This is a genomic window from Prauserella flavalba, from assembly GCF_003202235.1.
GTDB lineage: Bacteria > Actinomycetota > Actinomycetes > Mycobacteriales > Pseudonocardiaceae > Prauserella_A > Prauserella_A flavalba.
The window spans coordinates 390,067-435,768 of the sequence record NZ_MASU01000001.1 but is presented as its reverse complement, the minus strand read 5'-3'; the positions used below and the strand labels follow the sequence as shown (position 1 = coordinate 435,768).

The 45,702-nt window shown below is 68.4% G+C and carries 53 protein-coding genes, 2 tRNA genes and 1 pseudogene (1 of these 56 only partly in view); 22 read left to right on the top strand and 34 right to left on the bottom strand.

Annotated elements, in window-relative coordinates; genetic code table 11:
• Window positions 1–50: 50 nt before the first annotated feature.
• The 6 genes and pseudogenes from BA062_RS02250 to BA062_RS02230 form a co-directional block, all read right to left on the bottom strand.
• Window positions 51–1,289 (bottom strand): IS256 family transposase, encoded by a 1,239-nt coding sequence (locus BA062_RS02250; RefSeq protein WP_110334304.1) that lies wholly within the window; start codon window positions 1,287–1,289, stop codon window positions 51–53.
• 106 nt (window positions 1,290–1,395) lie between these two features.
• Window positions 1,396–1,638: pseudogene (locus tag BA062_RS02245) on the bottom strand (hypothetical protein); the annotation flags it as partial.
• Window positions 1,635–1,991, bottom strand: a complete 357-nt coding sequence (locus tag BA062_RS02240; protein ID WP_110334303.1) for a hypothetical protein — start codon at window positions 1,989–1,991, stop codon at window positions 1,635–1,637. The gene BA062_RS02240 and the pseudogene BA062_RS02245, both read right to left, overlap by 4 nt.
• 111 nt (window positions 1,992–2,102) lie before the next feature.
• Complete coding sequence (locus BA062_RS02235; RefSeq protein ID WP_110334302.1) at window positions 2,103–2,744, bottom strand: aminodeoxychorismate/anthranilate synthase component II; 642 nt, start codon at window positions 2,742–2,744, stop codon at window positions 2,103–2,105.
• Between the two features lie 24 nt (window positions 2,745–2,768).
• Entirely contained in the window at window positions 2,769–2,930 is a 162-nt protein-coding gene (locus BA062_RS39710) for a hypothetical protein (RefSeq protein ID WP_168213858.1), read from the bottom strand.
• Window positions 2,930–3,889, bottom strand: a complete 960-nt coding sequence (locus tag BA062_RS02230) for a class E sortase (RefSeq protein ID WP_110334301.1) — start codon at window positions 3,887–3,889, stop codon at window positions 2,930–2,932. The genes BA062_RS39710 and BA062_RS02230 overlap by 1 nt, the downstream gene beginning before the upstream one ends.
• 135 nt (window positions 3,890–4,024) lie before the next feature.
• Here BA062_RS02230 and crgA point away from each other — a divergent pair, with 135 nt between their 5' ends.
• Both crgA and BA062_RS02220 read left to right on the top strand, forming a co-directional pair.
• Window positions 4,025–4,291 carry a cell division protein CrgA gene (crgA, locus tag BA062_RS02225; protein ID WP_110334300.1) on the top strand — a complete coding sequence of 89 codons (267 nt, stop codon included), beginning with the start codon at window positions 4,025–4,027 and terminating at the stop codon, window positions 4,289–4,291.
• A 79-nt stretch (window positions 4,292–4,370) separates the two neighbouring features.
• On the top strand, window positions 4,371–4,784 hold the full coding sequence (locus tag BA062_RS02220) for a PH domain-containing protein (protein WP_110334299.1): 414 nt from the start codon (window positions 4,371–4,373) through the stop codon (window positions 4,782–4,784).
• On the opposite strand, the gene BA062_RS02215 is transcribed toward BA062_RS02220, so the two are convergent.
• Both BA062_RS02215 and BA062_RS02210 read right to left on the bottom strand, forming a co-directional pair.
• On the bottom strand, window positions 4,781–5,728 hold the full coding sequence (locus tag BA062_RS02215) for a rhomboid family intramembrane serine protease (protein WP_110334298.1): 948 nt from the start codon (window positions 5,726–5,728) through the stop codon (window positions 4,781–4,783). The two genes, BA062_RS02220 and BA062_RS02215, sit on opposite strands and share 4 nt — an antisense overlap.
• A 47-nt stretch (window positions 5,729–5,775) precedes the next feature.
• Window positions 5,776–6,333, bottom strand: coding sequence for a peptidylprolyl isomerase (locus BA062_RS02210; protein WP_110334297.1), 558 nt, complete (start codon window positions 6,331–6,333; stop codon window positions 5,776–5,778).
• A gap of 89 nt (window positions 6,334–6,422) precedes the next feature.
• Here BA062_RS02210 and BA062_RS02205 point away from each other — a divergent pair, with 89 nt between their 5' ends.
• Entirely contained in the window at window positions 6,423–7,139 is a 717-nt protein-coding gene (locus tag BA062_RS02205) for a hypothetical protein (protein ID WP_168213857.1), read from the top strand.
• A 66-nt stretch (window positions 7,140–7,205) separates the two neighbouring features.
• Here the strand turns inward: BA062_RS02205 and BA062_RS02200 are convergent, their stop codons facing one another.
• Both BA062_RS02200 and BA062_RS02195 read right to left on the bottom strand, forming a co-directional pair.
• Window positions 7,206–7,652, bottom strand: a complete 447-nt coding sequence (locus BA062_RS02200) for a DUF6918 family protein (protein WP_110334295.1) — start codon at window positions 7,650–7,652, stop codon at window positions 7,206–7,208.
• 185 nt (window positions 7,653–7,837) lie between these two features.
• The gene (locus tag BA062_RS02195; protein WP_110334294.1) at window positions 7,838–8,368 is read right to left on the bottom strand and encodes a DUF2020 domain-containing protein; all 531 of its coding nucleotides are present in this window, start codon (window positions 8,366–8,368) and stop codon (window positions 7,838–7,840) included.
• 185 nt (window positions 8,369–8,553) lie between these two features.
• Between BA062_RS02195 and BA062_RS02190 the strand changes: the two genes are divergently transcribed.
• Genes BA062_RS02190 through BA062_RS02180 form a run of 3 tightly spaced genes read left to right on the top strand, consistent with a single transcriptional unit; the run spans window position 8,554 to window position 10,507 of the window.
• Entirely contained in the window at window positions 8,554–9,423 is an 870-nt protein-coding gene (locus tag BA062_RS02190) for an ABC transporter ATP-binding protein (RefSeq protein ID WP_245959643.1), read from the top strand.
• Window positions 9,420–10,271 (top strand): ABC transporter permease, encoded by an 852-nt coding sequence (locus BA062_RS02185; RefSeq protein WP_110334292.1) that lies wholly within the window; start codon window positions 9,420–9,422, stop codon window positions 10,269–10,271. The genes BA062_RS02190 and BA062_RS02185 overlap by 4 nt, the downstream gene beginning before the upstream one ends.
• On the top strand, window positions 10,271–10,507 hold the full coding sequence (locus BA062_RS02180) for a helix-turn-helix transcriptional regulator (protein WP_110334291.1): 237 nt from the start codon (window positions 10,271–10,273) through the stop codon (window positions 10,505–10,507). The genes BA062_RS02185 and BA062_RS02180 overlap by 1 nt, the downstream gene beginning before the upstream one ends.
• Here BA062_RS02180 and BA062_RS02175 read toward each other — a convergent pair.
• Entirely contained in the window at window positions 10,499–11,089 is a 591-nt protein-coding gene (locus BA062_RS02175) for a DUF308 domain-containing protein (protein WP_110334290.1), read from the bottom strand. The two genes, BA062_RS02180 and BA062_RS02175, sit on opposite strands and share 9 nt — an antisense overlap.
• 104 nt (window positions 11,090–11,193) lie before the next feature.
• Here BA062_RS02175 and BA062_RS02170 point away from each other — a divergent pair, with 104 nt between their 5' ends.
• Together BA062_RS02170 and BA062_RS02165 are read left to right on the top strand one after the other, a co-directional pair.
• On the top strand, window positions 11,194–12,012 hold the full coding sequence (locus tag BA062_RS02170) for an SAM-dependent methyltransferase (RefSeq protein WP_110334289.1): 819 nt from the start codon (window positions 11,194–11,196) through the stop codon (window positions 12,010–12,012).
• Window positions 12,013–12,082: 70 nt separating this feature from the next.
• Window positions 12,083–12,430: a DoxX family protein gene (locus BA062_RS02165; protein ID WP_110334288.1), complete on the top strand. Its 348-nt coding sequence runs from the start codon at window positions 12,083–12,085 to the stop codon at window positions 12,428–12,430.
• Here the strand turns inward: BA062_RS02165 and BA062_RS02160 are convergent.
• Window positions 12,382–12,732, bottom strand: coding sequence for a hypothetical protein (locus tag BA062_RS02160; RefSeq protein WP_245959634.1), 351 nt, complete (start codon window positions 12,730–12,732; stop codon window positions 12,382–12,384). The genes BA062_RS02165 and BA062_RS02160 overlap by 49 nt on opposite strands.
• A gap of 11 nt (window positions 12,733–12,743) precedes the next feature.
• Here BA062_RS02160 and BA062_RS39705 point away from each other — a divergent pair, with 11 nt between their 5' ends.
• The 3 genes from BA062_RS39705 (at window position 12,744) to BA062_RS02150 (ending at window position 14,098) form a co-directional block, all read left to right on the top strand.
• Entirely contained in the window at window positions 12,744–12,899 is a 156-nt protein-coding gene (locus tag BA062_RS39705) for a dihydrofolate reductase family protein (protein ID WP_168213842.1), read from the top strand.
• Window positions 12,900–12,965: 66 nt separating this feature from the next.
• Window positions 12,966–13,511, top strand: coding sequence for a TetR/AcrR family transcriptional regulator (locus tag BA062_RS02155; RefSeq protein ID WP_168213856.1), 546 nt, complete (start codon window positions 12,966–12,968; stop codon window positions 13,509–13,511).
• Window positions 13,508–14,098: a GNAT family N-acetyltransferase gene (locus BA062_RS02150; protein WP_245959633.1), complete on the top strand. Its 591-nt coding sequence runs from the start codon at window positions 13,508–13,510 to the stop codon at window positions 14,096–14,098. Before BA062_RS02155 ends, BA062_RS02150 begins: the two co-directional genes overlap by 4 nt.
• A gap of 89 nt (window positions 14,099–14,187) precedes the next feature.
• On the opposite strand, the gene BA062_RS02145 is transcribed toward BA062_RS02150, so the two are convergent.
• Window positions 14,188–14,260 (bottom strand) — tRNA-Ala (locus BA062_RS02145).
• Between the two features lie 31 nt (window positions 14,261–14,291).
• Window positions 14,292–14,483 carry a DLW-39 family protein gene (locus BA062_RS02140; RefSeq protein WP_110334286.1) on the bottom strand — a complete coding sequence of 64 codons (192 nt, stop codon included), beginning with the start codon at window positions 14,481–14,483 and terminating at the stop codon, window positions 14,292–14,294.
• 138 nt (window positions 14,484–14,621) lie between these two features.
• Between BA062_RS02140 and BA062_RS02135 the strand changes: the two genes are divergently transcribed.
• The gene (locus tag BA062_RS02135; RefSeq protein WP_110334285.1) at window positions 14,622–14,855 is read left to right on the top strand and encodes a CsbD family protein; all 234 of its coding nucleotides are present in this window, start codon (window positions 14,622–14,624) and stop codon (window positions 14,853–14,855) included.
• A 47-nt stretch (window positions 14,856–14,902) separates the two neighbouring features.
• Here the strand turns inward: BA062_RS02135 and BA062_RS02130 are convergent, their stop codons facing one another.
• From BA062_RS02130 to BA062_RS02070, 13 genes are all read right to left on the bottom strand, one after another.
• Window positions 14,903–15,544 (bottom strand): class I SAM-dependent methyltransferase, encoded by a 642-nt coding sequence (locus tag BA062_RS02130; protein WP_110334284.1) that lies wholly within the window; start codon window positions 15,542–15,544, stop codon window positions 14,903–14,905.
• 526 nt (window positions 15,545–16,070) lie between these two features.
• Window positions 16,071–16,661: an LppA family lipoprotein gene (locus BA062_RS02125; protein ID WP_110334283.1), complete on the bottom strand. Its 591-nt coding sequence runs from the start codon at window positions 16,659–16,661 to the stop codon at window positions 16,071–16,073.
• Between the two features lie 8 nt (window positions 16,662–16,669).
• On the bottom strand, window positions 16,670–18,385 hold the full coding sequence (locus tag BA062_RS02120) for an alpha/beta hydrolase (protein WP_110334282.1): 1,716 nt from the start codon (window positions 18,383–18,385) through the stop codon (window positions 16,670–16,672).
• Window positions 18,386–18,388: 3 nt separating this feature from the next.
• The gene (locus tag BA062_RS02115) at window positions 18,389–18,721 is read right to left on the bottom strand and encodes a hypothetical protein (RefSeq protein ID WP_110334281.1); all 333 of its coding nucleotides are present in this window, start codon (window positions 18,719–18,721) and stop codon (window positions 18,389–18,391) included.
• 504 nt (window positions 18,722–19,225) lie between these two features.
• Window positions 19,226–19,299 (bottom strand) — tRNA-Ile (locus BA062_RS02110).
• A gap of 50 nt (window positions 19,300–19,349) precedes the next feature.
• Window positions 19,350–20,102, bottom strand: coding sequence for a DUF3566 domain-containing protein (locus BA062_RS02105; RefSeq protein WP_168213855.1), 753 nt, complete (start codon window positions 20,100–20,102; stop codon window positions 19,350–19,352).
• Window positions 20,103–20,135: 33 nt separating this feature from the next.
• On the bottom strand, window positions 20,136–22,685 hold the full coding sequence (gene gyrA, locus BA062_RS02100) for a DNA gyrase subunit A (protein ID WP_110334280.1): 2,550 nt from the start codon (window positions 22,683–22,685) through the stop codon (window positions 20,136–20,138).
• A 48-nt stretch (window positions 22,686–22,733) separates the two neighbouring features.
• The gene (gyrB, locus tag BA062_RS02095) at window positions 22,734–24,698 is read right to left on the bottom strand and encodes a DNA topoisomerase (ATP-hydrolyzing) subunit B (RefSeq protein ID WP_110334279.1); all 1,965 of its coding nucleotides are present in this window, start codon (window positions 24,696–24,698) and stop codon (window positions 22,734–22,736) included.
• A 251-nt stretch (window positions 24,699–24,949) separates the two neighbouring features.
• Window positions 24,950–25,591 (bottom strand): DciA family protein, encoded by a 642-nt coding sequence (locus tag BA062_RS02090; RefSeq protein WP_425452838.1) that lies wholly within the window; start codon window positions 25,589–25,591, stop codon window positions 24,950–24,952.
• 121 nt (window positions 25,592–25,712) lie between these two features.
• Window positions 25,713–26,864 (bottom strand): DNA replication/repair protein RecF, encoded by a 1,152-nt coding sequence (gene recF / locus BA062_RS02085; RefSeq protein WP_110334277.1) that lies wholly within the window; start codon window positions 26,862–26,864, stop codon window positions 25,713–25,715.
• Window positions 26,865–26,877: 13 nt separating this feature from the next.
• Entirely contained in the window at window positions 26,878–27,768 is an 891-nt protein-coding gene (gnd, locus tag BA062_RS02080; RefSeq protein WP_110334276.1) for a phosphogluconate dehydrogenase (NAD(+)-dependent, decarboxylating), read from the bottom strand.
• Between the two features lie 28 nt (window positions 27,769–27,796).
• On the bottom strand, window positions 27,797–28,930 hold the full coding sequence (gene dnaN, locus BA062_RS02075; RefSeq protein WP_110334275.1) for a DNA polymerase III subunit beta: 1,134 nt from the start codon (window positions 28,928–28,930) through the stop codon (window positions 27,797–27,799).
• A gap of 559 nt (window positions 28,931–29,489) precedes the next feature.
• Window positions 29,490–30,332: an EamA family transporter gene (locus BA062_RS02070; protein WP_110334274.1), complete on the bottom strand. Its 843-nt coding sequence runs from the start codon at window positions 30,330–30,332 to the stop codon at window positions 29,490–29,492.
• Between the two features lie 74 nt (window positions 30,333–30,406).
• Between BA062_RS02070 and BA062_RS02065 the strand changes: the two genes are divergently transcribed.
• Complete coding sequence (locus BA062_RS02065) at window positions 30,407–31,321, top strand: LysR family transcriptional regulator (RefSeq protein ID WP_110334273.1); 915 nt, start codon at window positions 30,407–30,409, stop codon at window positions 31,319–31,321.
• On the opposite strand, the gene dnaA is transcribed toward BA062_RS02065, so the two are convergent.
• Window positions 31,299–32,951, bottom strand: coding sequence for a chromosomal replication initiator protein DnaA (gene dnaA / locus BA062_RS02060; protein WP_110334272.1), 1,653 nt, complete (start codon window positions 32,949–32,951; stop codon window positions 31,299–31,301). The two genes, BA062_RS02065 and dnaA, sit on opposite strands and share 23 nt — an antisense overlap.
• Before the next feature lie 478 nt (window positions 32,952–33,429).
• On the opposite strand from dnaA, the gene rpmH reads away from it, so the two are divergent.
• The 8 genes from rpmH (at window position 33,430) to BA062_RS02020 (ending at window position 38,871) form a co-directional block, all read left to right on the top strand.
• Complete coding sequence (gene rpmH / locus BA062_RS02055; protein ID WP_091806362.1) at window positions 33,430–33,573, top strand: 50S ribosomal protein L34; 144 nt, start codon at window positions 33,430–33,432, stop codon at window positions 33,571–33,573.
• 24 nt (window positions 33,574–33,597) lie between these two features.
• Window positions 33,598–33,966, top strand: a complete 369-nt coding sequence (gene rnpA / locus BA062_RS02050; protein ID WP_110334271.1) for a ribonuclease P protein component — start codon at window positions 33,598–33,600, stop codon at window positions 33,964–33,966.
• A gap of 11 nt (window positions 33,967–33,977) precedes the next feature.
• Complete coding sequence (yidD, locus tag BA062_RS02045) at window positions 33,978–34,295, top strand: membrane protein insertion efficiency factor YidD (RefSeq protein WP_110334359.1); 318 nt, start codon at window positions 33,978–33,980, stop codon at window positions 34,293–34,295.
• Window positions 34,296–34,299: 4 nt separating this feature from the next.
• A complete protein-coding gene (gene yidC / locus BA062_RS02040) occupies window positions 34,300–35,391 on the top strand; it encodes a membrane protein insertase YidC (RefSeq protein WP_110334270.1) in 1,092 nt (363 codons plus the stop codon).
• 29 nt (window positions 35,392–35,420) lie between these two features.
• Window positions 35,421–35,978: a Jag family protein gene (locus BA062_RS02035; protein ID WP_110334269.1), complete on the top strand. Its 558-nt coding sequence runs from the start codon at window positions 35,421–35,423 to the stop codon at window positions 35,976–35,978.
• Between the two features lie 181 nt (window positions 35,979–36,159).
• Complete coding sequence (rsmG, locus tag BA062_RS02030) at window positions 36,160–36,870, top strand: 16S rRNA (guanine(527)-N(7))-methyltransferase RsmG (RefSeq protein ID WP_110334268.1); 711 nt, start codon at window positions 36,160–36,162, stop codon at window positions 36,868–36,870.
• Between the two features lie 100 nt (window positions 36,871–36,970).
• Window positions 36,971–37,870 carry a ParA family protein gene (locus BA062_RS02025; RefSeq protein ID WP_110334267.1) on the top strand — a complete coding sequence of 300 codons (900 nt, stop codon included), beginning with the start codon at window positions 36,971–36,973 and terminating at the stop codon, window positions 37,868–37,870.
• The gene (locus BA062_RS02020; RefSeq protein WP_110334266.1) at window positions 37,867–38,871 is read left to right on the top strand and encodes a ParB/RepB/Spo0J family partition protein; all 1,005 of its coding nucleotides are present in this window, start codon (window positions 37,867–37,869) and stop codon (window positions 38,869–38,871) included. Before BA062_RS02025 ends, BA062_RS02020 begins: the two co-directional genes overlap by 4 nt.
• A gap of 34 nt (window positions 38,872–38,905) precedes the next feature.
• Here the strand turns inward: BA062_RS02020 and BA062_RS02015 are convergent, their stop codons facing one another.
• The gene (locus BA062_RS02015) at window positions 38,906–39,856 is read right to left on the bottom strand and encodes a D-alanine--D-alanine ligase family protein (protein WP_110334265.1); all 951 of its coding nucleotides are present in this window, start codon (window positions 39,854–39,856) and stop codon (window positions 38,906–38,908) included.
• Between the two features lie 38 nt (window positions 39,857–39,894).
• Complete coding sequence (locus tag BA062_RS02010) at window positions 39,895–41,226, bottom strand: aminotransferase-like domain-containing protein (RefSeq protein ID WP_110334264.1); 1,332 nt, start codon at window positions 41,224–41,226, stop codon at window positions 39,895–39,897.
• 173 nt (window positions 41,227–41,399) lie between these two features.
• Between BA062_RS02010 and BA062_RS02005 the strand changes: the two genes are divergently transcribed.
• Window positions 41,400–42,038 (top strand): GNAT family N-acetyltransferase, encoded by a 639-nt coding sequence (locus BA062_RS02005; RefSeq protein WP_110334263.1) that lies wholly within the window; start codon window positions 41,400–41,402, stop codon window positions 42,036–42,038.
• 141 nt (window positions 42,039–42,179) lie between these two features.
• Here the strand turns inward: BA062_RS02005 and BA062_RS02000 are convergent, their stop codons facing one another.
• The 4 genes from BA062_RS02000 to BA062_RS01985 form a co-directional block, all read right to left on the bottom strand.
• The gene (locus tag BA062_RS02000) at window positions 42,180–43,334 is read right to left on the bottom strand and encodes an N-acetylmuramoyl-L-alanine amidase (RefSeq protein WP_110334262.1); all 1,155 of its coding nucleotides are present in this window, start codon (window positions 43,332–43,334) and stop codon (window positions 42,180–42,182) included.
• Between the two features lie 216 nt (window positions 43,335–43,550).
• Window positions 43,551–43,874, bottom strand: coding sequence for a thioredoxin (trxA, locus tag BA062_RS01995; protein WP_110334261.1), 324 nt, complete (start codon window positions 43,872–43,874; stop codon window positions 43,551–43,553).
• Between the two features lie 29 nt (window positions 43,875–43,903).
• Window positions 43,904–44,899: a thioredoxin-disulfide reductase gene (gene trxB, locus BA062_RS01990; RefSeq protein ID WP_110334260.1), complete on the bottom strand. Its 996-nt coding sequence runs from the start codon at window positions 44,897–44,899 to the stop codon at window positions 43,904–43,906.
• A 140-nt stretch (window positions 44,900–45,039) separates the two neighbouring features.
• On the bottom strand, window positions 45,040–45,702 hold the 3' portion of the coding sequence (locus tag BA062_RS01985) for a hypothetical protein (protein ID WP_110334259.1). It continues 69 nt past the right edge of the window; only the last 663 of its 732 coding nucleotides appear in the window; its start codon lies beyond the right edge, outside the window; the stop codon is at window positions 45,040–45,042.

Sequence of the window (45,702 nt, the reverse complement as noted above, 5' to 3'; positions counted from 1 at the left end):
AAGTCCAGAGACGTGGTGTATCGAAGGTCACCGCGTAATCCGTGGTCGGGTTATGCGGTGAGGGCTGCTGGGGTGGTGTCCTCCTCGGGGTTGGTGGGCTGGGTGGTGGTGCGGCAGCGGGTCAGGACGTCCAGGCCGAGGTAGCGGCGGCCTTCGATCCATTCGTCGTGTTGTTCGGCCAGGACCGCGCCGACGAGCCGGATGATGGCTTGGCGGTCGGGGAAGATGCCGACCACGTCGGTGCGCCTGCGGATCTCCTTGTTCAGCCGCTCCTGCGGGTTATTGCTCCAGATCTGACGCCAGATCTGCTTGGGGAAAGCGGTGAACGCCAGCAGGTCCGCGCGGGCCGCGTCCAGGTGCTCGGCCACCTTCGGTAGCTTGTGGCTCAACGCGTCGAGCGTCCGGTCGTACTGAGCGGCAACGGATTCGGCGTCGGCTTGGTCGAACACCGAGTGCAGCAGAGTCCGCACCCATGGCCAGGATGCCTTGGGGCACACCGACATCAGGTTCACCGTGTAATGCGTGCGGCAGCGTTGCCAGGACGCGCCGGGCAGGGTCGCGCCGATCGCGGCCACCAGCCCGGCATGCGCGTCGCTGGTCACCAGCTGCACGCCTGAGAGGCCGCGGGCGACCAGATCACGGAAGAACGCCAGCCACCCGGCGCCGTCTTCGCCGCTGGTGACCTGGACGCCGAGGATTTCGCGGTAGCCCTCGCCGTTGACGCCGGTAGCGACCAGGCAGTGCACGTTCACCACGCGCCCGTTCTCCCGCACCTTCAGCACCAGCGCGTCCGCGGCGACGAACGTGTACGGGCCCTGGTCCAGCGGCCGGGTGCGGAACGCCTCAACCTGCGCGTCCAGGTCGGCGGCCATGATCGACACCTGCGACTTCGACAGACCCTTCACCCCGAGAGACTCGACCAGCTTCTCCATGCGCCGGGTCGACACGCCCAGCAGGTAGCAGGTGGCCACCACCGACGTCAACGCGCGTTCGGCGCGTTGACGGCGTTCGAGCAGCCACTCGGGGAAGTAGCTGCCCGAGCGCAACTTCGGGATCGCCAGGTCGATCGTGCCGATACGGGTGTCGAAGTCGCGGTGCCGATAGCCGTTTCGGCTGTTGACCCGCTCCTCGGAGCGTTCGCCATAGCCGGCCCCGCACACGGCGTCGGCCTCGGCGCCCATCAACGCCTGGACGAACGTGGACAACAGGTTCCGCAACAGATCCGGGCTCGCCTCGGCGAGTTGGTCGGACAACATCGCGGACGGATCGATACGCTGGACAGAGGTCATCGCGTGAGAACTCCTTCTGACTTGGTCGTCTTGAAGGATCACGCGGTGACCGTCCTCGTTCCGGCTACGACACGCCCGACCTTCCGTCAGGCGTCCGGTCCGTACACCACGCTATTGGACGCAACCGGGTGACGAGCCGTTGCGCGGGGTCCTCGACGTCGGCGAGCGCGATCGTCAGCCAGCACGTGACCACCAGCAGTGCACCCCCGCTGACGGCGAACTCGGGCAGCACGGGCGCGTCCCGGCTGGTGTAGAGCACGCCGAGTACGGCGAGGAAGGCGATCAGCGGGGGCAGGTAGCGCTGCGAATGGGCCAGCAGCGCCAACTGGTAACGGGTGGTGGCGATCAACGGGGCGGCCCCTGCCTCTCGACCTGCCGTACCGAGCAGCCCGTGCGCAAGGCCAGCAGCAGGAGCTCGTCACACCGCTCTTCGGGCACGGTCAGCTCCAGCTGGCCGCCGGTCTCCACGACGGCGAGCACGTCCGGCCGCTCGCGCCAGGTCCCCGCGTCGGCACCGCCGAGCACCACGCGAGCCACCGGCCGCGCGGGCTCGAGCGCGTGCAGCGAGCCACCGGCGACGAGTCGTTCTCGGGCCTCGACGAGGGCGCGCACGGCGTGCTGGCCGAGGTGCTCACGGAGCTGAGGGGCGACGGCGCCGCGGTGGTACTGAGCGAGCACAGCGCCGAACGCGCCCGGCTGCACGCCACCGACGCGTTCCGACGGTGCGGCCCGGCTCGATGTTCAGGTCGACGCCGTCGAGCACGTAGTGGCCCCGCCGGTAGCTCTTGGCGACCCCCGCGAGACGGCGCACGGTCAGGCGACGGCGGCCTTCTGCAGGGCGCGGGTGGCCCGTTCGAGCTCGTCGACCACGTTGTCCGGCACCGGGTGCCCAGCGGAGGCGAGCCAGTTGGCGAGCATGCGGTGCCCGCCCTCGGTCAGCACCGACTCGGGGTGGAACTGCACGCCTTCGATGGGCAGCTCGCGGTGACGCATGCCCATGACCACGCCGGACGCTGTGCGGCCGGTGACCTCGAAGGCGTCGGGGATCGTCTCGGGCAGCACGGTCAGCGAGTGGTACCGCGTGGCCGTGAACGGGCTCGGCAGCCCGGCGAGCACACCGGTGCCGGAGTGGTCCACCTTGCTGGTCTTGCCGTGCAGCAGCTCGTGTGCCCTGTCGACGGTGGCGCCGTACGCGACGCCGATGGCCTGGTGGCCGAGGCACACGCCGAGCATCGGCACGCGCTCGTCGGCGCAGCGCCGCACCACGTCGATGCTCTGGCCCGCCCGCTCGGGCGTGCCAGGCCCCGGCGAGACCAGCACCGCGTCGAAGTCGCGGATCGCGTCGAGGTCGACGACGTCGTTACGCCACACCGTGCAGTCGGCGCCGAGCTGCGCCAGGTACTGCACGAGGTTGTAGACGAAGCTGTCGTAGTTGTCGACGACCAGTACGCGCATACGGGCAGCGTATCGGGTCGCGGGTCACTCGGGTTCGACGGCGACGTCGTTGAACGGCAGCATCGGCTCGGCCCACGGGAACACCACGAACATCAACAGCGCCACCACGCCGAGGACGAGCACGACGGCGGTCAGCAGGCGCACGGCCAGCGGGCCGGGCAGGTGTCGCCAGATCCAGCCGTACATCAGGCCTCCCCGATCTCGGCGAGCAGGTCGTCGTAGCCCGCGCCCGGCTGCTTCTTGAGCTGGTTGGTCAGCACCGAGTGGATGATCATGCGCTCCCGGTCGGAGAACTGCGGATGGCACGTGGTGAGCGTGAGCAGTGCCGCCTGCGACGCCTTGGGCAGCACGTCGGCCGGCTGGTACGGCACGGGTGCCACGGCGTCACCGCGGTCCGGGGTGACGATCACGCGGCCCACCGTCTCGGCGTAGGCACCGTCGCGGTCCTGCAGCGGCGCGACGTTCGCGCACTTCGGGTCGCGGCCCTTGCCCTGCGCCCAGCCCGCGACCTCGTCCGACATCGGCAGCACCCGGTAGACGTAGAAGCTGTCGGCCGTCTCGAGCACGATCGCGTCGCACGAGTTCAGCAGGTCGAGGTCGTTGAACGGGGCGCCCTTGCCGACCCGGTGCCCTGCGACGCCCATGTTGCCCGGCTCGCCCGGCATCGCCGTGGTCTTGTAGTGCCCTGGCCCGATCTCCAGCGTGGCGGAGTCCACGCCCTGCTGGACGGTGAAGCTCCAGTCGGCGCCGAACGACGGGATGTAGATGCGGGCGAACGCCTTGCCGTCGAGGGGCTCGGCGTGCAGCTGCCGTTCGTTGGCCCATTCGGCGTCGAGGTCGGCGCTGGCCTGGTCCTGGAGCTTGCCGGACATCCAGTTGGTCACGTAGAGCTCGTAGACGACGAACAGCAGCACTACCACACCGAGCGTGATCAGGACCTCGCCGAACGTGCGCACGATGGTGCGGCCTGCCGAGCCGCCGCCCTCCGACCTCGCGGGTGGCGCCGGCGGCCTTGTCGGCGGGGGCTGACGGGGTGGACGCCGCTCCGCTTCCGGCCGCTGGGGCCTTCTCGGTGGACCGGCGGGGCGGCGGCTGAAGTCCGGAATCGGGATCTCCCGGGTCTCCGGCTCCTCGTACCTCGACAAGCGAGCTCCTCATCACGATCTGCTGGTCCGGCGCTCGCTCCCCGGTTCTAGCGCCTGCTCGATTACGTTAACGTGTTCAGGTGGCGGCAGTTGCGTTCTGCCGCGGATTTGCCCGACAGCCACGCGAGGACTCCCATGCCCAAGTCCAAGGTCCGCAAGAAGACGGCGTACACCCCACCTGCCGATCGCCGCACTCCGGTGAAGGTGCGCGCAGCGGGTCCTTCGCCGCTGATCTACAAGATCGTGATGTTCGGCTTGATGCTCCTCGGTCTCGCCTGGCTCGTGGTCAACTACCTCGCGGGCGAGAAGCTGTCGTTCATGCTCGAGCTGGGCAACTGGAACTTCGCCATCGGGTTCGCGCTCATGATCAGCGGTCTGCTGATGACGATGCGCTGGCGCTGACGGCCGGTGAGGCTCAGCCGAACGGCCGCTTGACAGCGAATTACAACAGTGTGACTAATCCCCAGTGTGGATAACCCCTGTGGATAACTCGACCCCGAGATGGGCTCCGAGCACGGGTCTGGTAGCGGTCGGCTGGCTGCTGGCCGTTCTCGCGGGCGCGGCCACCGCGTTCTTCGTGCTCTCCGGCGACCGGCCGGGCGCCGTGCTGCTCGGCGTCGGCACGGTCGCACTGGCCGCCGGCGCGGCACACGGAACGTTCGTGCGCCCCCGGCTCGCCGCCGACGCGTGGGGCGTACGGGTGCGCAACCTCGGCGGCACCAGGCGCCTCGACTGGACCGAGGTGGAGCTGCGGCTCGCCACCACCCGCAGGCTGGGGCGGGACGTCGCGGTGCTGGAGCTGGAGAGCGACGACCTGGTGGTGCTCGGCTGGCTGGAGCTCGGCACCGATCCGCGCGACGTGCACGACGAGCTGCTGGCCCTACGGCCCGCCTAGCATGCGCGGTACAGCGAGCACAGCTCCGAGGAGAGCTGCGAGTCGCGGTACACGAGCAATCCGACCAGCGCCGCCGTCAGCACCACGAGCGTGCCCACCTGGTAGGCCGTGCGCTGCTTCTCCGGCGCGTAGACCATCGCGACCATCGCCAGCGCGCCGACCACGAGCCCGCCGACGTGACCGAGCAGGGAGATCCCGGGGATCGACACGCTCAGCACGATGTTCAGCACGATGATGCCGATGGCCGACGTGGGGTTGAGGCGCAGCCGCAGCACGGCGACCAGGATCGCGCCCATGAGCCCGTAGATGGCGCCGGAGGCGCCCGCCGTGCCCGTGTTGGTCTCGCCGAAGGCGAACACCGCCGCGGCGCCGCCGAGCAGCGACACGAAGTACACGGCGAGGAAACGCACCTTGCCGAGCAGGATCTCCAGGTCCCTGCCGAGCACCCACAGCGCGAGCATGTTCATCGCGATGTGGAGCAGCCCGTAGTGCAGGAAACCGCTGGTGAGCAGGCGCCACCACTCGTCGCCCGCGACGATGCCGACGGGCCACAGCACGCCGTCGGAGAACAGCTGGGCGTCGCTGTTGTTCATCGGGTCGCCGCCGGCCTGCACGACCGTGACCACGTAGACCAGCACGTTGATCGCGATGAGCAGCGGCGTCACTACCGCCCGCTGGGACACGCGGGCGCCCGCGACGGTGCGGGCGCCGTAGCCTGCCCTGCGGTACTGCGTGGCCTGGGCGCGCTGTTGCTGCTGGCCGGCCTGCACGCAGTCGACGCACTGGTAGCCGACGGACGCCTCACGCAGGCAGTCCGGGCAGGCAGGCCGGTTGCACCGGACGCAGCGCAGACCGGTCTGCCGGTTGGGATGCCACCAGCATCCGGGCAGCGCCTCCTGATGGGGCTGCTGCCCGTACTGGGGAGGGTAAGGAGGTTGGCTCACAGTGCTGTCCAACCTACCCGTTTTCCCAGCCCGTCAGCGTGCCGCCGTCAGCCCTGCTCGACGGAGACACGCTCGATGACGACGTCCTCGAGCGGCTTGTCGGCCGGGCCCGTCGCGGTGCGCGCGATCGCGTCGACGACGTCGCGCGAGGACTGGTCGGCGACCTCACCGAAGATCGTGTGCTTGAAGTTCAGGTGCGGCGTCGGCGCGACCGTGACGAAGAACTGGGAGCCGTTGGTCCCCGGTCCCGCGTTGGCCATCGCCAGCAGGTACGGCTTGCTGAACTGCAGCTCCGGGTGGAACTCGTCGCCGAACTTGTAGCCGGGGCCGCCACGACCGGTGCCCGTCGGGTCGCCACCCTGGATCATGAAGCCGTCGATCACGCGGTGGAAGATCGCGCCGTCGTAGAACGGTCCCGACTTCTCGCCCTTGGCGTTGGGCTGCGTGTACTCCTTGGTGCCGTCCGCGAGGCCGACGAAGTTGGCGACGGTCTTGGGCGCGTGATCAGGGAAGAGGTTGATCACGATGTCGCCTCGGTTCGTGTGCAGAGTGGCCTTCATCTTGGCTCCCGCCGGGGCTTGGTTGCTCTCAGTCACGCGATTCATCGTGCCATCTGCGGCGAGATCGCCCGGAAAGGGGCAGGATGGGTAACGAGCGCAACACAGGAATTCCAACGATTGACGAGGTGAAGGCGATGGCTCGGACCGCGGAGACGGCGGGTGAGTCCGTCAAGAACGGCTCGCGCAACCTGAGAAAACGGGCTCTCGAAGTGGGCAAGGTGGGCGCCGAGGCGGCCGCGCACGCGGCACAGGTGGCCGAGCACCGGCTGACCGAGGGCACCGAGGCAGCGCGCAAGGAGTTCGCGAAGACCTCTCGCCGCACCCGCAAGAAGCTGGCCGCCCAGGCCAAGCGGACCCGCAAGGACGTGGCGAAGAGCGCCAAGCAGGCTCGCAAGATCGCGGCCGAGCGCCGCGAGGAGCTGCGCGCGCCGGGTCGCAAGGCCAAGAAGGCCGCGATCCAGGCAGCGAAGTCCGCGGGCCAGTCCAAGCGGAAGGCCAAGAAGGACTTCAAGAACGCGAAGAAGGACTTCAAGGCGGCCATGGCGGAGGCGAAGGTCGCCGCCAGCGGCGAGAAGAAGAAGCGCAGGAAGCTGCCCTGGCTGCTCGGCTTCGCCGCGGTGGGGGCTGCCGTGGCCTACGCGCTGCGCTCGAAGCCGGAGCCGCCGGTCGCGCCCGCGCCGCCGCGCAGCACCGACGCGCCGAAACCCGCTCCCTCCGCGAACACCACGGAGGAGAAGCCCGGCCCGGCCAAGTCGTCGGCCGCGACGTCGGAGTCGTCCTCGGGGGCCAAGACCACCGCGCAGCGCAACGGCCAGGCGTCGTCGAGCGCGCAGCAGCAGAAGAAGTCCTGACCAGCTGGTCCGAACACGACGAGGCCCCCTCCGCGCGGAGGGGGCCTCGTTCGTCACGCGCTCGCGTCAGGAAGCGTGCTTGTTGATCAGCTGGCCGAGGCGCGGCAGGGCCTCCTCGACGTTCTCCTTGCCCTTCGGGCGGAGCTTGCCGTAGACCTTCTTGATGCTATCGCGGCTGCTCTTCTCGGCACGCGCGTCGGTGACCGACAGCAGCGCGTCAGCGGCCTCGCTGGACCGCGTCGGCAGGTAGGCGCCGAAGTCGCCGCCGCCCTTGGACTGGAAGTCGGCGTAGAACGGCTCGAGCGCCACGACGAAGTCGTCGAGCAGGCTGTCCACGGCGGAACCGATGATGCCCGGCTTGATCTTCTTCACGGCCGCGTAGCCGGTCTTCACGACAGCGCCGGAAACGCCGCCCTTCTCCGACACCTCCTCGTCGATCAGGGTCTGCAGGTCGGTCACGACGGTCGGCCGACGGCTGGAGTCGAGCAGGGCTTCCTTGAGGGTGCTAGCCACGGATTCCTATCCTTCGTCACTTCGAGATCAACGATTCTGGAGTTTCGCAGGGGGCCGTCCGCACCCTCCGATGGTCCTTTCGGGGGTACACCGGAAGAGGCGCCGGTCCCTCGGTGCCTGCGCGTGCGCGCAAGACTAGTACAAGATCAACTTCGCCTGCACGCAGTGGTATCCGACGATCACTCTCAGATCCCGAGCCCGGAAATCGCCTGCGTGGCGATTTCGCGAGCTTTCACGCTCTGTTGCTGATTCGTCGTCACGATCACGGCATCGCCGCCGTTCGCCACCGCGTAGACCGCGCCCTCTTCGGTCGCCTCATAGCCGCCCTCCCAGCCGGGTGGCTGCGAGGCGGGGTTCGAGGTGTCGACGGGAGCGGCCTTGTCGACCAAGCCGACCGCCACTTTCGGGTCACCGGAATAGACACGGACAGTGAGCTGAATTTCGCCGTCCGGACGGTAGAAGAAGCACGTGGGGTTCGGCTGCTCCGCCGAGACGCGAACCTGGTCCACGTGCTGCCCGTTGGTCTGCGCGACCTCGTCGGTGTCCAGGTACGGGCAGGGTCCATCGGCCACCGGCTCGGGGTCCGGGGGCAGCTGGGCCGAGGTGGGCGCCGGGGACGACGCCGGTTCCGAGGGCTGTCCCCCATCACCGGAACCCGTGCCGGAGCAGCCGGTCAGCGCCGCGGCCACGGCGCCGAGCACAAGCAGTCTTCGCATAGATCGGACAGTGAACCAGAACGGACCCCTGCCACACGTCTGCGTTCATATGTAGCATCTCTGCTATCAAACAACCGAAGACTTGGATGATTGGGGGCACCACTATGTCCGTGGGTGAGCTGAGCGTGCCCACCCCGCACGCCGAACCCGGCGCGGAACGTGCGCTCGACGTCCGTGACCTGCGCATGCGCTACGGCACGGTGGACGTGCTACGCGGCGTCACCTTCCACGCCGAGCGGGGTGAGGTGCTCGCGCTGCTCGGTCCCAACGGGGCCGGCAAGACCACGACCATCGAGATCCTCGAAGGTTTCCGCATGCGCTCGGCAGGCGAGGTCAGCGTCCTCGGCTCCGACCCGGCGAAGGGCGACGAGAGCTGGCGAGCGCGAATCGGCGTGGTGCTGCAGTCGTGGCGAGACCACAGCAAGTGGCGCGTGCGGGAACTCCTGCAGCACCTCGGCACCTACTACGAGCCCTACGGAACGCCGTGGGACATCGACGAGCTCGTCGCCGCGGTGGGCCTCACCGAGCACGCGCACAAGAAGGCGAGCCGGCTCTCCGGCGGGCAGCGCCGCAGACTCGACGTCGCGATCGGCATCGTGGGCAGGCCGCGGCTGCTGTTCCTCGACGAGCCGACGGCGGGCTTCGATCCCCACGCGCGCAGGGAGTTCCACGATCTCGTGCACCGGTTGTCCGATTTGGACGACACCACGATCCTGCTGACGACCCACGACCTTGACGAGGCGGAGAAGCTCGCCGACCGCATCCTCGTGCTCGCGGGCGGAACGATCATCGCCGACGGTTCCGCCGACGCGCTCTCCCGCCGGATGGCCACCGAGGCCGAGGTGCGCTGGAGCCGCGACGGCGAGCGGTTCGTGCACCCGACCCGCGACGCGACCGGATTCGTCCGGCAGCTTTTCGCCCAGTACGGCGAGGAGATCGCCGACCTCGAGGTGCGCAGGGCGTCACTCGAGGACACCTACCTCGCGCTCGTCCGCGATTTCGAAGCAGGCGACCAGGAGGCCGCCGCCCGGTCTTTCGAGGAGAGGAACCGATGAACCCGACGGCGGCCGCGATCCGCGCGGGAATCACGCGCGGACGGATCGAACTGCGCCAGACGTTCACCAACTTCCAGGACCTGTGGGGCTACCTGTTCCCCACTGTCGCGCTGCTCGTCGTCATGACGCTCATGCGCGGTTCGACGATCCCCGGCACGGAGTTCTCGCGCGGCACGATGACCCTGCCGAGCGTGCTCGGCGTCAGCGTCGCCTTCGGCAGCCTGATCAACCTCGCCCAGATCCTCACCATCGAGCGCGAGGACGGGACGCTGCTGCGGGCGAAGGCCGTGCCCGGCGGCATGCTCGGCTACCTCGTCGGCAAGATCGTCATGATCTCGGGGACGGTGCTCGTCAACGTCGCGATCGTGCTCATCCCCGGCGCGTTCCTCTTCGACGGCCTCGACCTCGGCGACGCCGGCGCGTGGCTGACCCTGCTGTGGGTGCTGGTGCTCGGGCTCGTCGCGACCATGCCGATCGGCGCGATCATCGGCTCCCTGTTCCCCAACGCCCGCAACCTCGGCGCCGTCATGCTGCCGATCATGGGACTCGTGGCGATCTCGGGGATCTTCTACCCCATCACCGGGTTCCCCGCATGGCTGCAGTGGATCGCGCAGGTGTTCCCCATCTACTGGCTCGGCCTCGGCATGCGCTCCGCGCTGCTGCCCGACGGCATGCAGGCCGTGGAGATCGGTGAGTCGTGGCGGTATTGGGAGACCGCCGGTGTGCTCGGCGTGTGGGCTGTGATCGGATTGGTCGTGGCACCGATGGTGCTGCGCCGGATGGCGCGCAGGGAGTCCGGTTCGAGTGTGGCGGCACGCAGGGAGAAGGCATTGCAGAGGATCGCGTGATGAGCGAGACCATCTACAACCGCATCGCGGTGCTTCGCGCGGAACGCGGGGTCAGCAGACGGCAGCTCGCCGAGGCGCTCGGGGTGCACTACCAGACGGTGGGCTACCTCGAGCGCGGCGAGTACAGCCCGAGCCTCTACCTCGCGCTGCGCATGGCGGAGTACTTCGAGGTGCCGGTGGAGGTGCTGTTCTCGATCCACCCGTTCCCCAGGATCGGGGCGGAGCGCTCAGCGTGACACGGCGGCCTTGCGCAGCTGGAGGCTGAACCACAGGGTGCCGAGGCCGCGCAGCAGCAGGCCGATGCCGAGCCAGATCGCGAGCGTGAGGATCGTCAGGCCCGGCCATACGAGGGCGATCACGCCGATGAGGAGCGTGAGGATGCCGAGCGTGAGCCACAGCCCCCACATCGGCAACCCGCGCCGCCACGTGAGCGCCGCACCGATCTGGCCGATGCCCGCCACCACGAAGCCGACCCCGACCACCACGGCGAGCGCGAGCAGCGTGATGCCGGGCCAGACGAGCGCGACGATCCCGACGATGATCCACAACGCACCGATCACGTAGGACGGCCAGCGCACGCGGTGCCTGCCCGCCATCACGATGTCGTCCACTCCCTCGACGAGCAGTGCGATGGCCACCAGCACGGTCAGCACCCCGATGGCCGTGGCGAGGTTGGCGAGCAGCAGGATCGCCAGCACCACGGTGGCGAGTCCCAGCAGCGCGATCAGCCACCACCGCTTCGCGATCCGGCGGACCTCCTCGGCCAGCTCGCCTGCGAAGGTGATCCCGAAAGCCCGGTACGTGTCCGTCGTCGCCATGACACCCCTCCCGCCGTCGATGGCTGCGACGCTAGGCCCGAAAATGGCGCCTCGCCAGCGCGGTCACCCTTTCGCTCAGCGGCAGGCTGAAATAAGGTCGCGACGTGTCCGAGCAAACCTCTCAGTTTGCGAGCGACCGTCCCAGCGCGGGGCGCGTCTACGACTACATCCTGGGCGGCACCCACAACTCGGCCGTCGACCGCGAGTTCGCCGAGCAACAACTCGCGCTCCTGCCTTCACTGCGAGAGTCGATCGTCGAGAACCGCCGCTTTCTCGGCCGCGCGGTCCGCTTCGCCGTGAACGAGGGCATCCGGCAGTTCGTGGACATCGGCAGCGGACTGCCGACCGAGGGCAGCGTGCACCAGGTGGCCGACGAGGCCGCCCCTGGCGAGTGCCGCGTCGTGTACGTCGACAACGAGCCGATGGCGCACGCGCACAGCAACGTGTTGCTGGAACAGCACGCCGACCCGGACCGGCACCACGCGCTGTACCGGGACTTCTTCGACGGATCCGCGCTGTGGCAGGACGTCGCCGGCAACGGGTGGATCGACCCCGAGCAGCCCACGTGCCTGCTGACGGTGGCACTGCTGCATTTCATGCCGCACGAGCCCAGGACGCTCGACACCCTGGCCTACTACCGCGAGCGGCTGGCCCCCGGCAGCCTGCTGGTGCTTTCCCACGCCAGCGTCGATCCCGCCGACGACCCCGCTCAGAAATCGCTCTCGGAGATCGCGGAGAACTACCGGCAGAAAGCCACCCACGACGCCTACCTGCGGGACCGGGCCCAGATCATGGAGCTGTTCGGGCAGTTCGAGCTCGTCGAACCAGGGCTGACATGGCTCAACGAATGGCGCCCCGACACCCCGCCGAAGATCTACCCGCCGAACCTGCGGGCGCTCTGTGGCGTAGGCCGCAAGCCCTGACCGGTCACATCCGCGTACTCCGGCGGGTCGAGACGGTGGCAAGGCACCACGACCCGTTGGGAGAGCTCGGATGTTCACCGCACACGTCGTCGTCACCATCGTCGGAGCAGTACTCGCGGCCTTCTCGGCAGGCTCCGTCTTCTTCCACGCCAACTGGGTCGTGGAGCCGCTCCGCGAGTACCGGGTCCCGCGCTCGTGGTGGCCGTGGCTCGGCGCCGCCAAGGCCGCGGGAGCGATCGGCCTGCTCGCCGGCCTGTTCGTGCCCGCGATCGGTGTCGCCGCAGGGATCGGCCTGGTGCTGTACTTCGCCGGTGCGGTGATCACGGTGGTGAGGGCGCGCTGGTTCTCGCACGTCCCGTTCCCGCTGGTCTACGCGGCGCCGGTGGTGGCTTCGCTGGTGCTGGGCTTCACCGCGTAGGGGCGGATGCCGACGTAGGTCCGCTGTTCGAGGACGCTGCCACCGCTCGGCGCGGGCAGGCCGAGCCGGTGGTCGAGCAGGGGGACCACCTCGGTGAGTCCCGGCTGCTGGAGTACGGAGTGAATCGGGTCTGTATTGGTGCCGATCGAGCAGTCCCGGGGCAGAAAGCGACCCTCCAGGGAGGCCGCAAGGTCGATCTCTCCCTTGCGCTCGTCGTTGGACTGGAAGTCGGAGTACCCCGCGTAGCGCAGGCGCAGCGAGACACCGGGGAGGCCGGGCAGGCGCGTGGGCTCCGAGCGCAACGCGCCGTGCAGTGATCGGCGCGCTGAACGAGCTGCACATCAGCCAGGTGCCTGTGCTGTTCGGCGGCTGCCGCCGACTTTGCGACGTGCTTCCGCCGCGCATCGAGCTGGAGATCTCACGGGTGATCGATACGCCTCCGCGTCAGCGCCCAGACCGTCTCATGTAGAGTGAACATAGGTTCATTCAAAAGGACAAGCAGAACGAGTCGCTGCGCAGCGCGAGCAGGGACACCGTGCTCACCCACGCGGTGCGGGTGTTCGCCCGCCGCGGTTACGCCGCCGCGAGCATGCGTGGCATCGCCCGTGAGGCAGGAATCAGCGTCGGGCTCATCTACCGGGACTACGCAACGAAGGACGAGCTGTTCGCCGACGTGCTCGACCGCGCTGCTGCGGGTCTGGACGAGGTTGCGGGCGAGCTCGCCACGGCTGACGGTTATGCGTCCCTTGGCCGGTTCGTGGAGCGCTACCTCGGCGGGATCGCTGCCGACGACGGCGCGGCCGAGTTCTCGACGGTCGTCAACCAGGCGTTCCTCAGCGACGAACCGGCAGGCGCACGTGAGCGGCTACTCGCCGGCCATCTCGCCTTCCGGCGGTCGCTGGAGGCCGCGATCTCACAGGCGCAACGGGACGGGCACTGCACGACAGGAGACGCCAGGGCCGTGGCCGTGGTGCTGCTCTCGTTGCTGTCCGGCGCCGTGACGATGCGCATGGCGATCGGCGCCGCCGCCGTGCCGGATTCCGCGACGGTGCTGCACCTGCTGAACGGAGGACCGCGGTGATCACGGTGAGCCGGGGCGACGAGCTTGGGGAGCCGATGCGGCGGCGGATCACGGAGGTTCTCGTCCGCGGATTCGCCGAGGACTTCTCCTTCTTCTCCAAGGATTCCGGCGCGCTCGCCGACGCGTTCGCCCACATGCTGCTGCTCGACCGGTTCCACGTCGCGTGCGTCGACGGCGACCCCGCTGCGGTAGCGAGCCTCACCTCCGGAACCGAGCAGTGCTTCGCACCCGAGTGGGCACCGTTTCGCAGGCACCTCGGGCTGCTGCGCGGAACCATCTGCCATTTCGTGGTGCGGAACCAGTTCATGGCCGTGCCCGAGGGCGTGACGGACGATGTGGCGGAGATCGGCTTCGTCGCCACCGCTCCCGAGTACCAGGGACGCGGGGTGGCGACCGTCCTCCTGCGACATCTCATCGCGGTGCCAGGCTTCCGCACGTTCGTGCTGGAGGAGATCAAGGACAACAACACGCCTGCGCTCGGCCTCTACCGGAAGCTCGGGTTCACCGAGTACCGCAGGCGCCCGCAGAAGCACGCCGCGCGGGCCGGGTTCAAGGCGTACGTCTCGATGCGCCTCGATGTCGAGTGATGCGGCCCTCCGCACACGGTTTCGCCGGCGGTGCGGCACATCTCGGCACTCGTGGTCCCCGTCGAGACGAAGGCCCTGGTCAACCTATGTGGAGCTGAGGGGAATCGAACCCCTGACCTCCGCCTTGCAAAAGCGGCGCTCTACCAATTGAGCTACAGCCCCTGACCGTGGACCGGTGAGTCCACGGGACAAGTCAGTTCTTGCTCGCGGAGTCCGAGCCCGCCTTGGCCGGAGCGCTGCCGTTCGGCGACACTCCGTTCAGCGGACGCTCGGTCGGCGCGGTCGCTTCCCGCCACAGGTCCGCCTCTGCCTTGGCGTCCTTGTTGCGCTTGATCACGAAAAACACGCCGCCCGCGACAACCGCGAGTGCCAACAGCTTCTTCACGGTGATGGCCCTCCTCGACGACAACCTGCTGACCCTGCGCCTGCGATGCTACTGCACCCCGCCGGGGCCGGGTTTATGCGGTCGGGGTCACGGGTAGGCGATCGGTGACGCCACGTACGGCGACGAGGAGGGACCACCGTGGGCAACCGTGACGAACAGCAGGAAGGCCTCAAGGGCGCCGTCGAGGACATCAAGGGTCGCGTGAAGGAGAGCGCGGGCGCGCTTTTCGGCAACGACCAGATGCAGCGCGAAGGCGGCGCGCAGCAGGACAAGGCACGCGCTCAGCAGGACATCGCCGAGCACGAGGAGCGGGCCAAGCAGGCGGAACGAGACGCCGCCGCGGCCGAGGCCCGCGAGCGCGGCCACCAGTAGAAACCCCTGCTACGTCAAGGGCTGTTCCACGTGGAACAGCCCTTGAACTATGCGCTCTCCGGCCGTTGCCAGTGCAGGAGGTAGCGCCAGAACACCAGCCGCCGCACGTGGCTACCGGGCAGCGTTTCCGAGGCGATCCGCCGGGCTTCCCGGGTGGTCAACGGAGGGTCGAGGTTCACCGGCATCGCGTCGTGAGTGGGCTCGTGCCGATACCACTCGCCCCGGTCTGCCGCCCTGAGTCCGGCGAAGCCGGCGCCGAGCAAGCGATGACCGACGGCTCCGGCCAACTCGACGGGTAGCTCGCGCGGCAGGTCGGAACGAGGCAACGCGACAGCGGCGAGCACGCCACCGGGACGCAGCGAACGGGACAGCCGCAGCAACGCCTCGCGAAGCGGCAGGTGGTGCAGCGCCGTGATCGAAACGATTGCGTCGTAGTGGGCCTCCGGCAGCGGATGCCGCATCACGTCACCGAGAACGCACGTGACGTTCTCCGGGACGCGCTCCTCGGCGTGCCCGATCATCACCGGCGAGACGTCGATCGCGTCGACGTGGTCGGCCCCCTCCGCCAGCCGGGCTGCGAACGTTCCCGCACCGCAGCCCACGTCGAGCACGCGATGACACCTCCTCGGCAGCTTGCGGAGGAGGGCCCGCTGGTAGAAGGCGTTGTGGTCCCAGTCGAGTGCGCGCATGACCGGCTCAGCCTGCCAGAGTCACACCGAGTTGATCGCCATCGCGACCACGGACACCGCGGCGGCGGCCGCGAGAAGCAGGATCCGCCACCTCTCACTCCTCGTGGGCGAGTCGGTCGCAAGGTTCAGCCAGCTCCAGCGGGTGGGAACTCCGTTCGCGGCATCCGCGGCCTGAGGGCGAGTGAACAGGTAAGAGGGCGTGTCTCACGATGTCGAAGCGCATTGGTGGCGGCGGCAAGCTTTGGCGGGATCGCCCCGGCCCCGGCCTTCGCGTCACCGAGCCCACCAACGAACGGTGGCAACGGAGCGGGCCAGAGCGTCCGGTGCGCAGGCTCCGCGGCGGGCCAACGCGCGAATCAGCCCCGTTTCCCTGCTGGGGAGACGGGGGCTGATCTGCTGTGAGTCCGGCAGGACTCGAACCTCCGACCGCCTATTCCGTGCCCGTTCCTCCCAATTCCCTCCCACCTCGCTAGGTCCACGGCGGATGTGACGCAGAAGGAAAGCGGATAGTGCCAGGTGTGACCGATCAGGCTGGCGCATTCTTTGCGCGGGGATGTGCTCCTTGGGCAAGGTGACAGCCTGTTCGTGCTGACAGGACGGTAGCCTTCTCCGTACCGAGCATGATGCTTCCACCGTAGGCGTCGTACACCCTGATCTCATGCTTGCTGGGGTTATCCACGACGACCTGCGGCTCGCCGAAGCCATGTCGCCCGGTGAGCTCAATGAACAACTCCTGCGCACGAGACCACTTGTCTTCGGCAATTCGGCCGTCGTTCGCCCAGCTAGCCATTTGAACAGCGATGGCCTCCCGAACATCCGAGTACGGCTGGCCACACGGTGTCTCCGACTCCTTGTAGGGCTGCTCCCACTTCTGCGGTAGTCCCACCTCGGTAGCTAGACGCTCGCGAATCTCGGTACGGACTTGCTCGTACCGCTTCAGTACGGCTTCAATGTCTGGCCTTTTCGCCAGCTCATCGAACTTCTGCTTCGGCGACACACCAGTCATGCTTCCCTCAGGCCCTCCGCTCGGTATTCCATCATCACAGGCGCCAAGCAGCGCAGCGATCATGAAGGCGCCCAACGCCAAACGCAGCGGCTTCCTACCGTTGTCGTCCAATGCCCTGCCTAACCTGCTGGATTCGGCCGCAAATCCGGCGACCCGATAATCACCCGGCTCATCCCGTACTCGCTGGTCTGGAAGACGCCGTCATTGCGCATGTACTCGCTATGCCCCGTCGACGCCTCGGTCGACTCTCCCGACGGAGTCTGGTATCCCTCCGTGGACATGTGATGCATGCCTTCCATTCCTGCGGGATCGAGGCCGAAGCGTTCGGTAACGTTGGCGACGTCGGCCACAGGATCCTCCCGTGCCTCCCACGTGAAGGCATGCCCTTCAGGAATGCGGAGCTCGCTTGTGCTGTCGACCCCAAGACCCGGCGACCCGAAGAAGGCTGCGTCGTCCACGCCCGTCACGTTGTCACGCAAAGCGATACCGGTGGCCAGGGACCCGTAGGAGTGTCCGAGGGCGGTCATGTGCGGGTCGGTGGGGCGTGCTGCGTCGATGCCGTTGTAGAACTTTGCGAGTTTCTGTCCGCCATCCTCTGCGGCATCCCCGGTCACAACATCGAGCCACGTGTCACTGTCATCAGTCTGAGGTGGTTCATAGCCAAGCCAGGTCACGGTCGCGACCGATTCGTCCGAGCGGCCCATCACAATGAGCTCGTCTTGGGCGTGCTGTCGCAGGTCCGCAGTGTCGTTTACGTATCCACCTAAGCTTCCGTCGACGGTCGAGTTCATGCCCGGCGCGAACACCGCGACATGATCAGCGTTATCGACGTCACCGTTAGCCACGGCCGCCTTTGCCCTATCCCCCGTCATGTCCAGTGACATCAACTGCACGTCGGAACGCACGTTTCCGTTTCGGTCGTGCATGATCTGGTCGATCGAATCGAGCGATCGAAGTTTTGCTTCGATACGTTCGAGGTCTTGCTTGAGAGCGGATTTTTGAAGCTCGCCGCCAGGCCCAGCCAGGTTCGCCATCTTGTCCCGGATCGCCTGTGCTTCGCTCTTCAGGCTGATGCTCGCCTTCTCGGCGAGCTTCAAGTTCGCCGCGCTCCGGTCTTTGGCCACGACCCCATCGCGGTTGCCGACAAGTTCGGGGTTGGTCTCGATGAGCTTCGCACGCTGCGCCGACGACAGAGCCGTCCACCACCCGGCGTTTTCAGCCGGGCTAGCACCCACCGGTGGCGGCGCGACGATCGACAGCGAACCCGCGATCGCGCCCGTGTTGCCCCACGCACCTAGGCTCGACGGCTCGGTGGACTCGCCGTCAGCCGCGACGGTCTTGCCGGCAGCCGCCGCCTTCAACACGCTCGCCAGGTCAGCATCAAGGTCCTTCGCTTGACGTAAGCACTGCTCTACGCGGTCCACGAGCTCGGCTTTGATCCGGTTCCGCTCGGTCTGAATCTCGCCCGGTACCGGCTCGGCAGTACAGAGCGCTTCCATGACCGTGCCGTCGTCAGTCACGACGAACTGCTGTGCAGCAGCCAGGGACTCGATCTCTCGGACAGCGTTCTGCACCCCGGTCACGGCATCAGCCACGTCACCAACCGCTCGCCGGACCGCGCCGATCTCGCCCGCCCATTCCTGGCACTGGTCAACGAGGTCACCGCGACGGTTGGCAGCCGCCTCAGAACCGCCACCGGTCCACTCAGCCGGAGCCGCGGACGCGTCCAGCTCGTCCGAGGTGTCGGACAGCTCGTTGAACTCGCTGTTGAGCTCCCCCACCAGGTCATGCAGCGGCCCCGGCTCCCAACGTTTCGCATCCGACCACGTGACCACGCCTCACACCGCTTTCGGGCCGCCCGACGGGGGGTCATCGATCGATAGATCCAGGTTGTCCCTGGCCGCGGTATCACTCACGGCATATTTGTTCCCGGCCAAGTGCAGGTCATCGCCAAACTCGCGCATCCCGGTGGCCAGCTCTTGCCCGCGTCCCTTCCAGGCATCAACCACCGACCGCGCCGCATCAATCGAGGCCGACGCACCCGGCAACGCCTTCCCTACGGCCGAACCGAGGTTGCCCCCAGGGTCGACCTTCGCCAGCTGGTCAGCGGCACTATGGGCAGCCTCGGCCGCCTCATGGAGCGAGCCGATCACAGCCTCGTAACCACTCACCCGGATTCCCCTCCTTGCGCAGCGTTGTCACTCCCCGTATACAGCCGCCACGGATACCGTAACCGGTGCACAGCAGATCCGTCAGGCAAAACCGCCACTCCGCACCTTCACGGCGCACGATGCTGACGATCAGCACCGCGGTCGCTCGGCCTTCCTCAACGTTGCGTAGACGCGCTCCGACCACACGAGGGCAAGCAGGCGTACATGCGCAGGCGGGCGACGGCAGGGGGGGCAGGGCCGGTCTTTTCCTCGGCCGTGGGCACCGAGCTGGACGCGGCGAACGTACGGCGAGCGTTCGATCGAACAGATATCGCGCCTTATGGGCCACAACGGCACTGCCGTGACCGAGCTGGTCTACCGCCATCAGCTTCGGCCGGTGGTCGAACACGGGGCCGAGGCGATGGACCGGATCTTCGCCGGGCCGGATGGAAAGAAGCGGCGTAGTCGCTACTTAGTCGCAAAGAGGCCGGTTGACCTTACATGTCAACCGGCCTCTACGTGCTGTGGGCCCAGGAGGACTTGAACCTCCGACCTCTTCGTTATCAGCGAAGCGCTCTAACCGCCTGAGCTATGGGCCCTGGGAACGAGCAAAAGCTTACAGGACCTCGGCGGCGCCGCTCGCACGGGGTCACTCCCGTTCCGAGAGGGTCACCTCCAGGCCGCCCGCCAGGTCCGCCGACACGTTGTAGATGAACGCGCTCACCGTGGTCAGTGCCGAGATCAGCACGATGTTGATCGCGCCGACGATGGCGGCGACGCCGAACACGCGGCCCGCGCTGATCAGCGGGTCGCCCGCGCTCTCGGCGCTGTCGCCCTGCACCAGCGAGGTGTACGTGCCGTTGATCTTGTCCCACACGCCCATGCCGTCGAGCACGGTGTACAGCACACCGACGGCCACGAGCCAGACGAAGAACATCGCGACGCCGAGCACCAGGGAGAGCTTGAGCACCGACCACGGGTCGAAGCGCTTGATCTGCAGGCTCGCCCTCCGCGGGCCCCTTCCGGGCCTGCGCAGCGCGCTGACCGGCGTCGACCGGCCGCCTGCGCCCTTGCCTCCTGCCGCCGGCTGCGGCCCGCCGCTCACCGGCTGGGTGCGCTGGGTGTCGCCCTGCTGCTGGCCGAACAGCCGGTTGGCGGCGGTGCCGGTGACCACCTGGGTGTCGGCGTTGCCGTTCGACAGGTACTGGGTCTGGGCCGACGAGGCATCCTCGGCGGGCAGCTGGCCTGCCGACCAGCGCTCGCCGAAGCCGCTCTCACCCTCCTGACCGGCCGAACCGCTGCCGGTGTCCTTGGCCACGCGCTGCCACGGCGGGGCGACATCGCCGGCGCCCGTGTCGGTCGTGCCGCCGCCTCGCCGTTCGGTGTTGTCAGGTGGTGTCACAAACGGTCAGTCCCTTGTCAGATTCCGCGCCTGCTACTGCTCTTGCGTCGTCTCGTCCGGCTCGGTGTTCCCGGCTTCGTCACCGGCGGGAGCCGCTTCGCCGTTCTCTCCGTTGGGGACGTCCGACGGCTTGTCCGCGTTGCGTGCCACGGCGAGCAGGGTGTTGCCTTCGTCGAGGTTGATCAAACGCACCCCCTTCGTCTGCCGTCCGGCCTTGCGCACCTGTCCGGCGGGAGTCCGGATGACCCCGCCGCTCGAGGTGATCGCGTACAGCTCGTCGTCCGCGTCGACGATGATTGCCCCCACCAGCCTGCCACGTTTCCGGTCGTGCTGAATGGTGAGCACACCCTTGCCGCCGCGGCCCTGCACCGGATAGTCCTCGATGGGGGTCCGCTTCGCATAGCCGCCATCAGTGGCGACCAGCAGGAACGTGTCCTCCCTGACCACGCTGATGCCGAGCAGCTCGTCACCCTCGTTGAACCGCATGCCCAGCACGCCCGAGGTCGCCCGACCCATCGGACGAAGCGCCTCGTCGGTGGCGTGGAACCGGATCGACTGGCCGTCGGACGACACCAGTAGCAGGTCGTCCTCCGCGGAGGCCAGCACGGCGCCGACCAGCTCGTCGCCCTCGCGCAGGTTGATGCCGATCAGGCCGCCAGCGCGCGGCGAGTCGAAGTCGCTGAGCTTGGACTTCTTGACCAGGCCGTTCCTGGTCGCGAGCACGAGGTACGGCGCGACCTCGTAGTTCGGGATCTCGATGACGCTCGCGATCTGCTCGTCCGGCTGGAACGCCAGCAGGTTCGCCACGTGCTGGCCGCGCGCGTTGCGGTTGGCCTCGGGCAGGTCGTAGGCCTTCGCCCGGTAGACGCGGCCCTTGTTCGTGAAGAACAGGATCCAGTCGTGCGTCGAGCACACGAAGAAGTGCTGGACGATGTCGTCCTGCTTGAGTGTCGCGCCCTGCACGCCCTTACCGCCGCGCTTCTGCGAGCGGTACAGGTCGGTCTTGGTCCGTTTGGCGTACCCGGTGCGGGTGATGGTCACGACGACGTCCTCGACCGCGATCAGGTCCTCGATCGAGACCTCGCCGTCGAACGGGATGATCTGCGTGCGCCGGTCGTCGCCGTACTTCTCGACGATCTCGGTGAGCTCCTCGCGGACGATGGTGCGCTGCCGCTCGGGCTTGTCGAGGATGTCCTGCAGGTCGGCGATCCTGGCCTCGATCTCGGCCAACTCGTCGACGATCTTCTGGCGTTCCAGTGCGGCGAGCCTGCGCAGCTGCATGTCGAGGATCGCGGTGGCCTGGATCTCGTCGATGTCGAGCAGCTCGATCAGGCCGGTGCGGGCCTCGTCGACGGTCGGCGACCGGCGGATCAATGCGATCACGGCGTCGAGCTGGTCGAGCGCCTTGACCAGACCGCGCAGGATGTGGGCCCGCTCCTCGGCCTTGCGCAGCCGGAACCGGGTGCGCCGGACGATGACCTCGATCTGGTGCTTCACGTAGTGGCGGATCATCTGGTCGAGCCGCAGCGTGCGGGGCACGCCGTCGACCAGCGCCAGCATGTTGACGCCGAAGTTGTACTGCAGCTGGGTGTGCTTGTAGAGGTTGTTCAGCACCACCTTGGCGACCGCGTCGCGCTTGAGCGTGACCACGATCCGCATGCCGCTGCGGCTGTTCGACTCGTCGGCGATGTCCGCGATGCCCGTGAGCTTCCCGTCGCGGACGAGGGCGGCGATGTTCTCCACCAGGTTGTCGGGGTTGACCTGGTAGGGCAGCTCGGTGACGACCAGGATCGTGCGACCCTTGGCGTCCTCCTCGACCTCCACCACCGCACGCATGCGCACGGAGCCGCGGCCGGTGCGGTAGGCGTCGGCGATGCCCGAGGTGCCCAGGATGAGGCCCTTGGTCGGGAAGTCGGGGCCCTTGATGCGCTGCATCAGCGCGGCGAGCAGCTCGTCGTCGTCGGCGTCCGGGTTCTCCAGCGCCCAGACGACGCCGTCGGCGACCTCACGCAGGTTGTGCGGCGGGATGTTGGTCGCCATGCCCACCGCGATGCCCGAACCGCCGTTGACCAGTAGGTTCGGGATTCGGCTCGGCAGGACGTCCGGCTCCTGCGTGCGGCCGTCGTAGTTGTCGGAGAAGTCGACGGTCTCCTCTTCGATGTCCCGCAGCATCTCCATGGCCAGCGGGTCGAGGCGCGACTCGGTGTACCGCATGGCCGCGGCGGGGTCGTTGCCCGGCGAACCGAAGTTGCCCTGGCCGTCGATGAGCGGGTAGCGCATCGACCACGGCTGCGCGAGCCGGACGAGTGCGTCGTAGATCGCCGAGTCGCCGTGCGGGTGGTAGTTACCCATCACGTCACCGACGACACGGGAGCACTTGTTGTACCCGCGGTCGGGGCGGAAGCCGGAGTCGTACATCGAGTACAGGACGCGGCGGTGCACGGGCTTGAGCCCGTCGCGCACGTCGGGCAGCGCCCGCGACACGATGACGCTCATCGCGTAGTCGATGTAGGAGCGCTGCATCTCCTGCTGGATGTCGACCGGCTCGATGCGGTCGTGATCCGGAGGCAAGGTTTCCGTCATAGGTCCTTCTCGGTTGGACAGTCCTGGCGTGGACGGGGTTTCGGGGCGTTACACGTCCAGGAAGCGAACGTCCTTGGCGTTACGGGTGATGAACGAACGCCGGGCCTCGACGTCCTCGCCCATCAGCACGGAGAACAGCTCGTCGGCGGTGGCCGCGTCGTCGAGCGTCACCTGGAGCAGCACGCGGTTGGCCGGGTCCATTGTGGTCTCCCACAGCTCCTCGGCGTTCATCTCACCGAGACCCTTGTACCGCTGGATCGCGTCGTCCTTCGGCAGGCGCCTGCCCGCCGCGGCGCCGGCCTCCAGCAGCCCGTCGCGCTCCTTGTCCGAGTAGGCGTACTCCGGCTCGGAACGCGGCCACTTGATCTTGTAGAGCGGGGGCTGGGCGAGATAGACGTAGCCCTGCTCCACGAGCGGCCGCATGAACCGGAACAGCAGCGTCAGCAGCAGCGTGCGGATGTGCTGACCGTCCACATCGGCGTCGGCCATCAGCACGATCTTGTGGTAGCGCAGCTTGGAGATGTCGAAGTCGTCGTGAATGCCGGTGCCCAGCGCGGTGATCAGCGACTGGACCTCATTGTTCTTCAGCACGCGGTCAATGCGTGCCTTCTCCACGTTGATGATCTTGCCTCGGATCGGCAGGATCGCCTGGAACTTCGAGTCCCGCCCCTCCTTGGCGGAGCCACCCGCGGAGTCACCCTCCACGATGTAGAGCTCGCACTCCTCGGGATTGGTGGAGCGGCAGTCCTTGAGCTTGCCGGGCAGGCCGCCGATGTCCATTGCGCCCTTGCGGCGAACCAGGTCGCGGGCCTTGCGAGCGGCCATCCGCGCCTGCGCGCTCGACACCGCCTTGTTGATGATGATCTTGGCTTCGGAGGGGTTGCGCTCGAACCAGTCGGCCAGCCACTCGTTGCAGGTGGACTGCACGAACGACTTCGCTTCGCTGTTGCCCAGCTTGGTCTTGGTCTGGCCCTCGAACTGCGGTTCGGAGAGCTTGATCGAGACGATGCCGGCGAGACCCTCGCGCACGTCGTCACCGGTGAGGTTGGCGTCCTTCTCCTTGAGCAGCTTCTTCTCGCGCGCGTAGCTGTTGACCACGCGGGTCAGCGCGGCGCGGAAGCCCTCCTCGTGAGTACCGCCCTCGTGTGTGTTGATCGTGTTGGCGAAGGTGTACACCGACGGCGTGAAGCCGTTGTTCCACTGCATCGCGACCTCCACTTCGAGGCCGTCGCCCTTGGCCTCGAACGAGATCACCGACGGGTGGATCGGGTCCTTGCTGCCGTTGATGTACCTGACGAAGTCCTCGAGCCCGCCCGGGTAGTGGTAGGTGCGCTCCTTGATCTGCGCACGCTCCCCCGTCGCGTCCTCACCGTTCTCCTCGGCGACCCGCTCGTCGCGCAGCACCATGGTGAGGCCCTTGTTCAGGAACGCCATCTCCTGGAGCCTGCGTGCGACGGTCTCGGCGCTGTAGTGAGTGGTCTCGAAGATGTCGGGGTCGGCCCAGAACGTGACGCTGGTACCGGTGCGGTCGGTGGGGCCGAGATCGCGCAGCTCACCGGGCTCGGAGCGGTCGTAGTGCTGCGCCCAGATCCGGCCGTTCACGTGGATCTCGACATCGAGCGCGGTGGACAGCGCGTTGACCACGGAGACGCCCACACCGTGCAGACCACCGGAGACCGCGTAGGACTCGCTGTCGAACTTGCCGCCTGCATGCAGCACGGTGAGCACGACCTCGACGGTGGGCCGCTGCTCCTTGGGATGGATGTCGACCGGGATGCCACGGCCGTCGTCGACCACCCGGACGCCGCCGTCGGCGAGCAGGGTGACGTCGACCTTGGTGGCGTAGCCGGCCATCGCCTCGTCGACCGAATTGTCGACGACTTCCTGGATGAGATGGTGCAAACCACGCTCACCGGTCGACCCGATGTACATGCCGGGGCGTTTACGAACGGCTTCGAGACCCTCGAGAACCGTGATGGAGGACGCGCTGTATTCACTCTGGTTCGCTGCCACCGGCCTGATTTCTCCTCGTCTCACCCAACGCGCGCACGGGTGTGTGCCTGTCGGTCGGGCACGCCGCTCGATACTCGTCCGGCATCAATCCGGCTTGCCTCTACAAGTTTACTTGGCCAGCTCTGCTCACATGCACCAAGGACACCCCTGATTTCGTCACAGAGCGACGATCTCGACGTCAACCGGGTCCCGCCGTAGCCAACGGAGGCCTCGCGCCGGATTCGCGCAATCGGGCGGCGTCTTTGGAACGGCTAGCCGTAGGTGTCGCGCGGACCCCGGCCCGGAACGTGCCTCGGGCCTTTGCGCCAGCTCGGCGCCGTCGGGCCCTGGATCCGCATGCGCTTGACGACACCGTGCCCCACCCCCGCCGCAATCTTCGCCAGCAGCTGGCGCTGCAGCAACCGCAGCTGGGTCGCCCAGGCGGTGGAGCTGGCCCGCACGGTCAGCTCACCCTCCTTGAGCGCGACCGGCTGGGCGTGCTCCGCGACCTCCTCGCCGACGAGCCGCGTCCACTGCCCGAAGACCTGGCCGTTGGCGAGCCGGTCGCTCCAACCGAGCTGCGTCGCCATGCGTGACGCGAGTCTCCCGAGCGGCTGCGGGTCGCGCTCGTCGACACCGGGGCCGGACCAGCGCCTGCGCCTGGGGTTCTGTGCCCGGCCGAGCGCCGGCTTGGCACCGGGCCTGCGGACGCCCGGCTCGTGTCCACGGGCGGCGGCCCGCTCCCTCGCCGCCTGCAGTGCGGCGTGGGCGAGGTCCCTGCCCTGTGGACTGTCGGCGGACCCCGTCTCGTTCGGCCCAGCGGCACTGTTACGCTCGGTGTCTCGTTTGGGGGAATCACCGGCATAACCGCCCACCCGAGGGGTATTGACCACCTCATCTGGGCCTTCAGTCACGCGCGGCGATAACAGGTTCGCCGTGTTATCCACACTATCCACAGACTTATCCCCAGATCGGTGGGTAACTTGTGTGGCCCCAGTCACCTTCGGTCGTCGCTGTGGTTGATCATGGCTTTGATCAGGCACGTCGTACCTCACCCTCCGAAACCGCGAACCGCGTGCCCGCCAGCTCCTCGGGCACGTCTTCATCCACAGCCGCGGTGACGAGCACCTGCTCCGCACTCGCCGCGACCTCCGCCAGCCGGGCGCGACGCCTGCGGTCCAACTCCGCGAACACGTCATCCAGCAACAAAACGGGCTCACCCCCCGCCTCGCCTCGTAACAGCTCGTAGGACCCGAGCCGCAACGCCAGCGCGAACGACCACGACTCGCCGTGGCTGGCGTACCCCTTGGCCGGGGCTTCGCCGAGCACGAGCTCCAACTCGTCCCGATGGGGTCCGACCAGGCTTACCCCACGTTCCAGCTCCGCCGCGCGCGACTCGCCGAGCGCCTCGAGGAGGATCCCGGCGAGCTTCTCCTCGTCGGCCCGCTCACCACCGGGAACGCCGTAGCCCACCGGCAACGATTCGCCGAGGCCCGACCGGTACGCGATCCTGGCGGGCCGCGAGTCCGGGGCGACCCCCGCATACGCCGCTGCCGTGTGCGGGGCGAGGTCGGCCACCAGGTTCAACCGAGCCGCCAGCAGCTGAGCGCCCGCCGTGGCCAGGTGGTTGTCCCACACCTCGAGCGTCGACAGCGCGTACGGATCGTCGCCCCTGCGCTTGCCGGCCGACTTCAGCAGGGCGTTGCGCTGCTTCAGCACCTTGTCGTACTCGCTGCGCACACCCGCATAGCGCGGGGCGCGCAGCACGAGCAGCTCGTCGAGGAACCGCCTTCGCTCACCCGGGTCGCCGCGCACGAGCGCGAGGTCCTCGGGAGAGAACAGCACCGTGCGCAGGATCCCCAGCACGTCGCGGGGCCTGCCGACCGCGCCCCGGTTCACCCGCGCGCGGTTGGCCCGGCCGGGCGCGATCTCCAGCTCGACGGTGAGTTCGCGGCCCTCGTTCACCACGGCGACGCGCACCAGCGCCCGCTCGCACCCGTGCCTGATCAGGGGTGCGTCGGTCGCGACCCGGTGCGAGCCCAGCGTGGCCACGTAACCGATCGCCTCGATGAGGTTCGTCTTCCCACGGCCGTTCTGCCCGACCAGTACGGTCGGGCCCGGCTCCAGCGGCAGGTCGACGTGCTCCCACGAGCGGAAGTCGGTCACCTGGAGGTGACGGAGGTACACGCCGCGCCGTGCCCTACTCGCCGACCTTCTTGACCGAGTGGCCGCCGAACTGGTTGCGCAGCGCGGCCACCGCACGCATGGCCGAGGAGTCCTTCTGCCGGGAGGAGAACCGGGCGAACAGCGCGGCCGAGATCACGGGCGCGGGCACGGCGTTGTTGATCGCCTCCTCCAGCGTCCACCTGCCCTCGCCGGAGTCCTCCACGTAACCCTCGAGGTCGTCGAGCTCCGGGTCCTCGTCCAGCGCCCTGACCAGCAGTTCCAGCAGCCACGAACGCACGACCGTGCCCCGCTGCCACGCCTTGATCACCGCGGGAACGTCCTCGACGACCTTCGCCGCCTCGAGCAGCTCGAAGCCCTCGGCGTAGGCCTGCATCAGGCCGTACTCGATGCCGTTGTGCACCATCTTCGCGTAGTGACCGGCGCCGACGGAGCCCGCGTGCGCGAAGCCCTCCTCGCGGGGACCGTCCGGACGCAGCGCGTCGAAGATCGGCATCGCCTGCTCGACGTGGGCCTTGTCGCCGCCGACCATCAGGCCGTAGCCGTTCTCCTTGCCCCACACCCCGCCGGACACGCCGACGTCGAGATAGCCGATGCCCTTGCCGGCGAGCAGCTCGGCGTTCTTCTTGTCGTCGCTGAACCGCGAGTTGCCGCCGTCGATCAGCAGGTCGCCCTCGCTGAGCAGGTCGCCGAGCTCGGCGACGGTCTGCCTGGTCGCCTCGCCGGCCGGCACCATGACCCAGACCATGCGCGGCGCGGCCAGTGCCGACACCAGCTCCGCGAGCGAGCCGGTGTCGGTCACCTCGGCGTTGCGGTCGTAGCCGACCACCTCGTGCCCGGCGGCACGCAGGCGCTCGCGCATGTTGAAGCCCATCTTGCCCAGGCCGACAAGTCCGAGCTGAACCATCAGATGTCCCCTCGTGTCTTTCGTACTCTCAGCCGGGAAGCCGCACCGGCATCAGCAGGTAGAGGTAACCGGGAACGACGTCGCCGTTCTCGTCGGCCGGCTTGATCAGCGCGGGCCGGTTGGGCGTGGTGAACGTCAGCTCCGCCCGGTCGGCGTGCAGCGCGCCGAGCCCGTCGACGAGGTAACCCGGGTTGAAGGCGATGGTCACGGGCTCGCCCTCGTAGTCGACCGGCAGCTCTTCCTCGGCACTGCCCTCGTCGTCGCCACCTGCCGAGAGCCGCAGGGTTCCCTCGCTGAACTCGAGCCGTACCTGGGTACCCCGCTCGGCGACCAGCGACACGCGCTTGATCGCCTCGGTCAGCACCGACACCATCAGCACCGCGCGGGACGTGTGCTGCGCCGGGAGCAGCTGCCGGTAAGGCGGGAACTCCGCGTCGAGCAGGCGGGTGGTGGTGTAGCGGCCGGAACCGGCGAGGCCGAGCAGCCCGTCGCCGCTCGCGAGGCCGACCTGCACGGTCGCACCGCTCGCGCCGAGCGACTTCGCCGCGTCGGCGAGCGTGCGGGCGGGCACGAGGACGGCCGCGTCGGCGAGCCCCTCGGCCGGCGACCAGCTGAACTCGCGCATCGCGAGCCGGAAACGGTCGGTGGCGACGAGCGTCAGGGTGCTGCCCGAGATCTCCAGCCGCATGCCGGTGAGCATCGGCAGCGTGTCGTCCTTACCGGCGGCCACCGCGACCTGCGCGACGGCCTGTGCGAACGCCTCGCCCGTGACCTCGCCTGCCAGATCCGGCTGCGCCGGCAGCTGCGGATAGTCCTCCACCGGCATGGTCGGCAGGCTGAAGCGCGCGTTTCCGCAGGTGATGGACGCGCGAGCACCGTCGACGGCGATCTCCACCGGCTGGGCAGGCAGCGCCTTGGTGATGTCCGCGAGGAGCCTGCCCGAGACGAGCGTGCGCCCGCCGTCGGCGATCGTGGCCGGGACGCCGACGGTCGCGGAGACCTCGTAGTCGAAGCCGGACACGGTCAGCGCGTCGGAACCCCCGTCGGCTCCTGCGTCGAGCAGCACACCGCCCAGCACGGGGACCGGCGGCCTGGAGGGAAGGCTTCGAGCCACCCAGGCGACGGCGTCAGCGAGCCCATCACGCTCGACGCGGATTTTCATGGCGCCCATCCTTTCGACAGCCGAGCCCGGGCGGCTCGAAAGACGACAAATCACCCCTGCAGACGCCCCCAATGGGCAGGGGCGGTCGAGGGGGCGTGGCTGTGTGGGTTCGCCCGGACGCGGTGCGTCGCACACCGACGACACCGGCACCGAGCGGACCGGGGTGTGGGTTTCCACGTTAGAGCGTGAGCGGCACCGCCGTCATCCCGGCCCAGTCAAGCGGCCGAGCGGGTATCCCCAGGTTCACAGCTCGCTTGTTTTTGTTTTGTTCTTCTTCGAAGAGATCTTTGTTCAGCCGTAGTAGTAAGGGCTGTGGGTTGTGTGGACAGGCGTCGTCCGCGCAGGTCCGAGCACGCGCGGACGTGTGGACAGCCGTGGTGGCAGCTCGGTGGAGAAGTCGGGGGCCGCGGTGGAGAACTTTCGCCGTCCTCAGTTGCTCCACAGCTGTCCCCAGGTTTCCACAGTTTTGTCCCCAGCTGTGGGTCGACCTGTGCCCAGCCCATGCACCGCCGATGCACCCCCGAAACGTGACCTGGATCGCCCCGGTGAGTGACAAAACCTAGGCCGCAGAACGACTTCGGGCCTCACGCGAGCCCGTCACGGCGACCACTCCGGCTGTGCAGACACATGTGACAGCTACCCATTGGGCCGCGGAAAGCACCTCCGACAGCACGACGAGGCCGGCGATCGCGCCCACCGCGGGCTCCAGACTTTCCAGAACTCCCACCGTTCGTGGCGGGATCCGGCGCAACGCGGCGAGGTCCAGTGAGTAGGGAACGACCGCCGACAACACCGCGACGAGCGCTCCGATGAGCAGCACGCGGGGGGCCACGAGCTCGGTACCGCTCTGTGCGATTCCCGCCGGGAGCCACAGAATCGCCGCGAACGCGACGGCGAGCGAGAGGGTCGACGCCGTCTCGCTTCGCCTGCCCGCCGTGCGGCTCACCAATAGATAGGCGGCCATCGACGCGCCGCTCGCGAGCGCGAACGCGACGCCCGCGAACGGAGCTCCGCCGCCGGGGCCGTGGAAGAGCCAGACGCCGAATCCCGCCAGCACCGCGGCCCCCGCTTCGGCGGGGCCACGAGAAGTAAGGAGTGCCAAGAGGATCGGGCCGAGCAACTGCAGCGTCGTCGCCATGCCGAGCGGCAACGTCGTGAGCGCGGGATAGATGAGGTTCATGCCGGCGATCGCGGTGCCGTAACCGGCCACGAGCGCGAATTCCCTGCGGGTGCGGGGAAGCGCGGGCCGGTGCCACGCGAGCAACCCGAGCGCCGCGATGCCGAGCCGCAGTGTCACCGTGCCGAGCGCGCCGGCGTCGGCGAACAGGCTCTTGCCGATCGCCTGCCCGACCTGGACGCTCACGACACTGCCCAGTACGAGCAGTGCTCCCCTGCCGACCATGAGGCGAGTGTCCGGCCGCGCGGACGCAGGCGTCCATCTCATCTTCGTGCGCGAATTCGTTTAGCCTCGACTACATGATTGACCTGCGGCGGCTGCGCGTGCTGCGGGTGCTCGCGGACGAGGGCACGATCACCGCGACGGCCGCGGCGCTGTACCTCACGCCGTCGGCGGTGTCGCAACAGCTGCGGCACCTCAGCCGTGACCTCGGGGTCGAGCTGCTGCGCCGCGAGGGCAGGCGGGTGCGGCTGACGCCGGAGGCGCAGATCCTGCTGCGGCACACCGAAGACCTGTACGCGCACTGGGAGCGCGCGAGGGCAGAGCTCGCCGCACGCGGCGGTGAGCCGATGGGCGAGCTACGGCTGTGCGGGGTGTCCTCGGCGATCGCCGCGCTCGTCACGCCCGCGCTTTCCCGGCTGCGCCAGGGGTTTCCGAAGCTCCACGTGCATATCAGAGAGGAGGAGAGCGGCGACTGCTACGAGCTGGTGGCCGCCGAGCAGGCCGACATCGCCGTGGTGCTGCCGACCTCCGACTCGCCGCCGGAGGGCGACCCGCGCTTCGAACGGAGGCCGCTGCTCGACGACGTACAGGACCTGCTCGTGCCCGCGGGGCACCCGCTGACCGAAGTGGACGGTGTGTCGCTCGCCGATGCCGCTGCCGAGGCGTGGATCGTGAAGCCGTACAACAACGACACCTACCCGTTGCTCGTCACCGCGTGCGCGACCGCCGGCTTCACACCCCGGATCTCCCACCACGTCAAGGAGTGGTTCGCGGTCTCGGCGCTCGTCGCCGAGGGCGCCGGGGTCTGCCTGCTGCCGAGGCTCGTCCCGATTCCGGAGGAACACGCGGTGGTGCGGATCCCGCTGCACGGCGAGCCGAGGCCGGCGCGCCGGTTCAGCACGTGTGTGCGCAAGGGCAGTGAGACCGCGCCCGCGATCGCCGCGGGGCTTTCGGTGTTGCGAGAGCTGGCTACTGACGTGCTCGCTGCTTGATCCGCGAGGTCAGCTCCTGCACCTGGTCGTAGATCCGGCGCCGTTCCGCCATCTCCTTGCGGATCTTCTTGTCGGCGTGCATCACCGTGGTGTGGTCTCGACCACCGAAGGTCTGCCCGATGCGCGGAAGCGACATGTCGGTGAGCTCGCGGCACAGATACATCGCGATCTGCCGCGCGGTCGCCAGCGCCTTCGTCTTGCCGGGCCCGCACAGGTCGTCGAGCGTGACGTCGAAGAACTCGGCCGTGACCCCCATGATCGTCGGGGCGCTGATCTCGGGCGCCTGCGAGTCGGGGATCAGATCGCGCAGCACGATCTCGGCGAGCCCGACGTCCACCGGCTGCTGGTTCAGCGAGGCGAAGGCGGTGACGCGAATGAGCGCGCCCTCGAGCTCGCGGATGTTGGCCTCGATGCGCGCCGCGATGAACTCGAGCACGTCACCGGGAACGGCGAGCCGGTCCTGCGCGGCCTTCTTGCGGAGGATCGCGATGCGGGTCTCCAGCTCGGGCGGCTGGATGTCGGTGATCAGGCCCCATTCGAACCGCGTGCGCAGGCGGTCCTCCAGCGTCTCCAGCCGCTTCGGCGGACGGTCGGAGGACACGACGATCTGCTTGTTCGCGTTGTGCAGCGTGTTGAAGGTGTGGAAGAACTCCTCCTGGGTTCCTTCCTTGCCTTCCAGGAACTGGATGTCGTCGACGAGCAGGATGTCGATGTCCCGGTAACGCCGCTGGAACGCGACCTTGCGGTCGTCGCGCAGCGAGTTGATGAAGTCGTTGGTGAACTCCTCGGTGGAGACGTACCGCACGCGCATGCCGGGGAACAGCCGCTGGGCGTAGTGCCCGACGGCGTGCAGCAGGTGGGTCTTGCCCAGTCCCGACTCTCCCCAGATGAAGAGCGGGTTGTACGCGCGCGACGGCGCCTCGGCGACGGCGACCGCGGCGGCGTGCGCGAAGCGGTTGGACGCACCGATGACGAACGTGTCGAACGTGTACTTCTCGTTGAGGCGGGTCTTCGACGTCTGCGGCTGCGCCGGAGCCGTGTAGGGCTGGCCCGCGATCGGCTGGCCGGAGAAGGTGGGCCAGATCTCGTGGACGGCGGCGAGCGCCTCGCCCTCCTCGTCCACCTCTTCCTCGCCGTCGTCCACCTGGTCCTGGACGTTCTTCGCGACGGGCATCGAGGGCATCGGTGGCCGCTGGCCTACGGGGCGTTCGACGCCGTCGGCGCGGGTGTGCCGCACGGCGGCGGGCACGGTGATCGTGTCCTCGGGCGGAGGCAGGGGCGGGCCGTCGGAGCGCAGGCCGTTGCCGCTCTCCACCCTGCCGGGTGAGTTCACGTACCGAGGAGGTGTGGCGGGCGCCGGCGCGCTGTCGGTGGTGTCGACCTTGACGGCGAGGGAGACCTCGCGGCCGAGCCTGCGGGAGAGCGCCGTGGTGATCGGCTCGCGCAGCGCGCGCTCGATGGCTTCCTTCGCGAAGTCACTCGGCGCGGCGAGCAGCGCGGTGCCGTCGAGGAGTCCGATGGGCCGGGTCACCCGCATCCACGCACGTTGCTGGGGGGACAGCGTGCCGTCGGAGAGCTCCCTGACGACCTGCTCCCAGACGACAGCCAGGTTCAGCTGGTGCTCAGACACCCTGCTCCGCTCCCCTCCCCTCGACCTTGGCCCCAGATAGCAGGTCGGTGTGGCCACCCGCGCAGCAGGTATCCACAAAGTTGTCCACAACTGTGCATCAATGTACGGCGGCCCGCGGGCACTCCCTCCCGCGGGATCAAGGTACGCCTGCCGAAGTCTCCCACCTTTCGGCGGCGTGAGTGCGCCCCTCGTTGATACTGAGAAGGGGCACGCTAACAAGACCCGCTGATTGCCACAAGCCGTCCTTCCGGGCAAGGATTTCATGATGTACGGCGTGTTGCCATTCGGTGCTGGAGCGTGTCGATGATCGATACCGTCGGCGGCGACGCAGCGTTACTCCAGGGGCCGGTTCCAGTGTCACCGGACAGGGTGCGTACCCTCGTAAGGTCTGCCGCTGACAGCGGGCCTTTTCTGCCTGCCCACGTTCCGTCGGCTGTCAGACAATACGAGTAGACGTTGAGACCAGGAGAACTGAGCCGTGAGCAAGGGCAAGCGCACCTTCCAGCCGAACAACCGCCGACGCGCTCGGACCCACGGGTTCCGGCTGCGGATGCGTACCCGCGCAGGTCGCGCCATTCTGGCCGCCCGCAGGCGCAAGGGCCGTCAGCAACTTTCCGCCTGATCCCGTCTGCCTGCGAGGCGCGGCGTGCTTCCTGCCAACGCTCGCCTGCGGCGGAGTGAGGAATTCCGTGCGGTCATGCGCGGCGGCGTCCGAGCCGGGCGCCGCCGCCTTGTGCTGCACGCGCTCGCCGGGAACGGCGGGCAGACCAAGGCGGGCTTGGTCGTGAGCAAGGCTGTGGGCAATTCGGTTGTGCGCCATCGAGTGAGCAGGCGCCTGAGGCACCTGCTGGCCGACCGGCTCGGAACCTTGCCGGCTGGTAGTGCGTTGGTTGTTCGGGCATTACCCGCCGCTGCCACCGCGACCAGTGCGGAGCTCGGCTCGGATCTCGACGCGGCGCTGCGACGGTTGAGCCTGTCGCCTTCCGCCCGCCACGACAATGGACCAGCGGTGTGAGTACAGAGCAAGTGGCCGGCACTGAGACGGCCGAGACCCAGAAGCCCGCCGACCGGGTGCGTCCGACGCCGGTGGCCTGGGTGCTCCTGCTGCCGATCAGGTTCTACCGCAAGGCCATCTCCCCGTTCCTTCCCCCGATGTGCCGGTTCTACCCGAGCTGCAGCACGTACGCGGCCGAGGCGCTGACGCGGCACGGAGCCGCTCGCGGCTCCTACCTCGCGATCCGCCGGCTGTTGCGATGCGGTCCGTGGACCCCGCCGGGACGAGACCCCGTGCCCGAGAAGTTCAGCTTCAGGCACCAAAGCCCTGGTATGTCTACCGAGGAGTAGCTCAGTGCTCGACTTTATCTACTACCCTGTGTCGTTCATCTTGTGGTGTTGGCACAAGGTGTTCGGCTTCGTCTTCGGCGACGACAACGCGATCGCCTGGGTTCTCGGCATCGTGTTCCTGACGTTCACGGTCCGCGGCATCATGTTCAAGCCGTTCGTGAACCAGGTCCGGTCGATGAAGAAGATGCAGGACTTCGCGCCGGAGCTCAAGAAGATCCAGAAGAAGTACGCGAACGACCGCCAGCGGCAAGCGATGGAGATGCAGAAGCTCCAGCGCGAGCACGGCGTCAACCCGCTCGGCAGCTGCCTGCCGATGCTGCTCCAGATCCCGGTCTTCATCGGTCTGAACCATGTGCTCCGCATGTTCGCCCCGGGCAAGGAGAGCAACTACTTCTTCGACGCCGAGGGCGTGCGCTCCTACGTCGACGCGAAGCTCTTCGGGGTCAACCTCGGTGACGCCATCAACCACGTCAGCGCCCTCGGCGGCGGTGCGGCCGCGGCGGAGCCCGGCTGGCACTGGGACGTGGCCCCCGTCGCCATCCCGCTGATGATCGTCGCGAGCGTCGCGACCCACTTCACGGCCCGCCACTCGGTTGCCCGGCAGAACCCGGCGTCGGCCACCGCGCAGACCGCGATGATGAACCGCCTGACGCTGTGGATCTTCCCGGCCGGTGTGCTTGTCTTCGGTGCCTTCTTCCCGATCGGTCTGCTCATCTACTGGCTCGCCAACAACTGCTGGACCCTCATGCAGCAGCGCCTCGTCTACACGAAGATCGACAAGGAAGAAGCGGCGAAGAAGGCCGAGGCCAAGGAGAAGCGCACGAACCTCGGCCCGAAGCCGGGCCAGAAGCCTCAGGTCGGCCAGAAGCCGAAGCCTGCCCAGCAGCAGAAGAAGGCAGCCGACTCGCAGAGCGAGGGCGAGACCGGCTCGGCGAAGGCCGCCGGAACCTCCAAGAACGGTACCCCCAAGAACGGCAAGTCCCAGAAGAGCGGCAACTCCAGCAACGTCAAGGGCGGCGCCTGGGCGAAGAACGGCGGCAACCAACAGCGGCCCGCCACCCAGGGCAAGAAGACCCAAGGCCGCAAGCGGCGCTGACGCCTCAGGGACGCGAGAGGAGAGAAGACATGTCGGAGACAGCCGAGGTGGTCGGCACCGAACAGGACGAGGCAGTACCGGCGACGGCCGAGGACGAGACCGAGGAGACGGACGCGGGTAGCGACGACGACCTTCTGGTTCAGGAGGGCGACATCGCCGGCGATTACCTGGAGCGCCTGCTCGACATCCTCGACTACGACGGCGACATCGACCTGGACGTGGAAGCCGGGCGCGCGATCGTCAGCATCGACGGCGGCGAGGATCTGGACAAGCTCGTCGGCCCCAGGGGCAACGTGCTGGAGTCGCTGCAGGAGCTGACCCGGCTCGCGGTGCAGCAGGAGACTGGCACTCGCAGCAGGCTGATGCTCGACATCGCCGGCTGGCGCGCGGGTCGCCGGGAGGAGCTTCGCGAGCTCGGTCGGTCGACGGCCGAGTCGGTCGCGCAGTCCGGAGAGAAGGTTCGGCTGCAGCCGATGAGCCCCTTCGAGCGAAAGGTCGTCCACGACGCGGTCGCGACCGTCGAGGGCGTCACGAGCGAGAGCGAGGGCGAGGAGCCGAAGCGGCGCGTGGTCGTGCTCCCCGCGTAGTCGCACACTGAGCGAAGCGGCCCGCCGGTCAACCGGCGGGCCGCTTTTTTGTGTCCGCGTTTCACGTGAAACCGGCGACCGGTCAGTGGAGTTCTCCACATCTTCGGACTGTCGCGTCGAATCCAGAAGCGCATCAGGGACAATCGGAGGCGGCCGGTTTCACGTGAAACGGCGATCCCCGATGAGGAGTGAGTCTGTGGGTCTGGGCGGATTCGAGTCCACCACCCCGGCAGCGGCCGCTGCCGTGTTCGGCGATCAGGTCAGGCAGGCGGAGCGGTTCGTGGAGCTCCTTGCCGAGCATGGCGTCGAGCGTGGGCTGATCGGACCGCGCGAGGTTGATCGACTGTGGGAGCGGCACGTTCTCAACTCCGCGGTCATCGGCGAGCACATCCCCCACGGCGCTCGCGTCGTCGATGTCGGATCGGGCGCCGGGCTCCCCGGCGTACCGCTCGCGATCGCGCGACCGGACCTCGATATCGTTCTGCTGGAGCCGATGGCACGCCGCGTCGAGTGGCTGTCTGAGGTGGCGGGGACGCTGGGGCTCCCCCTCGCCGTCGTGCGTGGACGCGCGGAAGAAAAGGCGATCCGGCAGCAGCTTGACCTCGCCGACGTCGTGACCGCACGTGCGGTGGCGCCCCTGGCCCGGCTCGCGACGTGGTGCCTCCCCCTGGTGCGCTCATCGGGAACGCTCGTTGCGCTGAAAGGTGCGAGTGCCGCGGAGGAGATCGAGCGTGATCGGGCGGCGGTCAAGAAGGCCGGTGGCGGGGAGCCGAGGCTGGCGGAGTGTGGTGCCGGCGTGCTGGAGACGCCGAGCACGGTGGTGGTGATCGAACGCGTGGAGCAGCGGAAGCCGGAACGATCGCGGCGGCGCTCCGGAGCGCGGTCGAGATGAAAGGATTGGCCGAGCGAATGACGATCAGTACGGAGCGGCGAATGTTCCACGTGAAACGGTGCACCGGCGAGCACGTGACCGTTGGAAGGGGTGGCGCCCGGTGAACCCGCCTCGCGAGACGAGTACCGGCGGTTGGACGCCCATCGCGGAGGAGGCCGAGCGCGCCGCAAAGGTGCTGCATCCGGACGCGAACTCCATGCCCCGGCCCACACGACGCCGTGTACTCACCGTCGCGAACCAGAAGGGTGGCGTCGGCAAGACCACCAGCACGGTGAATCTCGCCGCCGGGCTCGCTCTGCACGGCGTGAAGACGCTCGTCATCGATCTGGACCCGCAGGGGAACGCCAGCACCGCGCTCGACGTCGACCACCGGTCGGGCACGCCGTCCGTCTACGAGATGCTCATCGGCGAGGTGTCACTGGCCGATGCGACGCAGGTCAGCGAGCAGTCCCCCAACCTGTTCTGTGTGCCCGCGACCATCGATCTGGCCGGTGCCGAGATCGAGCTGGTGTCGATGGCGTCGAGAGAGTCGCGACTCAAGGAAGCCCTCACGAGCGAAGCGCTGGACCAGCTCGGCATCGACTACGTCTTCATCGACTGCCCGCCCTCGCTCGGGCTGCTCACGGTGAACGCATTGAGCGCCGCGCACGAGGTGCTGATTCCGATCCAGTGTGAGTACTACGCGCTCGAGGGGCTCGGCCAGCTCCTCAGCAACATCGAACTCGTCCAGCAGCACCTGAACCCCGCGCTGAAGGTGTCGACCATCCTGCTGACGATGTACGACGGCCGCACCAAGCTGGCGGACCAGGTGACCCAGGAGGTCCGTAACCACTTCGGTGACGTCGTGCTCAAGACGATCATCCCGCGCAGCGTGAAGGTCTCGGAGGCGCCCGGGTACGGGCAGACGGTGCTGGCCTACGACCCGGGCTCACGGGGTGCGATGAGCTATTTGGACGCCGCACGGGAAGTCGCCGAGCGTGGAGTGAGGGAGCAGAGATGAGCGAGCGCAGGGGTGGGCTCGGCCGCGGACTGGCGGCCCTGATTCCGACCGGGCCGGTCAGCGCGGAGGGAACAGCCACCGCCGAGATGCCCGCCGAGCCGGTCGCCGCGGACGGCGACAAGGGCTGGTTCGCGGCGAACGGCTCGGTCAAGGCGGTCGGTGGTGAGGTCGCCGGCGCCGTCTACCGCGAGGTGCCGGTCGAGGCGATCAAGGCGAACCCGAAGCAGCCCCGCCAGGTCTTCGACGAGGAGGCGCTCGCGGAGCTGGAGCACTCGATCCGCGAGTTCGGGCTCATGCAGCCGATCGTCGTGCGTCAGCTGCCTGGCGACGAGTACGAGCTCGTCATGGGTGAGCGCCGCCTGCGCGCGTCCCAGCAGGCTGGGCTGGAGGTCATCCCGGCGATCGTGCGGCAGACCGCCGACGAGGCGATGCTGCGCGACGCCCTGCTGGAGAACATCCACCGCGTCCAGCTCAATCCGCTGGAAGAGGCGGCGGCGTACCAGCAGCTGCTCGACGAGTTCGAGGTGACGCACGAGGAGCTCGCGTCGCGCATCGGCCGAAGCCGTCCGGTCATCACGAACACGATCCGGCTGCTGCGGCTCCCCCTCCCCGTCCAGCGTCGCGTCGCGGCGGGCGTGCTCTCGGCGGGGCATGCTCGCGCGCTGCTGTCGCTGGAGGACCCCGAAGGTCAGGAGGAGCTGGCGGCGCGCATCGTCGCCGAGGGGCTGTCGGTCCGGGCGACCGAGGAAGCCGTGACCCTCGCCAAGGGGCAGGCCAAGAAGAAGGAGAAGGCTCCCTCGCGGAAGCCGATGCAGGCTCCCGGTCTGCAGGATCTGGCCGAGCGCCTTTCCGACACCTTCGACACGCGTGTGAAGGTCGACCTCGGCCGCCGGAAGGGACGCATCGTGGTCGAGTTCGGGTCGGTGGACGATCTCGAACGGATCGTGGCCCTCATGGACCCAAATCGGTCAAATCGGGCACTTGAAATCGATAACCCATGACACCGGGCTATTTCGTCACGGTGATGATTTCTCGTCAGCTCCCGCGCTGAACGGCGCGGGCCACGAGATCAGCGAAGACCGCCCCGAGGGACGTGCCGGCCGCCTCCATCGCCATCGGAACGGTGGAGGTCTCGGTCAGCCCCGGTGACAGGTTCACCTCGAGGAAGTGAACAGTGCCATCGGCGGCGACCACGGCGTCGGTCCGGGAGATGTCCCGCAGTCCGAGCAACCGGTGCGCGCCGACCGCGAGCTCCCCGACCGCCTTCTCGGTCTCCGGAGTCAACCGGGCGGGAGAGAAGAAGTCGGTGAGCCCGGCGGTGTAGCGAGCGGTGTAGTCGTACACCCCGCTTTCGGGAACGATCTCGACGGCGGGCAGGGCCTGCGGTCCGCCGTCCCGTTCGACGACCGTGACCGCGACCTCCACGCCGTCGATGAACCGCTCCGCGAGCACCGTGTCGCCGTAGGCGAAGCAGCCCACCATCGCCGCGGGGAGCTCCGCCGCGTCACGCACCACCTGCGTCCCGAGTGCCGAGCCGCCCTGATCCGGCTTGAGAATCATTGGCAAACCAAGTCGCTCGACCATCGCGTCCAGCACCGCCTGCGCGCCCAGCTCGCGGAAGGTGCTGTGCGGCAGGACGAACCACTCGGGCGTGGCGAAGTCGGACTGCGCGACGAGTGCCTTCGCGATCGGCTTGTCGAACGCACGGCGGCACGCCCACGAGCTGGTGCCCACGAACGGCACGCCGAGCATCTCCAGCACCGTCTGGATGGAGCCGTTCTCGCCCTCTCCCCCGTGCAGGGCCACCACCGCGGCGTCGGGCCGCTCGTCCCGGAGCCGAGCCACCAGGCTCGCATCGGTGTCCCACTCGTCGACCGACAGACCCTGCTCACGGAGAGCGACCGACAGTCGGCGACCGGAGCGCAACGACACGTCCCGCTCGTGTGAAAGACCGCCCGCGAGCACGGCGACAGTAGGCTCGGCCACCCAGGAACTCCTCAACTGATCAGGTGAAAAACTGGTGCTCAGACCGTGTCCGGTCCGGGGAACTGCGGCCCCGACACTGCCCGCGTGGTGACGCTACCGAACGTGCGCGCCAGCTCCATCTCGGACTCGAGCACGCCGGCGAGCCTGCGCACGCCCTCGCGGATCCGCTCCGGCGTCGGGTAGCAGTACGACAGGCGCATCTGCCTGCTTCCGAAGCCGTCGGCGTAGAAGCCCGTGCCCGACGCGTACGCCACGCGCGCCGTGACCGCGCGCGGCAGCATCGCCTTGGTGTCGACGCCCTCGGGCACCGTCACCCACACGTAGAAGCCGCCGTCGGGCTGCGTCCACGTGCACCCGGGCGGCATGTGCTGCTCCAGCGCCGACAGCATCGCGTCGCGGCGCTCCCGGTAGTTCTCCTGGAAGGTCTTGATCTGGCCCTTCCAGTCGTGTGTCGCGAGGTAACGCGACACCACCAGCTGGTTCAGCGTGGGCGGGCACAGCGTCGCCGACTCCGCGGCCAGCACGAGCTTCTCGCGCACGGCGTGCGGCGCGAGCACCCAGCCGACGCGCAGGCCCGAGGCGAACGTCTTCGAGAAGGAGCCCAGGTACACGACGTTGTCGGGGTCCATCGACCGCAGCGCCGGATAGGTCTGCCCGTCGAAGCCGAGCAGGCCGTACGGGTTGTCCTCCACAACCAGGACGTCGTGCTCGGCGCAGATCTCCAGGATCTCCGCCCTGCGCTCGACGGCCAGCGTCACGCCGGCCGGGTTGTGGAAGTTCGGGATCGTGTAGAGGAACTTGACGCGCTTGCCCTCCCGCTCGGCGGTGGCGAGCGCGGCGCGCAGCGTGTCCGGCACCAGGCCGTTGTCGTCCATCTCGACGTGCACGACCTGGGCCTGGTAGGCGGCGAACGAGCCGAGCGCGCCGACGTAGGACGGTCCCTCGGCGAGCACGACGTCGCCGGGGTCGCAGAAGAGGCGGGTCACCATGTCCAGGCCCATCTGCGAGCCGACCGTGACGACGATGTCGTCGGGGTGGCCGGTGATGCCCTCCATCGCCATGATCTCGCAGATCTGCTCACGCAGCGTGGGCACGCCGTGGGCGGAGCCGTACTGCAGGGCGACCAGGCCCTCCTCGGCGATGAGCTCCGCCATCTGCCCGGACAGCGAATCCAGCGGCAGGGCCGCGAGGTTCGGCATGCCGCCGGCCAGTGAGACGACCTCGGGCCTGCTGGCCACCGCGAACAACGCTCGGATCTCCGACGCCGTCATGCCCGCGGTGCGCGCGGCGTAACGGTCGAGGTGCGGATCGAGGTTGTGGCGGCCCGGCTCGGACCCCGGTCTGTGCTCCGGTGGCTGGGAGGCAGTCATGGCATACTTCCGTCTGCTTCGAAAAGCGCTCGGCAGTTGGGGCGATCTACCTGCAGGTAGATCTCAACGAGTGTAACGTCACGGGGTTCGGGCCCTCCCGGGTTTCTGCCCTGTGTCACATCGGCATATGCTTTGCACTGCTTTCGACAGACGCACATCCCCGGGGAGGCTTGGTGTCGCGACGCGTCGTGGGCGTCACGCTCGACAACCTCGAGCAGTTGCCGTTGCACTGCCGCCGGTGCGTCTACTGGGAGCTGGCCCCGCACCTCAAGCAGCAGGCAGAGGAGTTCGGGGAGACCGAGGTCGAGAAGGAAGCCTGGGTCTCGGGCGTGCTGCTCGAATGGGGTTCGTGCGGCCGGATCATCCACAGCGGCGACCTCCCCGTCGGTTTCGTGCTCTACGCGCCGCCGAGCGCGGTGCCGAGGGCCAACGCGTTCCCCACCTCTCCGCCGAGCCCGGACGCCGTGCTGCTCACGGCGTTCCATGTGGCCCCTGAGTTCCGCGGTGGCGGCCTCGGACGGGTCCTCGTGCAGTCGGTGGCCAAGGACCTCACTCGACGCGGTGTGCGGGCGATTGAGGCGTTCGGTGACGCCGACCCCGAAGCGGGCACCGAGGAGCACGCGTGTGTGGTCCCGGCCGCGTTCCTGCAGAGCGTCGGGTTCAAGACCGTGCGTCCGCACCCCCGGTGGCCGAGGCTGCGCCTGGAGCTGCGCTCGGCGATCTCGTGGAAGGAAGACGTCGAGGCCGCGCTGGAGAAGCTGCTCGGCCAGGTCACCATCACCACGGCCACGCCGAGCACCACCCGCGCCTAGTTGTCCACAGTTCTGTGCACAACTAGGCCACTTATCCACACCCACGTTCGCCTGGCACCCCGGATGCAGTGAAGGCCACCGTCACTGCGTTCAACGCAGGCATGGTGGCCTTCACTGCATCCGGGACTGAAAGGCTACGCGCTACTCCGCTTTCGCCAGCTCGTGGGCGAGGACGTCGGCGAAGGTGAACGTGCCGGTCGGCTGGTCGTTCTCGCCGAGCAGGTAGAGCCGCTTCACGGCGATCAGGATCCCCTCGGCCACCACGTCGCGGAACGCCGGGTCGGAGAGCCTGCGCCGGTCGTCGTGGTTGGTCAGGTAGCCGATCTCGACCCGGACCGCGGGGCAGCGGGTGCGGGTGAAGATGTCCCACGTCTTGGGGTGCGTGCGGCAGTCGCGCAGGCCCGTGCGCGCGGCCAGCTCACGTTGGATGTAGCCGGCCAGCAGCTCACCCACCGTGGACGTGGTGCCGTTGCCGGTGCCGAAGTGGAAGCTCGCGACGCCCTGCGCATACGGGGAACGGTTGCCGTCGCAGTGCAGGGAGAGGAAAAGGTCGGCGCCTGCGTCGTTGGCGAACTGCGCGCGCTCCAGTTCGGTCGGACTGTGCGCGGGGCCACGGGAGATCAGCGCCTCCATGCCCGTGGCCTTCATGCGGCCCTCGAGCCGCCGCGCCAGATCCCAGGCGATGTCGGACTCGCGGATGTCGTTGACGACCACACCGTGGTCCGCTCCACCGTGGCCGGGATCGATGACGATGCGCTTGCCGCGCAACCTCGGGCCCGCCCTGCGCACCTGCTCCTGCTCGCGCAGGAACACCGGCCGGCCACCACGCGCGCGCGGCGACAGCTGCCGCAACGCCCGCACGGTCGCCGGACCGCAGATGCCGTCGACGGTGAGCCCGTAGTCGCGCTGGAAGTTCCGCAGCGCCCGCTCGGTCTGCGGGCCGAAACCGCCGTCGGGGCGGCCCGCGTCGTAGCCGAGCTCGGTGAGCCGCTCCTGCAGCGCGAACACGTCGTCGCCGTGCACCGGCGACGAGACGAGGTAGGCGAGCGGCCTGCTGCCGAGGTGATAGCTGGAGCCCCGCAGCGCCCGGTACGTCGCCGGACCGACGATGCCGTCGGTGATCAGGCCCCTGCGCTGCTGGAACGCGCGCACGGCGTGCTCGACGACGGTGTCGAAGGCCGCGTGGGTGGGCGAACCGTCCGACCCGTCACCGGGAGGGAGCAGGTCCAGGCTGCTGAGCATGGACCTGATCTCGGCGACCTCCGGTCCGGTGTCGCCGCGGCGGAGTACCCGCATGCACTCCTCGCTCTTCCTTGGGCACCAAGTGCGCTCGATGCTGTGCGATGTGGAACAGGGCCCGGCGGCCCTGAGGCCCCTATTGTGCCTTGTGAACTCTCAGTGAGCGCGCAGGGCCGGTGCGTGCGTCCCGGCGTGGCGCCCCCGGGTCACACGGGAAACCCGGGGGCGCGAGTCGACGCGCCACCCGGGTCCCGCGAGTTGCGACGAGAGACGTCAGAGCACGTCAGCCAGGTCGGACAGCAGGGCCGCCTTCGGCTTGGCCCCCACGATCTGCTTCACGGGCTTGCCGCCCTGGAAGAGGATCAGCGTCGGGATGGACATGACCTGGTAGTCACGAGCCGTGTTCGGGTTCTCGTCGATGTCGAGCTTGCCGATCGTGAGCTTGTCCTTGTGCTCGGAGGCGATCTCCTCGAGCACCGGCGCGACCATCTTGCACGGGCCGCACCAGGTCGCCCAGAAGTCGACGAGCACGGGCTTGTCGCTGGCGAGCACGTCGTCGGCGAAGCTGGAGTCGGTCACCTTGACGGTGTCGGTCATCTTCTCTCCCTGTCCTGTTTCGGTTGACGTCAGTTGGCCCGGGTCGCGTAGCCGCCACCCACGAGTTCGGCTGCCTCGTGTGCCTCGCTGACCCCGGTGTGCTCGGCCAGCCAGCGCTCGGCGTCGATCGCGGCGGTGCAGCCACTGCCCGCCGCGGTGATCGCCTGGCGGTAGGTGTGGTCCACCAGGTCGCCCGCCGCGAACACGCCGTCGATGTTGGTGTAGGAGCTGCGGCCCTTGGTGACCACGTAGCCCTCGTCGTCGAGGTCGACCTGTCCGCGCACGAGCTCGCTGCGCGGGTCGTGCCCGATGGCGACGAAGAACCCGGTCACGTCGAGCGTGGACTCCTCGCCGGTGACGGTGTCCTTGAGCTTCAGCCCGGACACCTTGCCGTCGCCGACCACCTCGGTGACCTGCGAGTTCAGCTTCCAGCGGATCTTCTCGTTCGCCTTGGCGCGCTCGAGCATGATCTTGGAGGCGCGGAACTCCTCGCGCCGGTGGACGATGGTGACGCTGCTCGCGAACTTGGTGAGGAAGGTGGCCTCCTCCATCGCCGAGTCGCCGCCGCCGACCACCGCGATGTCGTGCTCGCGGAAGAAGAACCCGTCACACGTCGCGCACGACGACACACCGCGGCCGAGCAGCTCCTGCTCGCCCGGAACGCCCAGGTAGCGTGCGGCGGCGCCCATCGCGAGGATCACGGCGCGGGCCGCGTAGCGCTTGCCGTTCGCGGTCACGTACTTGACGTCGCCGATGAGCTCAAGCTCCTCGACGTCCTCGGACCGCAGGTCGGCACCGAACGCCTTCGCCTGCTCGCGCATCTCCTCCATGAGCTCCGGACCCTGGATGCCCGACCGGAAGCCCGGATAGTTCTCGACCTCCGTCGTGGTCATGAGCGCACCGCCGAACTGGGAACCCTCGAACACCAGGGGTTCCAGCTGAGCGCGCGCCGCATAGACGGCAGCGGTGTACCCAGCGGGACCCGACCCCACGATGATCAGGTTCCGAACGTCCTCTCCAGCCACCCGTGACCTCCGCTTCGACGACAACCTGCGTACCAGGCTCAACACGATCGTAGGTGTGGGTGTTCCCGACGTGACGTGGACCGCTGCCAAACGGGCCGCCCCTCCCGTCACGTGGAATGGGCGGCCCGTTCTCGCTGGTCCTACCGGCCGATGAGCTGGTCCTTCAGCAGGCCCGGGTTGTCCGGACCGCAGTCGGGCGCGAGCGCCACGAACCGAAACTGGGCGAGCTCGCCCGTGGTGTAGAGCACGAACACGGCCTCCTGACCGTCGATCGTGCCCGGGGTGATTCCCACCGGCTGCTTGACGGGGTCGATCCCGTTGGCCTCGAGGCAGGCGTCGAGGCGCTGCTCGTTCTCCAGCGGGCCGAAGTCGCGCACGCCCTCGACCTTGCCGATGGCGGCGTTGATCTGGCCGCTGTCGACCGCGACTCCCTTCGGGGCGCTGTCGGCCATTCCGGGCGTCTCCTCGGAGGCGTTGGGGGTGACGATCACGACCGCGGCGACGACGGCGGCCGCCGCGGCGAGGAACCCGGCTCCCCAGCCGGCGCGACGGTTCCGGCGCTTGCGGGCGGCGTCGATGCTCACGACGTTCGAGGCGCCGCGGGCCTGCTGCTCCTGTGCGAGGGCGGCGTCGATCCTGGCGGCGACGTCGGCCGGCATGGGCGGCACCGGCGCCGCGCTGAGGTCCGCGAGCTCGGCGCTGGTCGCGTCGAGTGCCTCGATGATCGCGCGCGCCTCGGGATCGGCGTTGACCCTCGGCCACAGCTCGGCGGCTTCGCTTTCGCTAAGCACGCCGGCATGCAG

Excerpts from the sequence above, each read along its gene's own strand:
- gnd (WP_110334276.1), bottom strand. The coding sequence starts at position 27,768 with ATGGTTCAGCTCGGACTTGTCGGCCTGGGCAAGATGGGCTTCAACATG.
- BA062_RS02235 (WP_110334302.1), bottom strand. The coding sequence starts at position 2,744 with ATGCGCGTACTGGTCGTCGACAACTACGACAGCTTCGTCTACAACCTC.
- BA062_RS39710 (WP_168213858.1), bottom strand. The coding sequence starts at position 2,930 with ATGTACGGCTGGATCTGGCGACACCTGCCCGGCCCGCTGGCCGTGCGC.
- BA062_RS02165 (WP_110334288.1), top strand. The coding sequence starts at position 12,083 with ATGTTCACCGCACACGTCGTCGTCACCATCGTCGGAGCAGTACTCGCG.
- BA062_RS02035 (WP_110334269.1), top strand. The coding sequence starts at position 35,421 with ATGTCGGAGACAGCCGAGGTGGTCGGCACCGAACAGGACGAGGCAGTA.
- BA062_RS02210 (WP_110334297.1), bottom strand. The coding sequence starts at position 6,333 with ATGAATCGCGTGACTGAGAGCAACCAAGCCCCGGCGGGAGCCAAGATG.
- BA062_RS02205 (WP_168213857.1), top strand. The coding sequence starts at position 6,423 with ATGGCTCGGACCGCGGAGACGGCGGGTGAGTCCGTCAAGAACGGCTCG.
- BA062_RS02070 (WP_110334274.1), bottom strand. The coding sequence starts at position 30,332 with ATGGTCGGCAGGGGAGCACTGCTCGTACTGGGCAGTGTCGTGAGCGTC.
- BA062_RS02195 (WP_110334294.1), bottom strand. The coding sequence starts at position 8,368 with ATGCGAAGACTGCTTGTGCTCGGCGCCGTGGCCGCGGCGCTGACCGGC.
- rsmG (WP_110334268.1), top strand. The coding sequence starts at position 36,160 with ATGAGGAGTGAGTCTGTGGGTCTGGGCGGATTCGAGTCCACCACCCCG.
- gyrA (WP_110334280.1), bottom strand. The coding sequence starts at position 22,685 with ATGACGGAAACCTTGCCTCCGGATCACGACCGCATCGAGCCGGTCGAC.
- BA062_RS02185 (WP_110334292.1), top strand. The coding sequence starts at position 9,420 with ATGAACCCGACGGCGGCCGCGATCCGCGCGGGAATCACGCGCGGACGG.
- dnaN (WP_110334275.1), bottom strand. The coding sequence starts at position 28,930 with ATGAAAATCCGCGTCGAGCGTGATGGGCTCGCTGACGCCGTCGCCTGG.
- crgA (WP_110334300.1), top strand. The coding sequence starts at position 4,025 with ATGCCCAAGTCCAAGGTCCGCAAGAAGACGGCGTACACCCCACCTGCC.
- BA062_RS02180 (WP_110334291.1), top strand. The coding sequence starts at position 10,271 with ATGAGCGAGACCATCTACAACCGCATCGCGGTGCTTCGCGCGGAACGC.
- trxA (WP_110334261.1), bottom strand. The coding sequence starts at position 43,874 with ATGACCGACACCGTCAAGGTGACCGACTCCAGCTTCGCCGACGACGTG.
- BA062_RS02130 (WP_110334284.1), bottom strand. The coding sequence starts at position 15,544 with ATGCGCGCACTCGACTGGGACCACAACGCCTTCTACCAGCGGGCCCTC.
- BA062_RS02065 (WP_110334273.1), top strand. The coding sequence starts at position 30,407 with ATGATTGACCTGCGGCGGCTGCGCGTGCTGCGGGTGCTCGCGGACGAG.
- BA062_RS02010 (WP_110334264.1), bottom strand. The coding sequence starts at position 41,226 with ATGACTGCCTCCCAGCCACCGGAGCACAGACCGGGGTCCGAGCCGGGC.
- BA062_RS02175 (WP_110334290.1), bottom strand. The coding sequence starts at position 11,089 with ATGGCGACGACGGACACGTACCGGGCTTTCGGGATCACCTTCGCAGGC.
- BA062_RS02000 (WP_110334262.1), bottom strand. The coding sequence starts at position 43,334 with ATGCGGGTACTCCGCCGCGGCGACACCGGACCGGAGGTCGCCGAGATC.
- BA062_RS02250 (WP_110334304.1), bottom strand. The coding sequence starts at position 1,289 with ATGACCTCTGTCCAGCGTATCGATCCGTCCGCGATGTTGTCCGACCAA.
- BA062_RS02020 (WP_110334266.1), top strand. The coding sequence starts at position 37,867 with ATGAGCGAGCGCAGGGGTGGGCTCGGCCGCGGACTGGCGGCCCTGATT.
- BA062_RS02190 (WP_245959643.1), top strand. The coding sequence starts at position 8,554 with ATGCGCTACGGCACGGTGGACGTGCTACGCGGCGTCACCTTCCACGCC.